This is a genomic window from Paraglaciecola sp. T6c (assembly GCF_000014225.1).
Lineage (GTDB): Bacteria > Pseudomonadota > Gammaproteobacteria > Enterobacterales > Alteromonadaceae > Paraglaciecola > Paraglaciecola atlantica_A.
Genome location: NC_008228.1, coordinates 4,151,993 through 4,209,663, shown reverse-complemented (window position 1 = coordinate 4,209,663; position 57,671 = coordinate 4,151,993). Strand labels below are relative to the sequence as shown.

Below are 57,671 nucleotides of genomic sequence, written 5' to 3'. Positions count from 1 at the left end.
CCAACCCATGGCATACCCACGCCTTTACATACTGGAATATCAACTCCGGCCATTTCGCACAGAGTAAGCGCGTTTTGGGCAGCCATTTCAACGGGTACATTGCCATAAACGGTCGTTAAACCAAGTACGTCAATATCTGGAGATTGAAAAGCGAAAAAGATCGCCATTGCATCGTCGATACCCGGATCGGTATCAAGAATAATTTTATGACTCATACAGTCCTCGTTGAATGTAATTTAACTATGGTGTTTGGCAAGAAAACGATTTACTTGGTCTTCATCCGGTATGGATTGCGCTGCCCCAACTTGGGTTACTGCTATGGCTGATGCTGCACATGCTCTGGTTAATGCAACTTTCGCTTCAGTATGCTCACTGTAAGCAGAAAGAAAGAACCCAATAAAGGTATCCCCAGCGGCCGTGGTGTCAACAGCGTCAACCACAAACGCATCAACTTCAATTCTGCGTCCGTTTTTGAGCATGCATACGCCCGCTTTACCTAATGTAATAATCACTTCACAGTCAGGCCAATTGGCTGCGAAATACTGCTCCATAGCATCAATGTCGCTATGTCCGGTAATTTCTTGAGCCTCTACCTCATTAACGATAAGCAAATCGATACAGTTAACAGGTAGCTGTTTGACGGATTCCGTCATAGGGGCAGGGTTAAACGCTACTTTTAAGCCCGCTTCTTTGGCTTGTTTAAGTACTTCGTCAATCGAACTGGTTTCATTTTGAGTTAACACCCAGTCACTTGATTTGGCGCCATCGAGTGCGAGCATCACATCCTTTGCGGTTATTTCATGATTTGCCCCGCCGAACAATACGATTGCGTTTTCACCTGATGGAGTAACTTGGATGATGGCATGGCCTGAAGGAGCTTCTGTGCACGCAACATACTTACAGTTGATGTTGTGCTTGATCATGATTTGCTTGAAGTTGGCATCCGATTCGTTAATGCGGCCAACGTGGCGCACATCTGCTCCAGCCTTCGCTAATGCAATAGATTGATTTGCACCTTTGCCGCCCAGTAAGCATTGATAATGCGTTGAGGCTAGGGTTTCACCAGGTTGCACGAAGTGCTCGACCTGATAAACATGGTCCACATTAATAGAACCAAAGTTAATAACAGCCATATAGCGTAATTCCGAAAGTTAATATCATTTTGGCGGTATTCTAACCGAGAAAATGCGTATATGTCCTAAATAAGTAACAAAATACGAGCCTTTTTTACTTTAGGAAGGCGAAAATTCGTTTCAACAGCGGCCTTTTTGAAACAAATGGTTCTTGGCTAACCATAAACAAGCGAACTGATACTGTTGCCCCATGTCCCCAAGGCCACCAAGCGAGCATAACATCTGGGCGTTCAGTTTCTTCAGAGTAATACAGCCGCTGTTTTTTGCTTAAAACAGCGTATTTACCCGCCAAGTGTTTCATTAGCATCGGCGCTTGTTTGATGTTCTTCGCATGCCACTCAACCGCATAGTGTTTTTTGACGATTGCATTGACTTGGTCTGCTTTGTCCGCAGAAAATTCAGCTAAAAGTGCGCGATTGAAGTCATCGTATTTCCATTTCACCACGCCGTTAAGTGCATCAACTATAACGGCACCTCGTTGGCGTATTACTGATTCTTGATTCATGAGAGCTACTTATAATCGCAATTGATGTAACACGTAATAATCTGCATATTTTTTCATCCTTGAATTCGAAATGCATTAGGGTAATGAAAATAAATATTCACTAAAAAATATTTATTTAATAAATATTCATAAAAAGTGCAGGGAAGGGTGTCTCCCAAAATGCCGCTGTTCGGTGTTCGCCCGTGAACCGAAAGTTCAGGGCGGAAGTATCATCATTGCCGTAGGCGTCTCGATACGAGCCGAGCTTGCGCAATAGCGATGGAATCAACTTCCTAGGTAAAAAGCATCGGCCAGGGACATTACTGAACTGGCAAACATTCCAGGAGACATAGCACACACTCATAGTTGAGCATGTTTTGAACCAAAATCGTCAGCTTTTACCGCAAAAGCAGTAGTAACCGCGATTTCGGCGCCATTATAGTATGGGACGGGGGGCAGTTGTCCAATTTCATTTCAGCAAATGCTGAATTACTCCTGTGCTTAGCATGACCTGATTTGACCATGATGTTAGAATTACACCAATAACCAAATGGGATAACGCTTTGAATACTGAAGAACAAAAATACGAACAGATTACCGCCGCGCTTCAGCGCAACAATATTTTGGCCAGCGCCGCAGAAGTACAAGGCGTGTTTTGCGGCATGCTAGGCGGTGGAATGCCGTTAGAATCTCAAGATTGGGTTGAAGCCATTGCCGATTTTGTCAATCAGGGCGAGTCTTTGGCAAAGGACGTACAGTCATTACTCAACGAGTTGTACAACGAGACCTGTCAGCAACTGGTAGAAAGCGACTTTTCTTTGGTGCTGTGCTTACCTGATGATGCCGCCCCCATTAACGAACGTGGACAGGCACTATTAGAGTGGGTTCAAGGGTTTATGCTTGGCTTTGGTTTACATCAAGACGATTTAACTAAATGCTCACCGGACGTTAAAGAAGCCTTAGAAGATTTCGCCGAAATCGCGCGTATGGACGAAGAAATGGCTGAAGGTGAAGAGTTCGAGCAGGCTCTATTTGAAGTGGTTGAATATGTGCGTGTCAGTGCAATGTTGTGCTTTAACGAACTGGGTAAGTCACCTGAAGAGCAGCAAAGCCAACCTAAGACGGTGCATTAAGCTTACGTGCCTATGATAGAGTTTGATAAAAACGAGTTTGCCCAGCGCCGACAGAAGCTGCTTAATAAGATGCTGCCCAATAGCATCTGTGTGGTGCCAAGCAGTGCTTTAGTGACGCGCAGCCGTGACACTGAGTTCCCGTTTCGACAAGATAGTTACTTCGCGTATTTGAGCGGCTTCCCGGAGCCTGAAGCCTATCTAGTACTCACCAACTCCTGTGATTATCCGAACGGCTTAAGTGTACTTTTTTGCCAAGGTAAAGATCCCAGCGTAGAAATGTGGCAGGGCAAACGCATCGGGCCGCGAAAAGCCAAGCGCGATTTTGGTTTTGATATTGCTTTTGACAACGAAGAGTTAGATGAGCGCCTACTTGAATTAATAAATGGCCACGAACAGTTGTATTTTGCCTTAGGTGCTAATCAAGAATGTGAAGAGCGCCTTTTAGAGTGCGTTGAACAGCTTCGCAATGCGCCAAAGCAAAGCCAGACAGCGCCTTCGAGTATTGTTGACCCTCGTGCGATTTTAGACGAGATGCGTTTATTTAAATCCCTGTACGAGCAAAAGATTATGCGCACGGCAGGGCAAATTAGCGCCCAAGCGCATATTCGCGCCATGGGGTTTGCTAAACCCGAGCGCTTTGAGTACCAATTAGAAGCTGAACTGCACCACGAATTCGCTATGCAGGGGGCTAAGCACCCAGCGTATAGCACTATAGTGGGCAGTGGCGAAAACGCCTGTATTCTGCATTACACTGAAAACAGCGCTGAACTAAAAGAAGGTGAGCTCGTACTGATTGATGCAGGCTGTGAATTAAACGGATATGCCGCTGATATCACTCGTACCTTTCCAGTGTCAGGGCGTTTTTCACAGGCGCAGCGCCAATTATATCAACTGGTGCTTGACGCTCAGTTAGCCGCCCTTGAATGCATTAAACCTGGACGCACTATCAGTGAAGCAAGCGCGGCCGCAATAGAAGTTATAACAGCCGGATTACTCGACTTGGGTTTCCTTAAAGGTAGCTTGGCAGACAATATAACGGGCCAGCACTACCGCCCCTTTTTTATGCACGGTCTGAGTCATTGGCTTGGGCTTGATGTACATGACGTGGGTAATTACAAAGTCGCCGATAGAGATAGGCCGTTCGAAGCAGGAATGGTGCTAACGGTAGAGCCAGGCGTTTATGTAGCAAGTGATGCGCCTGTAGCCGAACATTGGCGCGGGATCGGCATCCGAATTGAAGATAATGTACTGATCACGGTTACTGGGCACGAGATATTAACCAAAGATGTGCCCAAAGGAATCTCAGAAATAGAAACGCTAATGGCTACTAAAACTGTTAGCTAATCCTTTTGGCGTTACGTTCACTTTTTAGGACAGCAATAAATGCAAAGTTATGATGTGGTTATCGTCGGTGGCGGAATAGTCGGTTTAACCGTTGCGCTCACATTGGCGAGCGGTGAGCTTAACGTAGCGATTATTGATGCGCAATCAGGTGACACCGCACTTGGCGATAAACCTGAGCTACGAGTCAGCACTTTTACCCTAGCGACCCAAACCGTAATGCAAAATTTAGGCGTTTGGCCTTTACTGGCGCAAGAGCGGCTATGCGCTTATGAGCACATGTCGGTGTGGGATCAAGACAGTTTCGCCCATATTGGTTTTTCCCATAGCGAGGTAAAACAAGATTATCTTGGTCATGTAGTAGAAAATCAAAATTTAGCGCTAGCGCTGTGGGCGAAGGCAGAGCAAAGCCCTTGCATCACGGTTCTGGCGCCAAACAAAGTCAGTAAAATGGTATTTGGCCAACAAGAAAGCTTCTTAACCCTAGATGATGACACCATGCTAACGGCTAGGCTGGTGGTCGGTGCTGATGGTGCTAACTCCATGGTGCGGCAAAAAGCCAATTTGCCGTTAACATTTTGGGATTACGAACATCATTCGATTGTTGCCACAATTAAAACCGAATTGCCTCACGATAATACTGCTAGGCAGGTGTTTACCCCGAAAGGACCGTTAGCCTTTTTACCTTTGTGGGATGCGCATCATTGTTCAATTGTTTGGTCTCAGCAGGAGCCTGCCGCCACCGCATTACTCGCGTTAGATGATACCGCCTTTGAAAAAGCGCTTATGGCTGCGTTTGATATGCGTTTAGGCATATGTGAATTAGTCAGTGAGCGCAAGAGCTTCCCGTTAAAAATGCGGTACGCGCGCCAATGGGTAACCGATAGAGTAGCATTGGTTGGCGATGCCGCACACACTATTCACCCCTTAGCGGGTCAAGGTGCAAACCTAGGGATAATGGATGGGGTGGCCTTAGCCGAACAGGTGATCAAAATAGCTGAGCAAGGTAAGGATATTGGTTTAACCAAAAACTTACGTGAATATGAGCGCTGGCGCAAAACTGAAGCGGTGAAAATGATTGCGACCATGGAGTCATTCAAACGCTTATTTGATGGGGCAAACCCAGTGCGAAAGTGGGTGCGTGACGTCGGCCTTAGCACCATGAACCACTTGCCCAAAGCAAAACAGAAAATTGTTCAGCACGCGGTTGGACTCGGTGGTGAACTGCCCCACCTAGCGCAGAATAAACTGACAAGGAAGGCGTCTTAGGTTGAACACTCAGTAACAAGGAAGGTGCATTTATGACCCCAGCAATTAATTTACTCATTAAGCAAAAAGTGGCCCATGAAGTGTTGCAATATGAACATGACGCCAGTGCAGAATCTTTCGGTTTAGAAGCCGCCGAAAAGCTCAACCTTGCGCCTAATTTGGTCTACAAAACACTCGTTGTAAAGCTAGACTCGCAAACCTTGTGCGTCGCTATTTTACCTGTGGAGCGTATGTTGAGCATGAAGCTTCTGGCCAAAGCTGCTGGGGCGAAAAAAGCCCAAATGGCGGATAAAACCGAAGTCGAGCGAGTAACAGGCTATGTGCTTGGCGGAGTTAGTCCGTTAGGCCAAAAGAAGCGATTGACGACAATGATCGATGAATCCGCTAAAGCGCTAACAAATATGTACGTCAGTGCGGGTAAACGTGGCCTAGAGATTAATATAGCACCTCAAGCACTTACCCAACTGCTATCCGCTCGGTTTGCTGCTCTTTGTCAGTAATGTGCACCGCAGCGTCAATAATGCGCTGCGCTGTCAGTAACTGGCATTGTCAGTAAAAAGTCCTCAAGGCGCGAATATGAAAATTGAATACGAGGAAGGCAGCCTCAGTGACATTTTGCTGGTGAATGCTCAAATCCCTGAGTTTGACAGGCATATCACTCAGGCTAAATTACAGCTAAGGCTGAATGATAGGGCGCATTTGCTATTAGTGGCGAAAGTAAATGGTGGTGCGGTTGGTTATAAACTTGGTTATGCATTATCTTCAAGGGGGTTTTATAGCTGGTTAGGGGCGGTTGTACCCGCCTATCGTAAAATGGGTATTGCGTCTTCATTACGCCAGCAGCAAGAAGATTGGGCACTCAAGTCAGGTTATGAACATATTGAGGTTAAATCCATGAATCGTTACCCCGCGATGCTGCAATTACTTATCGGCAGTGGATACAAAATCGTCGGTTATGAAAAAAACGGTGATGAGAAAAGCGGTGATGTAGATGAGGGTAAAATTTGCTTCCGCAAGATATTGTGTAATTTATGAGGTGAAGGAGCTGTGCTCGATATCATCGATAGTGAAGATAATCGGATACTCTCATATACGAAGTTCACGTCTTTTCATCGCTTATAGCCGATACTTCAATACAGCTAGATACATTACCTCACACTTTTTCACTCGCGCGCTAGGCATGTGGCATGCTACCTTAAACAGGTGAAATCTTAGCTAATGGTATTCTTTCTTAGAGGATAAATATTCATAGTGTGATCTTTTTGTAACACCCTCCAAACACGTTGGGTTAATATTTAACCCTAACTCCATGACTTTTCTTTTGTAGGAGCCATATGAGCGAATTAATCCCAGTTTTTATTTTCTTTTTTGCCGTTATCGATCCCATTGGTAGTGTTCCCGTCTTTATTGCAACCACCACAGGTTTTGATGCCAAAGCCAAACGCCATATTGCTTTTAAGGCAATCATTGCAGCGACGGGGATATTGCTCTTTTTTATCGTCGCAGGTGAATACATCTTATCTGCTATGGGGATCCCACTCTCGGCATTTGAAATTGCGGGAGGGATTGTATTGTTCTTGTTCGCACTGACGATGATTTTCGGCGAAGGTAAAGCAAGTAACGAGTTACGCATGGCCAAGTCGATGACTGAAACGGCTATTTTCCCCCTAGCGGTGCCGTCTATTGCCAGCCCAGGCGCTATGTTAGCGGCGGTAATGCTGACTGAAAATGATCGATACACCTTGGCCGAGCAGGCAACGACCACAGGGGTGATGCTAACCGTGCTCGTCATTACCTTAATTTTACTGATAGCAGCAGCGCCTATTCATCGTGTTATCGGTAATGGTGGCGCGAATATCGTCAGCCGCGTTATGGGACTCATTTTGGCATCGCTAGCAACGGCCAGTATCTTAGAAGGAATTAATACGTACTTCTCTTTGTAGTTGCGCCACCCACTTTATTTTACCTAAATGACGCGTTCCGCCGTTTACTAAGATGACTTCTGGTTAGATTAACGTAAACGGCGTATTAGCCATAGTGCACTGAGCAGAAGAACCAACATAGCGAACGGTGCGCCTTTATTCAGTGTGACGTTCAGGGGGCGCAAATTTGTTTTTGCCGGAGCGTCTGCCACCCCATGACTCGCCCAGTGCTTAGCTGCTTGCTGGGCTGCAAGCCATGAATCTAGTGAATACACATATCGGTATTGCTGTGCGGTAATAGCATTACTTACTCCTCTTGTAATCTTGGTGCTATTAGGCTGACTATTCTGTGGTGTTGAAGCCGATATACGATGCCAACCCGACGATTCAGGCCAATAATGGGCGCACGCGATGTTAGGTTGCTCAGGGCGTTGGTTTAAAATCAAAGGTTGCTGCTCAAGCTCGTTACTTGGCCTTTGAACGTAATCCATTGAGACTTCAAAATTGTGGTTCTTACTCGCGATACGCAAACACGCGTCGCCGTGGCTTCGCTCAAATACCGGCCCTGAAGTGGGCTCGTTTAGCCAATAATTCGCGCTTGAATTGCGCGCAATGTGTTCTATGAGGTAATGCCACAGCCGCTCATATTCTCCGTTTGTTTGATTTAACTTCCACTCATAGGTGCGGGGCAATAAGGTAATAGCAACTTGGCCCAACCCCTGGGAATGACGTTTGACTAGCGATCGCCCGTTTGGCGCTACCAGTAATGTTTCAGCTTCTTCATCATCAAATCTGAATGCCCCAACACGTAAGGTTAAATCAGTCGGTGCAGGCAGGGCTTGCGCTGCTCGAAGCACAAACTGCTTGGGGTAGACGATCGTAAACTCATCGGCAGCTTGTTTATCTTCGCGCAATACTGGTAAATTCAAGCGCTTTGTTAGGTCTCTTGTATCCTCTGAAACCAAATTACTATCTGCGAACAGGAAGAGGCCTAGGCCGCCCTCTACCGCTTGCTGTAAACGCAGCGTTTGGTCTTTTGACAAGTTGTTCAAACCTCGGCCATCCATAAACAGAATGTCAATGCCAGCTAACGTCTTTGCTGGGTAAAAATGGTCATCCTGTTGAATTGGGGTAACTGTGCTAGCGTCTGGCGTAGGTTGGTTAATATATTGGCGTAGATAAGCGTCTTGGCTTATTTGAGTGGTGACATTAACGGCGTTACCGGACGCACTAATCCATTCCTTTAAGTGTTTGGTTTCAAAAGAGGGGGCTGATTGCCAAATCGCTGTGCGCAGCGCAGTGTTGATTTGTGCAGAGCTCAATGGTGCGCTCAGTGAGTCATTCTGGCTAACCGATAGAGCAATATCGTTTTCTTCTAACAAGGCATTGCTGCTTTTATCACGCAGCCGTAAAGGGTAGCGCCATTGGCCAGCAGCTTTAGGGTGAGTCACTAAGCTAAACGCTTCGCCCCGTCTTAACGATATTTCTTGTTCAACTTCGCCGCTTGGACTGACTAATTGCAAAATATAGGATTTTACGCCGCTTGGCGCTTCATCATCCTCATTTTCCTCGCTGTCGCTTTCACCAGATAGCGCACCGCGAATGTGTAATGCCTGCCCAATTTGTAGCTGTTTCTGCCAAGATATATTCACTATGCCTAGGGTTTCAGCGCTTGGCATAAACGTGACTCCCACCTTGCTGTTTTCAGGCGTACCCCAGTTATCCGTTGCTAAAAATAATGTTTGCCACTGAGCTGGGCTAAGCCCGTCCCCGAGTACGACTAGTTCAGTCATATCTCCAATGGCATGCGCCAATAAAGAAGGGGAAGGTATGTGCTGGGCATCATCAAGCTGTAGCTCACTTTTTAAATCAAACCAGCGCTGGGTATATTTTCCATTTGAATGCAGCTGAATGTGGTTTTCAAACGTTGCAAGCATCTCTGGGGTAGTGCCTTTTGTCACTAAAACTGCGCGCTCAATGTGCGTGGTACTGTTTTTAATATCGAGCACAGTGGCGAGCAACGCCGCAAACGCCAATGTATTAATGCAAACTAAAGCTATTGCCATAGGTGCGCTGGCACGCGCTGCTTGGCTATTAAAACTTAGGGAGCCCCGGAGCATCAAAACGCTACTGGTTAGCCAAGCCGTGATTAACACGACACCGAGCACAACACATAAAAGCAAGGGCATACCCTGAGGTGTGGCAAGGGTGTAGGTGCCTACTTGGGCTAATGTCCAGCTCATTGGGTTTGCTGCTCCAATCTAAATTGGGTGAACTGCTTTATCGCAGGTTGTGTGTTTGTGTATGGCTTGGCTGGCGGTTGGGCTTGATAACGGGCTGGCGGTAACAAACGCCAGAGCTGTGCGATTACGGTATCTACACATGAGCGGCATTGACGAGGCACTCTTTGGTTACTGCGCTGAATTTGCGCCAAAGCGCCAAGCGCTTCAATCACTTCTGGGTTGCTCTCTAGCAGGGTATTTAGCAGAGCATCGACTTTGTGCAGTGTTTCTTGTTCCTCTGGGGTGAATGCAATATTGGGTTTTAATGTGGCGTTTAACATCAAGATTGCCTTGTTTATTATTAGCACGTCCGTTTCATCTTCAATGATAGGTGTGTGCAATACGTTGTTTTCGATGTCTTTTAGCTCACCTTGGTAGCGGCGTTTTTCAGTCACTGGAGGCGGCTCAAACCCAAGACGTTTGACATAAATGCGTTCGGCTTTTTTAGCCCGATTTAGCCAAATTAAAGCTTGTTCTTCATAGGGTAGCGCATCTTGTGGGCGGTTTAAGCGTAACTGACTTTCTGCTTGCCACATATGCCCGATAGCTCGCTTCATCATCACTCTTGGGTTTTGCTCAATTCCCCCTTGGGTTTTGAAAATCGCGACATCGGTTTCACCATGAGCATGGCCAAATTGCTCAATAGCCGCTTGATAGCCTGATTTATCTTCCGTGCTGTCATTCTCACCTTCGTGTTGATGTGCAGCATGCTCCTCAGCAGCGTGTTCATCGTCCTCGTCGTGGTGTTCAAGGTGTTCATGTTCTTCACTTGAAGCGTGCTCGTCATGCTTTTCATCGTGTTTTTGGCTGTCACCATCTTCCATTGAGCGCGTAATCCCACTGACTTCATCCCCAACAAACTGACCGTATTTGTGTTTCAAATCAGCCTGTGCCACTCCTAATGCTTGTGAGGTGTGATTAAACTGTTGCTCGGTTACTTCAGACTGTTGTGCAATAAGCGCTTTGGTGTCGATAATAATTTGTCGCTGGCTTTTAAAATAAGCGGGCATGTTACTAATCACAGTGCCTTCACTGAACACTGTGGCTACGTCTTCATCTAACCAGCGAATAATTTTTGTCGAAGACTGTGTGAGTTGGGGCTGACCTTCGCGGTTATCCCACGCTTTGACGCTGAAATACAGTTCGTCACCTGACTCCATGCCCAGTGCAGACAAATTCCACTCTTTGCTATACAGCTGCGTACCGTCAACGTTATCAGTGTTATCCACGCTGCTGACCGTATCGAAGCTAAACACGCTATCGCGAAATTTAACGGCCTCCCCAGAGCCTTTCGCTACCGAAGCTAAAATCTCCACTTTACTCAACCCAAAATCATCACTGATTTCAACTTGGGTGCGAAGCGTCGGTTCAAAGCTTTCGGTTGTTGTTTGAATTTCAGTAATGGTTGCTTGAGGCGTTAAAAAGACGATTTCAGGGGGAGTATCTGCAATCACCTCAATGCTATGCAGTGCAATAATACGTTGCTGGTGATCCAAAACTTGATAAATTGATGAGCGGTGGATCACTTTGCTAAGCGTGTAGCGGCCATCAGGCATAAGGGTTAAAGGTAAATCCTCGTCGTTCAATTGCAGTGAATAGTGCTGACTTTCTGGGGGATTTTGAGACGAAAACGTCAATTGCCAACGCACCTCGCTACCTGCAAGTATCTGCGCATCTAAGGGCTGAGATTGTTTGCTTTGGTAACCATGAAGACCAATTGCATAGGCGGGCGGGTCTACTGTGACGTTTGCATCAATGAGTTGAGCCACAGCTGGCGGGCGATGTTCATCGATTTTATCCGTTATGTTCGGGATGCTTGCGTTTGGCGCCTCTTGTATTTGTTTAACATCCCACAGAAAGTACCAAATAGATAAGCAAAACAGCGCTGTGATCACATTGGCCATCAAGGCGGGTTTCAAAGGATAGTGGGGTACCAGATCTACCTGCGTATTTTCATGCAATTGGACCAGTGCGTGAGCTGTACGAAGATATTGTAATCGTCGCAGCACTGTCGGGGTTTCCTGATTGCTTTCAAGTAATAGCTCACAGCTTTCCTCGAGTGAAGGGTAGCGGCGGTTAAGATCCTTAGCTAAATTGCTCAGGGTAATTGCGCGGTATGAGGGGCGATAGAAAGCAAATACCGCACATACACTGACCGCCATGAATATGATCACAATGGCTATCGCAGATAGCTGGGAAAATACACCTGCTAGGAGCACTGCTATCAACATGAGAAGGGGGCAGCATTGCAACAGATGTTGAACGAGTTTGCGCCTTTTGCTTTTATTCAAAAGGGCTTGCAGCGTGCTTTTTCCCTGTGCTGGTGTTTCTTGGTCGAATACGTCTGTTGATTGTGCCATCAGCTGGTTGCACCTATGGGTAACGACTTCCCACGGTATTCGCTCAATACGCGCTCAAGGCAAAAAGCGCAGACAAATAAGCTCAGCAACCAATAATAAATGTGCTGGTCTCGTTGAGGGTTTAGCGGTGAAGTTAACTGTTGACCGGATAAGTGTTGACTGGCCGTGCTTGACGCATCCTGTGAGGCTATCTGAGCTTTAACCACTGTCCCTTGTGTGATGTATTGTTGCTGATAAAGCGCCTGATTCAACACGTTATCCAAGGTGTAGGGGAAGTCCGCTTGCGTTACCCAATTCGTCCAGTTTGGTTCAAATCGACTATAAAACGTCAAAATTTGACCGCCTTTATCCTCATTATTTAAGGTGTCTTTTTGCTGTGGCTCGGCTCTGCTTAAGAGGGGCTGCTTATCAGCTGTTTGCCATACTACTTTAATTTCACCATTGTTCCTTTTGCTGGCTAGAAATGCAGGCTGACCTACTTTTTTAATAAACACATTGTGGCTTTCAGAGTTAGGTAAAAAATAACGGCCCCTGCTTACTATCTGCTTTGTAGCGGTTATAAACAGCTGACCGCCTTCTTGAACATATTGCTCCATCGCCTTTGCTAATTTCGCGCTTGGGGCGGTGTCACCTAGGTAAAATATCCATGCGTACTGTTTAAGTTGAGCCGCTTTAATCGTTGATGTTGTTAATGATGTATCTACTGCAATTTCACGGTTTTTTTCAGTGTTTAAGGCGTCAAATGCCGCTCTTAGGTATTGTGTTTGTATTTGGTTTTTTGCGGAAGATAGCAGTAAGACACTGGATTTTAGTGGCGTTATTTCGCTGTTTTTGATCTGTACTATGTGCCAATCCACTGAGTCATACATGGCAGGTTTATCACCATTAAATTGGGATAATCGGTCAGTGGTAAATACATGCACGTTAGTTGGCGTTATCGATGGATGTAAAAACATGAAGTCAGCCACTTTTTGCCAAATCGATAAAGGGGCTTTTGCTTCCGAGTCTTTTTTTGTGCCGCTGCCATTTGCTGAAACGAGTTTGTCTAGTAAACCTGCTGTTAAGAGGGCTTTGTCGTTTGACGCCTCGTTTTGTCTTTGACTCAACAGGATTAGTCGACTGGAGGTATTACTCTGCGCTTGATTAAAGGCGTTTAACAAGGTTTGTTTATCACTGTCTTGAGCTGATTGCAGCCAATCCTGACTGACTAAAAAGTAGTGCGTTTCACTGTCATCTTCTGTTTGCTTGATGCACTGAGCTAACAACAAACTCAGTAGCACTAAAATGGCCATCCGTAACAACAGCAATAACCATTGGCTGAGGCGCAGGGCATTAGGCACAATGCTTTGCCTGACGGGAATAAGCGCGTATTGGGCAAAAGAGATGAGCGGCGCTTTGCTTTTGCTGAAAAAATGAATGCCGATAGGGATCGCCACAGTTAGCATGCCTAATAACCACAAAGGGAATAGCAGCGTATTGCTCACTGCGCTAAATATGCCCTCCATGCTCATTTAACCCGTGAACGAGACGTTAGGTAGGCGTACACGCTTTTGTCTAATGGCTCGTCGATATTAGCCCTAAAAAGCGCGATGTTTTGCTGCGTCAGTCGCTCTTTTAAGTCAGATTGATATTGCTTGAACGCTGCTAAATATTGCGTCTTTACTTCTGAGCTCGATACCAGACGCTGTTCCTGCGTTTCTGGGTTTTCGACTCTTATAGGCCCTTTATAAGGGAAGATAAGCTCATCATCGCAGACGAGTTGCATAGCTACCACTTCATTGTGGCCGTAATTCAATGGTTGAATGAACTCTAAAATTTCTTGGTTGTGTTGTATAAAATCACTGAGCACAAAGATCAAACCCTGAGGGTGCACCTTGCCTAGCTGGCGCTCAAGACTCGCTCCGCTGGGAAATTGCTTACCAACCGTTAATTGGCTTAGGGTTAGCATTAATTTGTGCCAATGTTGCTGGCCTGTACCACAGGGCAAAAAGTCGATGTGTTGATCTGATAACCCGATGAGCCCCACGGAGTCACCTTGCTGCTGTGCAATATAAGCAATGGTGGCCAGAAAGTAGCGGGCGTAATCTAGCTTGTGCCAGCCATTTTTCGTTTTGCTGGCGGCAGATTGTTGCAGCATAGACAGGCTGGCATCCAGTACTAACCAAATCTGGGTATCACTTTCACGTTCAGCTTCACGAACAAAATATTTGTCTGAGCGTGCGAATAGTTTCCAATCCACTTTGCCCAGTTCATCCCCGGGCTCATAGCTGCGATATTGACTGAATTCGATGCCCGATCCCTTTTGTACACTGGTGTGCTGGCCATGCAATACGCCATCGGCCACGGTTTTTGCGACTAAGGGCATATCTTTCACGCGAGAAAGCGTAAGCGGGTCAATCCATTGTTGCATGTTTAACCCACGCGACTTGATGAAGCGTTCGATGTTAACGGGCTTTTAGGGCGCGGGGTATTCTTGAGCAAATTGTCTATGACCCCGTCAGTGTCCATATTTTGCGCCTGAGCCTGAAAGTTAAGCAGTATGCGATGACGCAGCACACCGTGGGCCACCTTGTGAATATCGTCTAAGGTCACGGCAAATCGCTCATTGAGCAAAGCATTCGCTTTGGCGCACAACACCAAAGCTTGACCCGCGCGGGGGCCAGCACCCCAGCGCACAAAGTCTTTAACACTTTGGTTGCTCGTGCTGTCTGGGCGGGTGTTGCGCGTAAGCTCACTGATGTATGTTAATAATTCGCCAGAGATATCCACTTGGCGCACTAAGCCCTGTAAGGTCAGAATATCTTGGGTATGCAGTACCTCATTTAACGTGACCTGTTGAGTGCCAGTGGTGCGCGCTAAAATTTCGACTTCTTCTTCAGCGCTGGGGTAACCGACGCGCACAAACATTAAGAAACGATCAAGCTGAGCTTCCGGCAAAGCATACGTGCCAGACTGTTCTACTGGATTTTGCGTGGCCAATACAAAAAAGGGCTTCGGCAGCGGGTAAATACTCCCCGCGTAGCTGATGGTGCGTTCTTGCATGGCTTCAAGCAATGCAGCCTGAGTTTTTGGCGGTGTACGGTTAATTTCATCTGCCAATAAAATATTGGTAAATACAGGACCTTGCTTAAACTTAAAAAAACGCTCGCCGCTGTCGTGGTCGGTCTCCAATATTTCTGTGCCTATGATGTCGCTGGGCATTAAATCAGGCGTGAATTGAATACGCTTGTAATCTAGCTCTAAGGTTTTCGCTAATGAACTGACCATCAGCGTTTTGGCTAAACCAGGCGCGCCTTCGAGCAAGCAATGACCTCCGGCTAACATGGCAACCAGCAATTGCTGCACGACCTCTCGCTGCCCGACAATCACCCGGGCGAGTTCATCGCTGACATCAGCAAGCTTGCTCAGTAACTGTAAAACCTCTTGCTCAGATGGTCCGTGGTCCTGCTGATAAGGGAAACTGTTTGTGGTGCTCATGGTCATATTGCCTTTATTCTTATGGATAGTTTGGGCGCTCTATTGTCTTGATGGTTTACGCTGTCATAGCGTACAACACGATATTCACCGCAAATTTTGTGTTGTCCTCTTTAAGCCATCGCTTGTTGCGAAAATCGTAATCCCACTCGCAGCCTAAGTCTTTGTTGCTGTATAGCACCGCTATTTTTCCGTTAACGATAATGGCTTTAAGGTAGTTGTGAACCAGATCATCACCCCAGCCGTTGAGCTCGATAGAGGTGCGCGGCGGGCCATCAAAAGCAAAAAAGGCGCTGTAAATTGGGTGATCGTTAGGTATTTTTTGTAGCGCTTCTTCCCCAAACAGACTGCCCATTTGTGCTTCAAAGGTTTTAGCGAACATGCCGTCTATATCGTGGTTGCAATCATCTACAAAAACGAAGCCGCCATTTTCCACGTAACGCTTAAAGTTTTGTGCTTCAGCGTCACTAAATTGCACTAATCTGTGGCCCGCCATATAGCAAAAAGGCGCGTTTAGCATGGCAGGGTCTGATAAAGGCACAATGCGTTCTTTAATGTCTACCCGCAGGCTGGTGTATTCAATCAATGAGTTGAGCACGTTGGCGGGCATACGCTCGTCTACTTCCCAATCACCAGATTCGTAACTTAAGCGGGTGAAATAGAAATCGTAGTCGCTGCTTTGGGCCCATGAATACGTACCACGAAATAACGCCTGTGCAGCAAACGCCACACACACGTTTTTAATAAATTTTCGACGATGCAATTTCATGACTTACCACGCAACTTACTAAACAATAGAGGTCGGAAATGAAGAACTCAGGCTCATAAGAGCCTGAGTCTAAAACCAAAAATCAACGACTTATACAGCGTCAGACAAACTGCTGAAGGTGAAGTCGCGAATTTTCATGGGCGGTATCATGCTACCTTCAATTCGCTGTGGTTTACCTAATGCTTCTATGTTGTTGAGCATAATGATCGGGCTTTCATTGAAACGGAAGTTCTTGATCGGATATTTGATCTTGCCGTTTTCAATGTAAAACGTGCCATCACGCGTTAAACCAGTGTACAACAAGGTTTGTGGGTCGAGGCCCCGTATATACCACAGGCGGGTAACAAGCACACCGCGGCGAGTATTTTTGATCATGTCCTCTAATGATTGATCGCCACCACTCATCAAAATGTTGCGATTACTCGGTATGTATTCGCTTTTGGTGTGTTTCGCCCAGTAGGGGGAATTAGGCATATTTTTAATCGTACCGTCTTTTATCCAATCGATTTTATTCAATGGATAACCATTTCCAGCAAAAGGTGCACTAGGAGCAATAGCATGTTGAGGATCAGAATAAATATGCACGCGCTCGTCGAACATCTTTTGGCCCAGTTTATTTTTCGGGGCATCTTCACCTGTTGCAGACTTATTACTCAAAAAGCTGCGACCTTCATCTGCAGAGCGTTGATCAAACGCACGCATCATATTTTGAATAAGGCCAATACTCGCCGCGGGCTCAAGAATTACCGTGTATTTTCCTGGTTCCATTTCCTTAGCATCAGCAGAGCCTTTCGATTTTTGAATAGCAATAGAGGACAATTTAGCCGTATCTAGCAGTTTTACGTCGCTGTAATTGCCTGATGCCCAGCCTGAACCCTTGCCATCTTCGGTACGAATAGTCACCGAGAAATCGACGTTGGTAGAGGTGTTGTAGGCGAATAAGCCTTTGCTGTTCATAATGGCGCTCATCTCCACTGCATCTTCTAAAAAGCCTGCGGCAATAAGCTTGTTCTTTTTAGATGGCTCAATGCTGTCAAAAGCGGCTTGAGCGCGATCCTCAGGGGTAACGTTGGCGGTGGAGTCAAAATAGGTATTCGCTTTGGCGTATGTTTTTTTACCAAATATCGGCATGAACTCTTCGTTTTCAGGTGCCAGTTTGGCCAGCTCTTCTGAGCGTCGAACGACCTTTTCAAGTGAAGCGTTGTCAAACTCATTGATGGTGGCTGTGCCTGTACGTTTACCAAAGGTAGATTGTACGATAAGGATCAGATCACTTTCTTCACCTGAGGTGGAAACGGTATTGCGTGCGTAACGAATATTGCCGCCCACTTTGCTTTCTAAATTGCATTCGCATTCATCGGCTTTTGAGAATTTAAGGACCTTGCTCAGCAGCTCTTTTGCGTGTTGTTGGGTAATAATTGTCATGGTTGTATTCCTTCTAAGTGAGCTGCTTAAACGTTGCGCGCTGTGTTAATCACGTTAATGTTGTCGAACCTCGTGGTAGGGCAACCATGAGAAACTGCGCTCACTTGTGAAGGCTGGCCTTTGCCATCAAAGAACGAACCGCCCACTCTGTAATCTGATTTGCCAGCTAACTGACTGCAGCTATTCCAAAATTCTTGGGTGTTAGATTGATAAGCCACATCTTCAATTTGATCGACAATCTTGCCGTCTTTAATTTCGTAAAATAATTGCCCGCCAAACTGGAAGTTATAACGTTGCTGGTCGATAGAGTAAGAGCCGCGCCCAGCAATATAAATGCCTTTTTCAACGTCTTTAATTACGTCGTCAGCTGATAAGTCTTTCTCATTTGGACGTAGCGATACATTCGACATACGTTGGAACTGCACATCGCGCCAGCTTTGTGAATAACTGCAACCGTGGGACTCTTTTTGCCCGAGCATATGTACTTGGTCGCGTGTGGCTTGATAGTTCACTAAGACACCATCTTTGATCAAATCCCATTCTTTGGTTTTAACGCCTTCATCATCAAACGCCACATTACCTAGGGTGTGCGGCTGATTTTTATCAGCATACAAATTAACGATGTCTGAGCCGTACTGGAAGTTGCCGCTTTTCCATTTATCCAATGTCGCGAAACTAGTGCCTGCGTAGTTCGCTTCATAGCCCAGCACGCGGTCAAGTTCTAACGGGTGACCAACCGATTCATGAATGGTTAGCATTAAATGCGCAGGGTCTAGCACCAGGTCGTACTTACCTGGCTCTACGGATTTTGCTTTTAGTTTGGCTTGCAGCTGTTTACCAGCGGCTGCGGCATCTTCAACCATATCGTAGGAATTATGGTAGCCAACATTTGCGCCTTGAATGCGCACTTTGTCTTTTTCTAAACCGTCTAGGTATTCATACCCCATACCGACAGGATTACCTAATGCTGAGCGTTGTTTGAAACCATCTTTACCTACCGCTGTGGCAGTAAAAGGTGCCCATAAGCGATGAATGTCTTGGTCGATATATGAGCCATCAGTGGAGGCAAAATATTTTTGTTCGTTGACTAAGAATAAACGTGAGCTAATAAAGCTTGCGCCATTTTTCATCGCCGCATCGTTCACTGACAACAGTAAATCCACTTTGTCTTGAATGGGCACTTCCATGGCATTTTTAACGATGGGGGTTTGCCAACTGACGTCACCCACACCTTTTACAGGGGCAAGTTGTACCGGCGTAGTTTGAAATTTAGAGTTAGCCATGGCAACGGCAACCGCTTGTTCAGCGGTTTTAGCGACGCTATCTGGTGTCATGTTTGACGTAGACGCAAAGCCCCATGTGCCGTTCGCAATAACACGCACACCTATACCAGCTGATTCTGTGTTAACGATATTATCGACACGGGTTTCGCGGGTAGTCACAAATTGATTTAAATAGCGGCCAATGCGGGCATCGGCGTATGTGGCGCCTTTTGCTTTGGCAGCATTTAAAGCGATATCGGCAAGCTTCTTTTTATAGGCTACGTCCATCGGTTTATCGAGAAGTTGATCGGCTGAAATCGCCGCCCCCGATATAGGTAGTATTAGGGTGCCCATACCGGCACTGCCTAGTTTAATAAAGTCGCGTCTTTCCATTTGCTCTGTCCCCTGGGTTAGGTGTTGTATTGATTATGTTTTTTAAACTTTCTAAGAAGTCTTTTTGTATTTAGGTGTTTATGTACCGATTAGGCTCAGCGTTAACGTGAGGGCTTAGTTTAGGGGAATACGTAAACCTCTCAATAGAGGGGGTTACGTATTCGTTGCTTATTTGTAAGCTCAAAGCCATTAAAGCGTAACAAATCGTGACGAGCAGTTACTCATCGCGTTTTAGCTGCGTTTCAATCCATTGGTTCACGCTATCTTCAAGTACGGCCATGGGCAACGAGCCTTGGCCGATAATCACGTCATGGAATTGGCGGATGTCGAATTTTTCTTTCAAGCTGGCCTCTGCTTTGCTGCGTAATTCGCGGATTTTAAGCTCGCCAATTTTGTAAGACAGCGCTTGACCAGGCCAAGAGATATAACGATCGATTTGATCCGCAGTGGCTTTTTCGGTCAAAGCTGTGCGCGAGCCCAAATAATCAATGGCTTGCTGGCGGCTCCAGCCAAAGGCGTGAATGCCTGTATCCACCACGAGTCGCACTGCGCGCCACATTTCGTAGCCTAAGCGGCCAAAATCTGAATAAGGGTCTTGGTAAAAACCAGCTTCTTTGCCTAAACGCTCAGAGTACAAGCCCCAACCTTCAGAGAAAGCCGAATGATTAAGTGTGCGGCGAAACTCAGGCACCTCTAATTCCATAGCAATCGCATTTTGCAAATGATGACCAGGTACTGCTTCATGTAAGCTCAGTGCTTCTAAGTTGTACAGTGGTTGCTGGGCGGGATCAGACGTTAAAAAGTAAGTTCCGGGTGTGCGATTATCTGGCGGTGGCATGTAAAACGCGCCGCGTGTCGCTGAGCCTTTAATGGTGAAGGTGTTACGTGGCAAGGTAGCGAAAAAACTGGGTAATTTGCCGTACATTTTTTGCGTGATAAAAGCGGTTTTTTCCATCACGTCTTGACGGTCTTGAGCATAAAATTGCGGATCGGTAGCTAAAAACTGGAGAAACTCCGCGTAACTTCCTTCAAAGCCCACTTGTTGAATAATAGCTTCCATTTCCTTACTGATGCGAGCAACTTCGTCCAAACCGAGCTGGTGGATTTGCTTGGGCGTTAAGTCTGTGGTGGTGTAATAATTCGCAGTATAAGCATAGTATTCAGCCCCTCCTTTGACACTAGAAATACCCGGCTCTTGGCGACAGTGAGTCATGTAGTGATTCACAAAGTAATCGTTGAAATGCGCATAGGCAGGTACAACTGAATCTTTGATAAGAGCGGCACCTTTGGCGGCATATTGTGTTTTTTGCTTTTCGCTAAACTGACTAGGGAAACGCGTGAACGGGTCGTACAGTGCGCTGTCTTGTGGATTTTCAACAATATGATCAGTAATAGACTGCTGGTAATTTTTGAAGGTTTCACAGTGTTGTACAAAGCCCTTTTCAACGCCTTGTGCAAGCAAATCGATATTTTCTTGGTTAAAGCGTGGATAATCTTCAAGGCTAACTAAGTATTGGTCGTAATCTTGTGCCGTTAAAAATGCCATATTGGCAGGGGCCTGGGCAAAATAGGTGTGCCAGCCACTTAAAAAGTTAATGGGGAAATAGCGATCTTGAAATTGATAGCTTTTGGCTTCGGTTTCACGCTCGTACTGGAATAAGCGGTAGCTAACTTGCTCGCCCGGGCTGAGCTGCGCCACATCAATTTTAGCCAACTGTTCAAGCATTTTCTGATTGAAGTCTTCTCGGCGCTCAAACCCTTGTGGGCTAAAATCTGCTAATTTTCCTTGGGGCTTCCATGCATCTGGGTCAGTGCGAAAGAATATTTTCTCTTTTTGTGCTTCTTGCCAGTGGGTTTGCAGTAAATGCTTAAAGTCTTGAGTAGCATCGGCCCAAGCGCTTGCTGAAATCGCTAAAAGGCTTAGCGTGCCAAGGGTAGTGCGCAGTCTGCGTGAGGTTTTTATTGTGGTTTGGTTCATGAATGAGCTCTTATTTTATTGGGATAATGATTCTGTGGGGGATACAGATTCTAAGTGGGATAACGAGTCTAAGGGAGATAACGCAGCAAGAGTACCGAGGGGTGACTCAAGGCTATCAGGCGGGGTAGTGAACCAGCGCGGCCCTTTGTCAGTCATGTAAATACAGTCCTCAAGGCGTACGCCAAATTCACCGGGTAGGTAGATGCCCGGCTCATCTGAAAAGCACATGCCAGTTTGCAGTGGTGTTTGCTCTTGATGCACAAAATTAAGCGGTTCGTGACCTTCCATGCCTATGCCGTGACCGGTACGGTGGGAAAGCCCAGGTAATTGATATTCAGGACCTAACCCTTGGGATTGGTAATAAGCACGAACAGCATCATCTACCGCACCTGCTGGTGAACCGATTTGTGCCTTTTCAAATGCAACTTGTTGGCCTTTACGCACGGTTTGCCAAATTTGTTGCTGCTTTTTATTCGGCTCACCAAACACAAACGTGCGGCTAATGTCTGACTGGTAACCGTGCACCGCACAGCCACAGTCCATTAACACGATTGAGCCATTCTTAATGGTTTGCGCTTGTTTGCTACCATGAGGGTACGCGCTGGCTTCATTAAACAATGCCATGGTCCAAATCCCGCTGCCACCGAGCTGTGCCTGAGCACGGCTCATGAGTTGATTCACATCTTGTTGGCTCATGCCCAAGGCTAGGTTGGCGTATACATGTTGATACGCCCTAAGGGTAATTTCATTGGCCTTGTGCATAAGTGCAATTTCGTGGGCGCTCTTAAACATGCGGCAGCCCTGAGTAATAGGGTCGGCAGAGGTATGGCGCATATTACCCATTAGGCTCATTACCCCATCGAGCACGAAGTAACGCACTGAGTGTTCAAAGGCTAATTGGCCTTTATCCACGCCGCGATCGGTCAAAATCTGTTTAACTAACGCGAATGGGCTCTCATGCTCTTGCCAGACGCGCACATCGTCACCCACTTTAAGGGATTCACGGATACTCGGCTCTTCAAAAAAAGGGCATAAAACAGCAATGTCACCTTCACGAGGAATCACCACAGCGGTTAAGCGCTCGCTTCGCCACCACTGAATGCCGGTAAAATAATCCATCGCTGCACCGGGCTCTAGAATCATGGCGGCTATGTTTGCTTTTGCCATCAGTGATTGCGCTTTTTGTATGCGGGTTTTGCGTTCACTTAGGCTAATAGGCTGACTGGAGGCTGTTATATCGGATAACGTTGCTACATTATCTTCTACTGAGGCGACTGGCTTATTTGCTGCAAATACCGATTGGGAAAGGGGAAGGGAGGCAACGGCTGCTGCGCTGGCTTTGATAAAAGCTCTTTTGGTTATTTTCATCAGGTTCATTCCATATGACACTTGGCCACAACATTATTACAAAAAGCAAAAGAGTTATAGCCAAAGGGGGGAATTCAGCAATGCTTAGTGTAAGGAATTTAAGCCAATGCAGGCAAAATCGTTTGCAGGGGAGGTATTTCGCTGGAACCGCATTTCGTGGGACAATTAAGTCGATAGTACCCTAGACGAACACCTAGACTCAGTTTCTCTTTTTAGACCTCTATTTTTAACCTTTATTTAACGTAAGTAGCCATCCACCACATGTCACATATTCATCCGTCAGATCCTAATCTTGCCTATCGGTTTGAGCAGCTTACGCAATTGTTAGCTGAGCACAGAGGTTTATGGCAGTTTGCTACCTTTGACCAAACTGATTTACCTTGGCGCGAAGATTACCCAGAGCTTTGCGATTGGTTAGATTTGCGATCCGTGAGTGATTTAGCGCAGGCAGATCCCCTTACCAGTATGGCGCCCTATTTACCCTTTTTAAGTGATATAAGCGCGTTGATTGAAGTTGACTCTTTTATTGATGAAGGGGCTAATGTACCCGCTACAAACGCGTCCCTAGGAATGCCGAAGGTAGAGGGTGTGCCGGTGCATTTTAGCCATGGTATTGGCGGGCGAAAGTGGCAGCAGATCACTGCTTTCTATTTTGCACTTGGGGCAGCGCAACAGGCCAATAGCTTTCTTGAGTGGTGTGCAGGTATGGGGCATCTTGGACGTTTACTGGCGTTAACGACCTCTTCGCCAGTAGACAGTGTGGAGTGGCAACAGGCGTTATGTGATAAAGGTCTAACACTCGCGCAAAAAGCCAATGTGCAGCAACGTTTTGTGTGTGGTGATGCGCTCGCCGCCCAAAGTGCAGCGCATTTAACAGATAAAGATTGTGCAGTGGCTTTACATGCCTGTGGCGATTTACACATCAGTTTATTAAAAAGTGCAGCGAAAGCACATACGCCACACGTAGTCATATCTCCTTGCTGCTATCACCTCACGCAAGATGCGCTTTATTCCGCTTTGTCTCATCAAGGGCGAGCGTCACTGCACCTTCACGGGCTGTCTATCAGCAAAGACGACCTAAAATTGGCCGTTAAACAAGTTTCCACCGCAGGCGCTCGCGAGCAAGGTTTGCGCGAGCGCGAGCTGACTTATCGTTTGGGTTTTGATACATGGCTGCGAGATACACTTGATGCCGAGCATTACATACCTTTGCCATCAGTGAAAAAAAGCCAACTGGCCAATGGGTTTAGTGACTTTTGCCAATGGGCTGCACAGCAGAAACAGCAGACATTCGACGCCAATGCTGAGCAAGTAGCGCATTATTTAGCAATAGGCGAACAGCGCCGCGTATTGCTTGCCCGACTCGAAGCGGTGCGCAGCTGCTTTCGCCGTGCGATGGAATTGTGGTTAGTGCTTGACCGAGCGCTCTTCATGCACGAGCAGGGTTATCAAGTAGAAGTAGGCACATTTTGTTCAGGGCAATTAACTCCGCGTAATTTTATGCTGCGGGCTAACCGTAAACAAAAAGTCAGGGTTCAATGATTTCAGTTTTATACGTATTTATGGAAAGAAAGACGCTGCAAAAATCAGCATAAGCTAGTGCAATTTTGATCAATATTTATTGCAAATCAGCTTGAAAATGTTTGGCATAATCTCATTGATGTTATATTATAACGTTCAACTTATTGAGGATTGACCAGAAATGCAAGCAACAGAAAACAAATCGCTATTAGACAGACTAGGCATATGGGCCTCTAGTCTATGTGCGGTGCATTGTTTGGCCTTGCCTATTCTTATCCCTTTGCTGCCTTTGATCGGCGCGAGCTTTTTTGCGCAAGATTGGTTTGAGCGTACTATTTTGTCTTTGTCTATGATCGTAGGATTTTGGGCGTTATTGTCTGGATTCTATCGTTATCACCGCCAAATTTACCCTTTGTATAGTTTAATGCTTGGCGGGATTATTTATTGGAATAAAGACATGTTTGGCGAAACCTATGAGCCATTTACCATTGCCATTGGCGCAATGTTGATTGTTGGTGCTCATGTGGTGAATCTAAAATTATGTCAAAGCTGTCATAGCTGCGAGTCTGAAAGCAGTTGCTCCACTGACTGATATCTTCTTTAACGCGGCAATGAGTGCAGCGTTAATATAAACCGCTAAGTCAATGTAACGCCCTGTTATGACTTAGCGAAACTCCCACCAAGTGTGACTAAATCGGTAATGAACATTTTTGCTTTACCTGGACCGTTACTAAACACACCATCTACGTCCCAGCTTACCAGTTGCGCTAAATCTGCTGGTTGATCAACCGTATACACAAAAAATTTCAAGCCTCTGCGTTTGGCGTCCAATACGAATGCCTCGTCCACGAAGGTAACATCAGCATTGATCGAATATGCCCCTAGAGCTTGCGCAAAACCTGCATAATCGATAGGTTTACTGGCGGTCAATGCACCAATCTTTAAATCAGGCTTATGCTGTTTAATACTGCGCAGCAAATGATGATCAAAAGATGAAACAATGAAATGATCTAACGTGAAATTAAGTTCATGTATGGCTTTTTCAATATTGTCCAAAACCAGCTGAACATCGCTTACGCCTTTTATTTCAATGTTCAGTATGCAACGCCCCGCAATTAGCGCCATGGCTTGCCAAAGAGTCGGGATGCGCTCGCCTAATCCTGCATCAAGCTGCTGCAGAGCTTCAAAACTATGCTCACTAAGCTGGCCTGTGCCACTGGTCGTGCGATGCAACCAATGGTCATGGATTAATAACAGCCTATCGCCATGTTGGTGAACGTCTATCTCAATACCATCGCAGCCCTGTTCAAGTGCTTTGTTGATAGCAAGCAAGGTGTTTTCGGGGGCATCGGCGCTGGCCCCGCGATGAGCAAAAACAAGCATAGAATCGACCTATTTCTTGTGTAATTTCTGAGTGTTAACAGTTTCGTACAAAGCAGCAGATATCACCAATAATCCGCCCACATAAGTTTGCCAGTTGGGTTGCTCGTCGAGCACTAATATGGCCAAGATAACGCCGTACAGGGGCTGCATACACGCGACCAATGAGAAGGTCTTTGCGCGTAAATGCTGTAAGCTGGTGGCAATTAGTGCGTGAGGCACAGCAGTAAAAAACGTACCTAACAATGCCAAATAAATATACGTTTGGCCGCTCGCGTTTAACAATTCTGGAGTAATAAAAAAGCTTAGACAAAAGAAGATCACTAAGGTTTGGTACGCCATAGCCAGCGAACCACTGTAGTGAGAAAAGTATTTCCTGTGACATAAATTGCGAAAGGCATACAGCACGGCTGACAAGATACCAACCAAAATACCTAACGTGACATCGTTCTCTAAAGACACCTCAGGCACAATCAAAAATATGCCAATAAACACCACTAGCGCGCTTAATATATCTTGCCAAACTAAGCGAATACCCTCGAAGAAGGGCTCAATTAAAACCGTTATAACAGGGAACGTGAATAAGGCTATCATGCCAACAGACACACTCGAATACTGCATAGCAGCAAAATAGCTAACCCAATGGGCAGCCATCAAAATCCCCAAACCAATGCCGATGAAGTAATCTTTTTTACGGGCAAGGGACAGCTTACCGCCAGTCATTTTGACTAACGAAAATAACACGACGCAAGCAATTATGGAGCGACCGAAGGTGATATCAGTCGCTGACAGGGGGATCACTTTTGAGAAAAGTGCCGTTGCCCCCAACAAGATAACAGTGAGGTGTAGAGACCACAGGCTCTTTTTAACCGGGTCCACGACTATTGAGTCAGAGTAGCGAAAACATCACCGAGGCGAGTGTCATCTCCAGCGCTATAATCTGCGAACTCCACCATGTCAGGCTCAAAACACGCCACTATGGTTGAACCTAATTTGAAGCGACCTAACTCGTCACCTTTTTTAAGAAAAACAGCGTCTTCACCTTCGCTTGGGTACTGCCAATGAACAACATTTTTACCTACCGGTGGTGACACTGTGCCTGCCCAAACGGTTTCAATGCTGGCAACAATGGTGGCTCCCACCAACACCATGGCCATCTTGCCTTTTGGGGTATCAAAAATAGCCACGACGCGTTCATTACGGGCGAATAAACCTGGTACACGCTCAGCGGTTAACGGGCTAACAGAAAAAAGTTCACCAGGCACATACACCATATCAGTTAGCTGGCCGTCCATGGGCATATGAATGCGGTGATAATCTTTCGGCGATAAATACACAGTGGCAAATTTACCGTTTTTGAAAGCAGTCGCTAATTCAGGTTTACCGCCTAACAAAGTCGTTAGGCTGTAATCATGGCCTTTTGCTTGAAATATACTGTCGTGCTTGATGTCGCCTAACTGACTTACTGCGCCATCTACTGGCATCGCTAAGTCTTGCTCGTTAGGGCAAATAACGCGGGCGTCATCTTTTAAAGCGCGGGTGAAAAACTCATTGAACGAAGCGTAATCAGCGGGGTTTTCACGCTCAGCTTCGGCCATGTTCACCTTATATTGTTTAATAAATAGCTTAATTAACCCAGTGGTTAAGCCACCCGCTTTAGCGGCGGCGAGTTTACCTACTAAGCGTGAAATCAGATGCTTAGGTGTAATGTATTGCAATGCAATTTTTATCGAATCGAACAAAATGAGAATCCTAAAACGAAAAGTTTTTTACCACCAACGATTGTACAGCAATAATTTATTGAGTGGGAAGGATGATAAGCACGAACTGCTATATGCTAGTTAATAATGGTGAGAAATTTTGACGCCTTTGTCGTACGTCGCCAGAATCCTCACCGTATTGTTATACCTTACTGTGCGAAGGACGCTGCTCATCTAAATTTGACAGTATTTTGTGGTAGCTCTCATAGCGTAGCATGCTGATATCGCCTTTTTCTGCAGCCGCTCGAATGATACAACCTGGGTCGTCAGCATGCGTGCAATCGCGGAATTTACACCCACCTATGTAATCTCTAAATTCTTTAAAGCCCCAGGTCAGGCGCTCCATGGGCATGTGCCACAAAGCAAATTCGCGCACACCAGGTGAATCAATCAAATCACCGCCTTGTGGGAAGTGCAGTAACTTGGCTGTGGTCGTGGTGTGCTGGCCTAAGCCAGAGTTATCCGATACTTCATTGGTAATCTCTTTGGCTTCAGGTAGTAATTCGTTGACCAAGCTTGATTTACCTACACCTGATTGACCGACAAATACACTAACCTTGTCTTTCAAACACAGAGCGAGATCGCTGATCCCGGTGCGGGTTTTACAACTTGTGTACACCACGCGGTAGCCAATATTTCGGTAAATTTGTAATTGTTCTTCAACATGTTCACGTTCAGCTGCACTTAACAGTTCTACTTTGTTGAGCAAGATAACGGGTTCTATTCCAACGTCTTCTGAGGCCACCAAGTAGCGATCGATAATGTTTAAAGACAGGGCCGGTATGACCGAGCTCACGATTATGATTTGATCAATGTTGGCGGCCACGGGTTTTACGCCGTCGTAAAAATCGGGGCGCGTGAGCACCGATTTACGGTCTTGTACTATTTCAATTACGCCACTGATGCTTTCAGTGCCGTCTTTGCCTGGGCGAAATAGCACATCGTCGCCACACACTACACTTAGCACGGTGCGGCGGATGTGACAGCGATGAATATTGCCGTCCTTGTCTTCCACGTCGGCATGCTTACCGAAACGGCCGATCACTCGACCGGATTGCTGATCTTCTAATTGATCGTCGGTGGGGGTGGTTGCCGGTTCAGCTAACCGCTTTGTGCGATTATGTGAGACTTGTCGACGTTGTTTATGGGTAAGTTTTGGTTTTTTCGCCACAGGTGAATATCTGCATTTGCTTCTAATATCTAGTATTATGGTAACGTTAGCTCGATCGGAATTATAGCAATTCCGTACAACAACTTAATTTAGCGCGATTTTAGGAGAAACCATGGCGGTGGATGCACAAAACCTTGTTTGGATTGATATGGAAATGACGGGATTGCATCCTGAAGTAGATGTGGTGCTAGAAATAGCCACTATCGTGACGGACGCCAACTTAAATATATTGGCTGAAGGGCCGGTACTTGCGATCCACCAATCTGACGACGTGCTCAACAACATGAACCAATGGTGTATCGACACCCACGGCAAATCGGGATTAACCGAGCGCAGCCGTAAAAGTACGGTAGACGAGCAGACCGCAGTGGCCGAAACCATCCGCTTTCTCGAAAAATACGTGCCTAAGGGGGCTTCGCCATTATGCGGTAATACCATAGGTCAAGACCGCCGCTTTATGGTGAAGTATATGCCGGAGCTTGAAGACTACTTCCACTATCGCAATATTGATGTAAGCACCCTAAAAGAATTAGTTAAGCGCTGGAAACCAGAAGTATTAGAAGGTTTCAGCAAGAAAGGCGTGCATTTAGCACTAGATGACATTCGCGAGTCGATTGCAGAGCTCGTGTTTTATCGTCAACACATATTCAATATTTAAAGTGAAAATACCCGCTTTGCGCTTTTCTTCAGCGTAATGCCGATAAACTGAGCACTCAAGCTAAACAATTTCGTATAAATGCAATTTAGGGCTTGCGTCCCACGCTAGTTTTTGTAAAATGCGCACCCGCTGTTGATGACAGCGGATGATTTTGTCACAAATCATGATGCGATGCGGGAATAGCTCAGTGGTAGAGCACAACCTTGCCAAGGTTGGGGTCGCGAGTTCGAATCTCGTTTCCCGCTCCAAATTTGTAGGTGATAAAGTCAAAAATACATACCAAGCACAACATCAGTATGCGGGAATAGCTCAGTGGTAGAGCACAACCTTGCCAAGGTTGGGGTCGCGAGTTCGAATCTCGTTTCCCGCTCCAAATTTAAGAAATATCTCAACGTTCTGTATGGCTTAACCTTTCCAAGGTTGAGGTCACGATCGAGCGTCGACCGCAAAGCGGTTAGCTGATATGAGTCTCGTTTCCCGTAACGCGGTTATCGCTTCAATTTCAAGAAATATCTCGACGTTCTGCACGGCTTAACCTTTCCAAGGTTGAGGTCACCATCGAGCGTCGAGCTCAACGCGGTTATTCAAACCTAAGATTTCTCCAGGGCCTTTTTATGCTCTGTATATTATCAATTTCCCTGAAAACTTGTGCACACATAAATAGCGCGTCAATAATCCGTACTTCAAAATCTGTACTCCAAAATCTGTACTCCAAAATCTGTACTCCAAAATCTGTACTCCAAAATCTGTACTTCAAAATCTGTACTCCGAAATGTAGTCCGCCAAAATGTAGTGCGCCAAAATGTAGTGCGCCAAAATGTAGCGCTGGCTGTCTCTTGCGCGTTATCTGTGCACCATGGTGAATCATCTAGGTTTAAGGTAGACGAGATAAATCACTGAAAGTATTGTATTTATTATTTTGGCATAAGATTTGTAAAGAGCTTAGCGAGTTCGGGTGATTTTGCCCTCTCAAACAAATTAATTCTGACGACGGCGTCTAGTGTTTCTACTTTTTAGTGGAAAGACTGACGCCGTTTTTTTTTGTTTGTTTGAAAGGTCAAAATTAACGAAATACCCGAACCATTTTAATCACTGGCTAAACACATACACTTAAACGGGGTTCAAAATGGCTTATTTATTACCATCAGAGTTTGCCACCAAAATGGTAGACGCAGGGGAAGCAAAGATATTCATGTCAACACGGGATACCCTCATTCGTGCTTACATGGCAGGCGCTATATTGGCATTGGCGGCAGTATTTGCCATCACTATCGCGGTACAAACAGGGGTGTTTTTGATCGGTGCAATCTTGTTCCCGGTGGGTTTTTGTATGCTTTATCTTATGGGCTTTGACTTACTAACAGGTGTATTTGTTTTGACGCCATTGGCATTGCTCGATAAACGGCCCGGCGTCACCATTCAAGGTGTATTGCGCAACTGGGGATTAGTCTTTATCGGTAATTTCTGCGGTGCGTTAACCGTTGCTATCATGATGGCGTTTATTTTTACGTATGGTTTTAACACTGACCCAGGTGCTATTGGTAAGAAAGTCGCATCAATCGGCGAAGCGCGTACCTTAGGTTACGCTGAGTTTGGTACTGCTGGTTGGTTCACTATTTTCATTCGCGGTATGCTGTGTAACTGGATGGTGTCATTAGGCGTGGTGGGTGCAATGATCTCAACTCACGTAAGCGGTAAAGTTATCGCCATGTGGATGCCTATCTTCTTGTTCTTCTTTATGGGCTTTGAGCATTCCGTGGTTAACATGTTCTTATTCCCTTTCAGCATCATCTTAGGTGGCGATTTCTCGGTGATGGATTACCTAGTATGGAATGAAATTCCAACGGCCCTTGGTAACTTAGTCGGTGGTTTAGCCTTTACTGGATTAACCTTGTATAGCACGCACGTGCGTACCGGTAAAAAACGTGATTTGCCTTATAGCAAACGCTCTGACGTAGCTGCAAGCTCAGTCGCTGAGCATGCATCTCGCTAAGTTAACAGTCGGCCAGCAGTCTATTGCTGGCCTTAAATCTGTTAATCAAGATTACTGTGGTAGTCACAGTGCGAACGATGCCCAAGGTCGATTAAAAGGCCAAGTATTAGCCATGGCCGATGGCATCGGTAGCAGCAGCGTTAGTCAAGTGGCGAGTAAAGCCGCAGTGAACAGTTTTTTACAAGACTACTATGCAACCTCTGAAGCCTGGTCTGTTGAAACGTCTGCTAAGCGGGTCTTGCAATCGATTAACGCTTGGCTGCACGGTTACACCAAGCAAAGCGAATTTCGCTACGATATAGAGAAGGGCTATGTTTGCACCTTCAGTGCCATCATCTTTAAAGAGCGTACGGCGCACATTTTTCACGTGGGTGATGCCCGCGTCTACTTATTACGTAACGGTGTGCTGGAACAACTGTCGAATGACCACCGCCAGTATGCTGCTCAAGGGCAAAGCTATTTGAGTCGAGCACTGGGCATGCATAGCCAGTTAGACATCGATTATACGAGTGTGGCACTTTGCCAAGAAGATGTATTCATTCTCTGTACTGACGGGGTGCATGAGTTTCTTCCCCCACAAGATTTATTAACCTCTCTTGCATCAATTCAAACGCTAACTGATCCAGAGTCAATTAATGCGTTAGCACGCGCTTTGGTTCAAACCGCGCTCGATAAGGGCAGCGACGACAATCTTTCTTTGCAGCTCGCCTATATTAGTGAATTAAGCCAAACCCAAGACAAGCCAATAACTGAAGGGATGCTCGCCTTGCCCTTACCGCCTGTACTACATGTCGGTGAGCAGTTGGATGGCTATAGAGTAGTACGTTCATTGCATGTGTCTGCCCGTAGTCACGTGTATTTAGTTGATGACGAGAGAACGCATAAGCAGTGGGTTTTAAAAACACCCTCTGTCGATTTGTCCGATAGCGATGAGTACTTAGAGCGCTTTTGCCTTGAAGAGTGGATAGGCAGGCGTATTCATAACGCACACGTGTTGCACGTACCTCCTGCAGAGCACCCCAAACAGTATATTTACTGCGTCGCTGAATATGTTGAGGGTCAGTCTCTGAGCCAGTGGTTAACGGACAACCCTAAACCTGATTTAGAAGTCGTGAGAGGCATTATTGAGCAGGTGGCCAAAGGGCTACAGGCATTTCATCGTCTGGACATGCTGCATCAAGATATTCGACCTGAAAACATCATGATCGACAGAAAAGGCACGGTGAAAATTATCGACTTTGGCTCAACCACCGTCGCAGGCTTGCAAGAAATCGGTCAAGGTTGTGGTAACAGTGAACTACTTGGCACCGCACTTTACATGGCGCCTGAATATTTTTTGGGTGACGTAGGCACATCACGTTCAGATATTTTTTCGTTGGCAGTATTGGCGTATCACATGTTAAGTGGGCGTTTTCCTTATGCTACTCATGTCGCCAAAACTCGTACCCGAGCACAGCAAAACCGCCTTATTTATCAGTCTGTGCGTGACGAAAAAAGCCCAGTACCGGCGTGGTTGGATGCAACGCTCGCTAAAGCGTTAAAAGTGGACCCTTTCAAACGGTATGCCGAGCTTTCAGAGTTTATACACGACTTACGTCACCCCAATGCCGATTTTGTGCGTCAATCGAAGCCGCCCATTATGCAGCGAAACCCGGTGGCATTTTGGCAAGGTACGGCATGTGCGTTACTTATCAGTAACCTTTACTTCATTTATCTATATTTACAGTAATTTATAACTTAACCAACAACTTAAGAAACAAGTTAGATTCTTATTTAGGAGAGAAACAATGCAAAGCAGAGAGCAAGTTACCCAAGCCATATTGGTCGCAAAAGTACAAAAAGGTATTACGTGGCAAGACGTCGCAGAAGCAGTGGGTCAGTCAAAAGAATGGACCACCGCAGGGTGCTTAGGGCAAATGACATTTAATTCAGAGCAAGCCGGGGTCGTGGCCAAGTTATTTGATTTAGACGAAAATGCTGAGGCGTGGTTACAGGTCGTGCCTTACAAAGGCACTTTCACGGAGGCGGTGCCTAGTGATCCGTTGCTTTATCGGCTATATGAGATGATCAACGTATATGGTTCGACCATTAAATCCCTGATCCACGAGGAATTCGGCGATGGCATTATGAGTGCAATTGATTTCTCAATGGATATTCAGCGAGAAGAAAATAGCGCTGGTGACAGAGTCAGCATTGGCTTGTCAGGTAAATTCTTGCCCTATAAATCTTACTAAATGAAGCTGCCCCTTGGGTGCATAACACCCAGGGCGCTTACTTAGCTCTCACTTCGTAACTGATCTACTGTTTCACTGACGTATTTCGCCCCTGTTAGCACTTCTTCGATGATCGTCGCTGCTTCTTCAACTTGCTTGGCACTTTGCAAAGACTGCTGATGAATGTCGCCGATGCTGTCTTTCGCTTTTTGAGTCAGGGCACTGTTGTTTGTTACCAGTTGCTCAATACCTGCAGTTGAACTCACAGTGCGCGCCGCCAGCGTGCGTACTTCATCTGCCACCACCGCAAAACCTCTACCGTATTCGCCTGCTCTGGCTGCTTCGATAGCCGCATTAAGAGCCAGTAGGTTGGTTTGATCAGCGATTGAACTAATGGTCGTTACTATTTTTGATATTTCCTCTGAGCGTTTATTTAATTGCTCAATTAAATCAGTGGAAGTCAATGTACTGGTTACGATGGCATTCGATGTGTCAACTGTGCGTTGCAAGATCACTGCGCCATCTTTGGATATCTTAGCGGTCTGCATGGATGTGCTGTAGGCTATCTCTGCGGCTTCCTGTGTCGCCAGTTGCTTTTGAATGCGAGAAGTGATGTCGGATGCAATCTTAACAACCTTGATGACTTGACCTTGCGCATTCAACACAGGGTTGTAAGTGGCTTCTAGCCATATAGTGCTGCCATCTCGAGTGAGGCGATTAAACTGCCCACCTTTAAATGTACCTTGTTCTAGTTCGCGCCAAAAGTTGGGATTTTCTTGGTAGAAGTCTTCTGTACAAAACATGCGGTGATGTTTACCTACAATGTCTTTTTCACTTGCGTAGCCCATGGTGTGAATAAAGTTTTCATTCGCGCTGATGATCTCGCCTTGTGGCGTGAACTCAATTAAGGCACTGGAGCGGTTGAGGGCTTCAAAAATAGCGGTCTGACTATTTAAGTGCTCTTTTTCAACCGTGATGTCATTGGCTATTTTGACAATACGTACTATTTTCCCGTTTTGTTCTACTGGGAAATACGTGGCTTCAAGCCATATATCTGCGCCGTCCTTGCGCTTGCGTAAAAATGTGCCGCTTGCACTTTCCCCTTGTGCAAGATTTGCCCAAAACGAGCGATACTCAGGCGAACCTGATTCCATCGCACTACAAAACATGCGGTGATGTTGCCCTTTAATTTCGGCTAAAGAATAGCCAACTGTGCTTAAAAAAAGCGAATTTGCATCTAGGATCATGCCATCTGTATTAAACGAAATTGTGGCGCAATGGCGCTCCAAAGAATGGATAAAACAAGATTCGAAACTCTCTGGAATGGGAGTGTCTGCTTTTGCTGTTGAACGGGAAAAAAACATAGTCACCAACCTCTATTACATCATTAAATAATATGGAAAAATACTTACCCATCACTACTGGTGATGCTAAATGTTATAGTATATTAATACGCCTACTTTTAGCGCGTGTATTTCACCTAAATGCAGTTAAAATGGTGAGGTAAACCGATTTTGGTTATTTCCACTACTTTCCAAGGTTTGTGCAGTTTTTATACTTATAGAAGGCTCATTTCAGAGGGTTTGCCACGGAGTTGGCTCATTAATACACCAGATCTCCCTCTTCTAGAGCAGAAATAAAGGTGATAATGTGTAAAAAACTCATCAAGTGCAGGATGTATACATCATGAAAGTTATGAAATTTATCCGTTATCTAGTTTTAGCCTCTGGCTTGCTATTACCTTTTAGTGCTTTTAATCAAGCAGTTGCACAACAAAATTCGGTTGATAAATTTGCCCCAGGTTTCTATCGCACTCAGCTTGGTCAGTTCGATATTATCGCCCTTAATGATGGCACCGTTGATTTGCCTATGGATGCATTACTGCATCAAGACAGCAATACGACAAAGCAACAATTAGAAGCGGCATTTTTATCAGTACCAACGGAAACCTCAGTCAACGGTTATTTGATTGATACGGGTGATGAACTTGTACTCATCGATGCAGGTGCGGGTAACTTGTTTGGCCCCACATTGGGAAACATTACAAAAAGCCTAGGTGCAGCGGGATACTCCCCGAGCGATGTTGATCACATATTGATCACTCACTTACATCCTGACCACGTTGGTGGTTTATCAAAAGACGGTCAGCGAGTGTTTCCCAATGCTACGGTTCATGCGAACCAACGGGACATTGATTTTTGGTTAAGCGATAAGGAAATGAGTAAGGCGCCAGAGGCGAATAAAGGTTTTTTCCAAGGCGCGATGGCGTCTTTAAATCCTTACGTGAAAGCCAATAAGATCAGTGCATTTGACGCTAGCGAGCAAATTGTAAAAGGGATTAAGACTGATGCGACTCACGGTCACACGCCAGGGCACACATCTTATCTTGTGCAAAATGATGGTGAGGAAATGTGGGTTATTGGCGATCTTATTCATGCAGGGGCAGTACAATTCCCACATCCAGAGGTCACCATTGATTTCGACTCAGCTCCTGAGCAGGCTAAAAAACAGCGTGAACGGATTTTTTCTCTCGTTGCTAAGAGTAAAGCGCTGATGGCGGGGGCGCATTTGCAATTCCCGGGATTGGGTCATGTGCGTGAAACGAAAAGCGGTTTTGAATGGGTACCTGCGAATTATCGCCGCTTACATTAGTTATGTGCCAGCCTTGGTGAACGTTCGTAATCAAGGCTGGCTAATTAAAACACATGATCAAAATGCTTGATTGTTCACGTTTTTCTGTACGTGTACGCCGAGCCGCTTTGCCAATCGTGCAAGGTTGGCCCTGTCCATCTCTAATTGTTTAGCGGCCAACGTCCAATTGCCTTGATGCTCACTCAAAGTGCGGCTGATCATCTGAGCTTGAAAAGCTTCCGTCATTGTTTTAAGACTCTGTGCTTCGCTACTGCCTAATACTTCCCTCACTTGGATTGGTTGATTCAGGTTGATCTTTGACGGCATTCCACGCTCAAAGTCTAAATCTTCTGTGCTAAGTGAGATAATGTTGTGTTGATTCTTACTGCGCGTTGCCTTCAAAGAGGCACGACTGATGACGTGTTCTAATTCCCTTACATTGCCAGGCCAAGAATAGGCAATTAGGGCCTGTTGTACGTCGTTTGGGATTTTTAGTTGGCGAATACCTAGCTTGCGAGCGGTCACTTCTAAGAAATAACCTGCGAGTAACAATACGTCATCTCCGCGCTCTTTTAGTTCCGGCACGTTGATAGGGTACACGGAGAGGCGATGATAAAGATCAGCTCTAAAACGCCCAGTTTTAACTTCTTGTGCTAAGTCTCGGTTAGTCGCGGCTACTACGCGTACGTTGACTGTTGATACTTGATCCTTTCCTACAGGCTGAATCTCGCCACTTTGCAACACGCGTAATAATTTACTTTGCACGCTTAAGGGCAATTCACCAATTTCATCTAAAAATATCGTGCCTCCATCGGCTAATTGGAATTTGCCGGCGCGCTCTTTTTCGGCGCCGCTGAACGCACCTTTTCCGTGACCAAACAATTCACTTTCCGCCAAGGTTTCCGGAATCGAGGCACAGTTAACGTGCACCAAAGGCTGGGTCCCTCGATTAGAACGTTGATGCAATGTTCGGGCAACCAATTCTTTACCCACGCCTGTTTTGCCCAATATCAGCACAGTGTAGTCAGAGCCCGCGACCAACTGAATATCACTTTTAAGGGCGAGCATACTAGGACTATTGCCGATTAACTCGCCACCATCTCGTGTTAGTGCTTCGTTCGTAAGTTCTTGCACTAAATCGTGTGCTTGTTGTGCGCGCTGTTCCAACCCACTCAGTTGCATAGCCGTTTTCAATGTGGCGGCTGACAGCGCAGTGATTAGCTGCAATGTTCGCTCGGGGATTTCTGAAAAGGCTTCAGGGCTGAGACTATCAAGGGTCACGACGCCCATCAGTTGATTGTCGCTATACAAGGGCAAACCCATACACGAATGCACGGGTAAGTCGCCTTCTTTTGCGAGCAACAAGCCATCGTAAGGATCAGGTAATGGGGAATCTGATGCAAAGCGCACCGGCTGACTTCCTGAGCAAATGAGCGAAAGGCGAGGGTGATCGCTGAGGTTAAAACGCCGCCCAAGAGTATCGGTTGCCAGCCCTTGTATTGCCAATGGTTTAAGTTGTTCGCCTTGGTAGACCAACAATACAACTGCATCGCAATTAATTGCTTTTCTAATCGAGGATAGCAATCTGTCGAACCTATCTTCATTGGTGATGCTGTTGGCGAGATCTAATGCCACTTCTAACAGAAGCGTTGAATTAAGTTCCATCATAGGGGCTCCACTGGGCAATGCTGATGTGCAGATGACAATAATGCCATTAAATGTATCAAGTCATAAAGACTTTTTAGAGTCTTTATGACTCATAATTAATAGAGTCAATATGACTCTTTATGACAGGGTTAATATTTAAGTAATTGATAATATTATAGTTATTGATTGGCATTAAAGGTGCTATCTAAAGTGTATCTCTGCTGACGCAGAACCAAAACAGGTTTTGAGCAGCGCACTCTGGGGGCACTGATGAATAACGTTATCGCAAATGACATGACTAATACCCAAATGACCAACGTAGGCATGACCGACATAGCCACTTGGTACATGGACGTTGTCAATAACGAGAGTGTATCCAAGCGCTTTGGCGCATTGTTCACGTTTGCGAATATAACCTTATCGGTGTCTCTGGCATTGCTCATGGTATGTATCGCAGTGAGTTACCCCTTATCGCACTTTTTTTCAATGCCAATTCAGGTGGCAAGCCATCTTATGATCATTGTCAGCGCTAGCGTGCTGAAAGTCGCTTACGTGGTGCGGTGTATTGCGCAATATGAACAACATAAGCGGGTGCTCTAGATGACGAAAACAGCAGTATCGAAGAAGCGCGCATCGAGTCAATCTTCCATCCAGTTTGCCCAACCCGCTGAGCCCTTGAGCAAAAAAGAAACCGCACTGGGGTTGCCTCAGGCCGCTGTATGGTCACTCGCCTTTCGGCCATTCTTCTTGCTAGGGGCGCTTTGGGCTGTCATTGCCTTGATAGTGTGGGCATTGTGGTTTAGCGGGCATGGGTCACATTCTTTCGTATTGCCACCTTCTTTATGGCATGCCCATGAGATGGTATTTGGTTTTGCCGCAATGATTGCCGTAGGCTTTCTGCTGACCGCTGTGCAAACCTGGACAGGGCTTCGCAGTGCTCATGGTGTATGGCTAATCATGCTAAGTGGACTGTGGATTGTCGCACGGATAAGTGGGGTATCCAGCGCCGCGCCGTGGGGCCTAGGTTTTTTCATATGCAGCCAATTACTATGGTGGCTGGGTGTGATTGGATGCTTCAGTTATCTGGTCATTAAAGCAAGAAATACCTCTAATTACATACTCATCGCTTTATTGGGCGGTCTGTTTAGCCTAAACCTCATCTTTTTTGCGCTCGTCAATGAGCAGGCCTATGTAATGGCGTCGCAGTTGGTACAAAGTGCGGTGCTCTTATTCTGTGTGTTAATCACGGTTATTGGTGGCCGAGTGATCCCTTTTTTCACGGCCAGAGCCTTAAACCGCCCGCAGGTAAAACACCCTAGATTCGATTTAGTGCTGCTGGTTTTTTCTCTGCTGGCGGTTGCACTTTTTATCATTCAATTTTTTACTCCTGTTTCTACTCTTACTGCAATCGTTTTGGTTGTACTTGGTGTGGGACATCTTTGGCGCTTGGGACAATGGTTTGCCCAGGGCGTTTGGGCGGTCTCATTGTTATGGTCACTGCACTTTGCATACCTTGCCATGGCTATCGGCTTGTCTCTGGTGGGGGTAAGTTTATTGACTTCCTGCTTACCCTTAAAAGATAGCTTGCACTTAATCAGTATCAGCGCTATTTCGGCCATGATCTTAAGCATGATGTCGCGAGTGTCACTGGGACATACAGGGAGGGCGTTAGTCGTATCCCGCGGTATAAGTGCTGCATTTGCTTTACTTTTAGTCGCAGGTTTCGTACGTGTATTCGCATCGCTTAGCGAGCAGGTACTCCTTTTTTGGCAACTTAGTGCATGGCTCTGGTCAACAGCCTTTATTCTGTTTTTTGTGTATTACTGGCCCGTGTTAACCAAGGCCAGAGTCGATGGAAAACCAGGCTAAAAAGGCTATCTAGACCGGTATACAACGACGTTTACTGACCACCATATTTTATTGTTTTTACTCACATCAACATCATTCACAGCAAGAGATTTTATATGTTATCCGCTCAAACTATCGCCACTGTTAAAAGTACTGTTCCCCTTTTGGAGTCCGCCGGCGTAGCCATTACCGATCATTTTTATCAACGTATGTTCCGTTTAAATCCTGAGCTGAAAAACATATTCAATATGGCGAATCAGGCCAATGGCCGTCAGCAATTTGCATTATTTAATGCGATTGCCGCTTACGCAAAAAATATCGATAACTTGAGCGCGTTAGGTGAGGTTGTTGAGCGGGTGGCACACAAACACACCAGCTTTTTTATTCAACCTGAGCACTACGATATTGTGGGCCACCACCTTATCGAAACGCTGCGGGAATTAGCCCCTGAAGCCTTTACCCCTGATGTAGAGCAAGCTTGGGTTGAGGCTTACGGCGCGTTGGCAGGAATATTTATCAACCGGGAAGAAGATTTGTATAACCTAACTGAAAAAGCGCACGGAGGCTGGTTAGGAACGCGACAATTCACAGTGCTAAGCAAAACGCCGGAATCGGCGTTGGTCACTAGTTTTGTATTATCGCCGGTGGATGGCAAACCTGTTGTAGGTTATAAACCTGGTCAATATTTGGGGGTCAAAGTACAACCGAAACACGTTGAGTTCTGTGAAATGCGTCAGTACTCGTTATCAGACAAACCTAATGGTGAAACATACCGTATCAGTGTTAAGCGGGAGCAGGGGGAAGTTAAGGGTTTAGTTTCAAATCATTTGCATGACTCTGTCGAGCAAGGTGACGTGATTGATGTATTGCCACCAGCAGGCGACTTTTTTCAGCAGAACCAACATTTGCCTACTGTACTTATTTCAGCTGGCGTAGGCTTAACGCCGATGATGTCGATGCTGGAAGCGACAGTTGAGAGCCACCCAACGACGCCAATACATTTTTTGCATGCGTGTGAAAACCCAGAGCAACACTCCTTCATCAAGCGAGTTGCTGAACTTGAAAAAAATACACCACAACTTAGCACGCATACTTGGTATGCAAGCCAAGCACCTAAGGCTGACAGCGTCACTACTGGCTTAATGTCACTAGCGCCCCTTGGGGATGATTTGCCTATCAGTAGCGGTCATTTTTATGTTTGCGGCCCCACTGGCTTTATGGCATTTGTCAAAAAACAATTGCTCGAGTTGGGTGTTAAAGACGCACAGATCCACTACGAAGTATTTGGTCCACATAGCGATTTATAATGGAAAGTGCTGATAGCAGCGTATACGTAAAATTGCGTTGCTATCTTTTTTAGTACAGCGCTGTATCGATTGTCATTTACGTAGCTTTACGCCCAGAGTAACTGGTAAAAGCACTTAGGCGCTGAAACCGTTTAGCGGCTAGCTTGATACTGTGTTAGTTAAACTTTGGCTGCATATCCCTGTAGTGAAGGTATCGGTTTACCGCGTAAAACTGCTGCTTTTCATATCTCTGATTCATAAAAAACTGAATAGTTATGCACGATTAACCACTTATATTTGGTGCGTATTCCAGTTTAATCGTAGCTAAACCTCAATATTTGCAAAGATTAGTTGAGTTTCATTACACAATGCATCATTAAGGTGCGCTCTAAATTTATCGCTATAGAAAACCACAATTAGTGCATAAATATCTGCATAACGCAGATTTTCGGCGCTTTTTTCACTCGGACTATGCACTAAAGTATCAGAAAAGCAGGCATGAAACCTGCTGTGCTAGCTGGGATTAACATCGAATTACGCAACTGTTCACAATTAAAACCGTTCACTACAAAAAAGAGAAACACATACATGGCGATCACTAAACGCTTCCTAACAAAACACACATCAATTGCTTTGGCAGTTTCAGCCACGTTTGCGCCAATCCCATCGGTTATGGCGCAAAGCGCAGAGAATGGAATTGAAACTATCGAAGTCACAGCGACACGCCGCGCTGGTTCATTGCAGGAAGCACCGTTGAACATTACCGCCCTGACTTCTGATACCTTGGCTGAGCAAAATATCGCCGACTTAGACGATGTAGCCCGCTGGGTTCCGGGTTTAACCATTACTGATCAGGGCGGGCGTAATGACTCTCCTATTATCGTACGTGGGTTAAATACCAACTCTTCAGGCCCAAGTTCAGACGGCGGCACCGTATCAACTTATGTGGGTGAAATTCCCCTATTCATTAATATGCGCTTGAACGATATTCAGCGCGTTGAAGTATTAATCGGTCCACAAGGTACCCTCTACGGCGCCGGCACCCTAGGCGGAGCCATTCGTTATTTGCCTAATAAGGTAGAGTTAGATGTCACCTCTGGTGAAGTCACAGGCAATGTGTTTAGCGTAAATGAGAGCGATAGTGTCGGTGCAGAGGGGGGCTTTGTTTTCAATACCCCTTTGATTGAAGACGTGCTTGGCGTGCGTATGTCGCTAAACAAATTCCATGATCCCGGTTTTGTTGATTATAACTACCTAGTGCGTGAAGGTGGGGTTTCCATTGCTGATCCTGATTGGACAGATGCAAGGGATGTTGACAGTAACCTGCGCTCGAAAAAAGATGCTAACGGCGAAGATACCCTTTCAGGCCGCGTTGCCCTGCGCTGGACACCCACCGAAAACATTGACGCCACACTGACTTATATGTATCAAAAGCAAGAAGTGGAAGGGCGCTCTATTGTTCATTACAACGGATTATCGCCAGATAATGGTTTGAATGACATCATCGGAAAGTACGAATCAGCTTATCGCTACGAAGAGCCCCGTGAAAAAGAAGACGACTTGCTCAGTTTAGAGCTCTCCGTTGATTTGGGGTTTGCTGAGTTGGTCTCCGCAACAGGCAAATCCACGTTCGAAGCGGTTGGTCAGCGAGATCAAACCGATTTATTGATCCGCCTTGCCTATAGCTACGAAGAGTTTCCTGCGTTTTCGAGTTACACCAGAGAAGAAGACAATCGAGATATCTTCACTCAAGAGCTACGTTTGGTATCTAAAAATGATTCTGACCTAAGTTGGATCGCGGGTGTTTTTTATAACAAGATTGAAAGCGACGGCAGAAGCTTAGAGTTCACGCCGAACTTCGATGAATATGCGATAGAGACGTGGGAAACAGGAGGCAATTTACGTACTGATGATCTCGAATACATATCGTTTGATGAAACAGAAGTAACTGAAAAAGCCCTGTATGGGGAAGTAAGTTATGCGGTCACTGAGCAATTAGATATCACCTTAGGGGCTCGTTTTTATCAATACGATTTAGAAACCGCATCTGACGTTGATTTACCTTTGTTGTATACCTCTATTTCGGTTGAAGAAGGTGCTGAAGACTTTAGGCAAGGAGATGAAATTATCTTGATCCCCCTTGAAAATGAAGCCGACGACAGTGGGAGTTTGTTTAAGTTTAACGCCAGTTATCAAATTACGACTGATGTGATGGGGTATGTCACGGTCAGCGAAGGCTTTCGTATTGGTGGCTCAAATGGTGTGGGGGCTTGTCCTCCCGACTTATCAGGGGATACACAAGAAGTCTGCGCTTTACCCGATGAGCAAATTTACGCACCTGATACCACAACCAATTACGAACTTGGCTTGAAAAGCACATGGCTAAAAAACAGATTCCATTTCAATATGGCCTTGTTCAACGTGGATTGGGATGACGCTCAAGTCACGGGCACCACGGAAAATGGTCAGCAGACTATTTTGGTTAATGCCGGCAAAGCTAATTCAAAAGGCGTTGAGATGATGTCACGCGCAATTTTTAGCGATGAATTCAGTGCCTATGCCACTTATGCTTACACCAAAGCTGAATTGACCGAAGATGTAGCTCAGTTGTTCGATGACTCTGATGGCCTTGACGGCGATCGCCTACCAGGTTCGCCGGAGCACCAGTTCTCCCTTGGAGTTAAATACTCTACAGAAGTGTTTGGCGATAAATTATTAGATGTGACCTACGGCCTAACGGCGCAAAGCGATATTTACTCTAAAATAGGCCTGCACGAATCTGGCGAAATTATTTCAGGATATGCGCTAAGTAATTTAAGCGCGTCTTTGTCTGACGAAGATTGGTCGGTCACCCTTTACGTGGACAACCTCTTTGACAAATACGCCGTGAGCTCATCACGAAATGATTTGGGTGATATTGGTTTGGCGGTAGCCCCTGATACTAACTCGAACCGAGGTGATATATTGCGTTACTATGGTCATTACTTAGAGAGACCGCGCACAGTTGGGCTTAAATTTAATTACCAATTTGAGATGTAGTTTAGGCTAAAATTCTTAATGCATAAAAAGGGCGCTGAGTGCCCTTTTTTATAAGTGAACAAAGCAGCCCAGTTCCATATAAAGTGACAAGAAACCTATGCTAGATATTAAGCAACTGCATCAACAAGCCATTTATGCGCTTAATCAGCGTGATTTTGCTAAAGCCCATAGCGTGTGCGTACAGATCGTGAAACAGGATCCATGCGATCACGATGGTTATTTTTTATTGGCTATGATCAACCTCGAAGTCGGTCAAATTGCCAAGGCGATTAAGTTAATTGAAAAAGCGAATGCCATCGCGCCGCAAGCTGAATACTTTGCCTATTTAGCCAAATGCCATTCATTGCGCGGTGAATCACAATCTGTACTTGATGCCACAGCCAATGCGCCTCTTGAACAGCTCAGCAAGCCCCTTGCGCTTGATACACTAGGCGTAGCACTTAGCCGAGTTGGCCAGCATGAAAAAGCATTGGGGTATTTCAGTAAGGCGTTGTCGCTAGATAAACATAATGCGCACTTTTACTATAACGCTGGGGTATCGAGTAAATTCGCAGGTAAGTTTGAGGATGCTAGAGCACATTTTGAGCGAGCCATTAGCATCGCTCCAGATTATAACCAAGCGCACTTTGCTTTGGCAGACTTAGGTGGCATCAGTGCTGATAACAATCATATTCCACGCCTTCGAGCCGCTGCGAAACGCACCAAAACGGTTGATGGTGCCATGCATATTGCCCACGCACTGGCTAAAGAATACGAAGGACTAAAAGATTACACTAGCGCATTTGATGTACTTGAAAATGCCAAAAGCGCGAAGCTGGCGAGTATCGGTTATGAATTTGCTGACGATGCCGCGTTTTTCGATTGCGTAGAGCAAACCCAGCTCAAGGATTTAGACCGCGATTATTCTCAAGCGGGTGATTATGCTAAAGCGGGTGATAGCTCGCACCAGCCCATTTTTGTGATGGGCATGCCTCGTTCTGGCACCACGTTAGTTGAGCGTATCCTAAGTAATCATAGCGAGGTGTTATCAGCGGGAGAACTACAAGATTTTGGCGTGGCAGTGAAAGAGTTAGCCAAAACGCCATCACCCACGGTGTTAGACGTAGAAACATTGCGCAAAGCCATGCAAATTGAGCCTGCAAAAATAGGCCAGCGGTATATTCAACGCACGCAAGCCATAGTGGGAGATACTCCCCATTTTGTGGATAAGCTACCGTTTAACTTTTTCTACATTGGCCTCATTCGTCGCGCTTTACCTAATGCAAAAATCATTTGTTTACTACGAGACCCAATGGATACCAGTGTCGGTAATTATCGCCAGTTGTTTTCACTGAATAGCCCGTACTATGCCTACGCCTATAATTTGCAGAATATCGGGCGCTTTTATAGTCGCTTTCACACGCTGGTACATCAATGGCAGGCCACGGGCACGGATAACTTCAAGCTACTTAATTATGAAGATTTGGTGCGCAATCCTGAGACCAATATTCGTGATTTACTGTCATTTTGTGGTTTGTCATGGCAACAAGAGTGTTTGCATGTAGAGCGCAATCAAGCCCCTGTGTCAACAGCCAGCAAAGTCCAAGTGCGACAACCGATCAATCAATCCTCAATCGGCCGCTGGAAGCATTATCGACAACATACTCAGGCGCTTGAAACCTTCTTTAAGCAACAGCAGATCCCATTTGAATCCTAAATCGCCTCTGCTTTAGCCACCGTACTTTTGGGCACTTATGTGACATACTTTGTGCCCCTGAGCATGCTAGTACGTGTGCTGTGAATCTATCAATGTTCGTATTTCATCCTTGGAGCCCTATGCCCGCCCTTAAACGTCTTGACCAGCTACTGAGTAATTTAGGCTATTGCAGCCGCAAAGAAGCCCGATACTTACTCAAAGGCAAACGCGTTACCGTCAAAGGTGAATTCGCTAAATCTCCCGCGTTAAAAGTTGATCCTGCCACCGTGCGGGTAGACGGCGAAGCCCTTGATGCTCCTGATGGCATTCTCGTGATGCTGAATAAGCCCTTAGGTTATGTGTGCAGTCATGACAATAACGAGGGCATGCGTATTTACGATTTGCTGCCTGAGCGCTGGGAATTTCGAAACCCAAAAATAGTCAGCGTCGGCCGATTAGACAAAGACACCAGCGGACTTATTCTAGTGACCGATGACACCAAGTTAGTACATCAACTCACGTCCCCCAAGCACCACGTAGACAAGGTGTATCAAGTGAGCGTGGATTGCCCGTTGCAAAGTGACATCATTGATTCATTCGCTAAAGGCGTGGTATTGGGTGAAGGGGCTGAGCAGTGCTTGCCCGCGAAAATAGAAATAGTCAGTGAAAATGTAGCGAACGTGACGTTAAATGAAGGAAAATATCATCAAGTGAGGCGTATGTTTGCCGCTTGCGGTTATCACGTTGAAGCCCTGCATCGCAGTCAATTTGGTCAATACAGGCTGCAAGATTTAGCCCAAGGCGAGTGGCAAACGGTTGCTCCTCCAAGTGTAATTTAACGGCGTAATCATGCCTTTTTTCATATGAAACGCGTATTGATATCAAAGCCAATTTAACGAGCGAGATACTCGTAAAATGGGCTCCTTATATCTGAATTAGGCAGATTTATTTAAGCTGAGCGAAATGCTTACTCACCGCGCATTCGTACGCTTGATCAATCCCTGCGTACGCAGGACCGAATACCGAAAGACCTTTCTCGCCAGTGAACTCCTTCGGCGCAGGTAAAATGACGACTGCCAAATTAGCCCCGACTTTGTGATAAGGATTAGTCACAGGTACATTGTTATCCACGTCCAGTACACAAATCAGATCAGGAATGGTTACATCTACTACGCCATTTAAACGCGCCGCCATGTTTTCATTCTTTACATCAATAGCATACGTCGAGCCTTGGTACTGGCTGTGGCCTTGAATGTCGATAGTGCCTAAGGTGAATCCATCTTTGGTCTCAAAATGAAACTGGCTAACGTTGCCGCGAAACGCCACATAGCCACCGGCGCAATCGGCGATGGCATCGGCAATGTCATCTTGTTCTTGAACCGCTAAGCGAATAGCTTGACCGACGTTTAAGGCTTTGCTGATGGTGCCAGGAATCACTGCACCGCGAAGCTGTTCCACAGGTAAAGCGTGATCTATCGCTGCAATGTCATTGCGACTCACCATAGCAAGGGCGCGCACAACACGCTCAGCGCGTTGGTCATCTGCAACGTTTTCACAGATAAAGCACTCACCAAATTCATTAGCCGTCACGATAGGCGCGGCAGGCAAACCATTGAAATAATAGGTTGAGTGAGTGATTTCGGGTACGGCGCGCCCAGCGGGGTCGGCATCAATAATGTAACCGTCTGTCATGGCGGCTAGATAAAAGGAGATAGCCGTATTGGAGCCACCGAGTTCACAGCAAATAGTGCCGTAATAATCATCACCCGTCAGGGCTTGTAGGCGCTCATAGGCTGCTAACATGGGAATACCGCTTGCTCTTGGCAGAGCGGCATATTCTTGCTCTTCTTCCCCAGAAATAGCGGTTAGCGCACCTAGCATATAAGGTGTACATAGCTTTTCACCGTCTGGGACTTCATCGATGTCTACCAAGGTGAAGGTTTTACCCTCAGCAAAGGCGGCTTCAATATAGCGAAAACCTTCGCTGAGCTCACCACCGCCACCGGTGCCAAGTACTGCGCAGCCATGTAATATGTCTGATATGTCTAACCGGGTTAACTGTTTCATGTTTAATCCTCTTTTGCGCTGGGGAAGCATTTACCCAGAGCAATCTGGTGTTTTTTTAGCTGCATAAATATTAGTGATGTGGCGCAATGTATTTGTTGGTAAATGGTTGGTTTACCCGCACAACTTGTTCGAATGTGTACGGGTAAACAAAATAATATTTCGTTTACTGTGGGTGAGACGTTGTTAGCTTGTTACGTGCTCTGATTTCGCTACGTGATAATAAGTAGTAGGCAGGCAGCGTGAGTAACACGGCATCAAAAACCTCAATCGTGGTGATAGTGATCCAGCCTTGATTTGACGCCATTGAGGTAGAAACGCCAATAAGCCATGCGATGATGGCACGTATATTCAAGCTTTGGTTGTGGGTAAGGTGTTGCAGGGTGTATTTTTCACCGCGCCTAACGATGAAAAAATCCACCACGTAAATGGCGGCGACTGGGGTGAATATGATGGATAAACCAAACAAGAAATTGGTGAAGTTGTCCAGTAGATCAAATGACGCGACCACGGTGCCTAAGACGCCTGCGGCGACGATGCATTGCCACTCTTTACATTTAGGGAACACGGCAATAATGCCTAGGCCACAACTGTAAAGGTTGATTACATTGGTGACGCAGCAAGAAATAAGCAATAAAAAGAATGCCAAACCGCCTAAACCCAGCACCAGCATCACAGATAGAATGTCGCTATCGGCCACAACAATGCCCGCAAAAGCCGCAACAACGTATACAAAAGAGTTGATCAGCAAGAAAGGCAGAAAAGATGCGTAAACGGTATCGATGGGTTTAGCGGCATAGCGGCTGAAATCTGGCATGAGTACCACACTCACAATAAAGCTACCGACGACCGCTGAAACCCCTTCGCCAAAGGTCAGTGAGCCGCTCATTATTTCGGGGGTAGGGTTGGTTTGGGCATAGCCAAAGCTCTGTACCAATAAATACACCACAATCGCAAATAAAATAGGCACCAATAGATTGGTGATGCGCTCTATGGTTTTAAAACCCCATATGGTTATCACTGTTATCAGCACACCAAATAGCGTTTCAAGCTGCCATGCCTCTGGGGCAGAATCAGTGTATTTAAGTAAAAGCTGCTGGCTAACTTGGCTGAATAAATCGACATTAATGCCATACCAACCGAGCAAAGACACCACAAACGCAAAGTTAATGACGTTCGCCCCGGATGTACCAAACACAAATTTAATCGTCATGCAGGATGAAAAACGATTATGCATGCCAACAAGCCCAGTGACTGTGCCTAAAATAGCCAGTGCTAAACCACCCAGCAGAAAGGCGAAAATCGATTGCGCTAATCCCAATGCATCACCCAGTTGTATACCTGTTATAAGCCCCGGCACGGCAAACGCCAGCCCGCCATTTATCATACCTATCCCAATGCCACTGACTGTCTCGCTTTGGGGCACGGGCGTTGTAGCATAATCGTTCAAAGAGGTTGCAGTTGCAGCGCTGTGTTTATCTGACATGTTTGAGTAACCTATAAAAGACAGCCCCTGATTGGGGCTGTTAAAAATGTTTAGCTGTGGCTCTAGGGATGCTAAACAGGTTTGCGCTAAAAGCGGTATGCAGCTTCAATCCCGTAAGTGCGAGGTTTATTAGGCTGGCGAGCAAACTCTGTAACACCATCGTCTAATATAAAAATGTCCTCGATCGCACGTTCATCGGTTAAGTTATTCACAAACAATTGAATTGTCCATTGTTCGCTGCGTAATCCTAGGTTGGCATTGATGAAGCGGTACTGAGACGAACGAATTTGCGGCTGGGTAATGTCGAATGACTTAGGCCCTTCCACTTGCAGTGACGCGCTTGAGGTGAGTGACCAAGTATCGTTTAGCTCAGTCAGGTAGTTGGCCGACAATGCTAAGTTGTAGTCAGGCACCCACACCATGGTTTCTCCCTCAAGCGAAGGCTGGCGTGAGAACGCTTTAATTTCAGAATCAATCAGGCCTGCGCTGAAGCGAATATCCAAGTTCTGTGTCGCTGCCACGCCAAGTTCAAGCTCAACTCCGCGGGTTTCAACACGATCAATGGCGAGGTTTTCAAGTGTAAAAGTGCGTACATTGAATTGCGTGACTTGCGCATCATCTTGGTCGATCGCAAACGCAGCACCGTTTAAGGTCACCGAGTTTTCAAACAAGGTGGCTTTAAAGCCACCTTCAACGCTGTCTGATACTTCTTTGTTGAATGTACGGCTTATGCCCTCTGCTGGCTCATTGAATCCACCGCTGCGAAAGCCTTTAGAGTAACTTGAATAAACCAAAAAATTTGGCATTGCTTGGTAAGCAAGGGTGACCTTTGGCTGCGACTGGCTAAAGGTTTTTTGCGCGAAGGTGTCATCAGCAAAATTAGGAGCAAACGACTCGCGTTTGTCTTGATCAAAACGTAAGGCAGTGGTCAATTCCAGTTTGTCGGTAATGTCATAGTTTACTTGGCCAGAAATAGCCCACGCTTTGCTGCTGTTGTTGTCGGCAATAACTAAGTACTTCTCTTCGTCAGTGAAGTCGCTGCGGTTACGGGGAGCGTCGCCGGCAAAATCATCAAAAAAGCTCACAACTGTGTCCCGTTGCCTGTCTTGATAAAACAAAGATACCGCCCAGCGTAAATGTTGCTGATTTTGCGAGGTGAAGCGGCTTTCAACCGTAAATGATTCTACGTCTGACTCACCCGCAGTGCCAAAAGGAGCGCGAAATAAGTCCGCTTCATCGATAAAAGTGGCATCAGCAGAGTAGTCGCCGTCGTAGAAATGATCGTTCTTGGATTGACTGTAAGCTGTGATGAAATCAAAGGTACCCAATGCGTAATCCTGTGACAGTTTGGCACTTATCTCGAACACATCGCGCTCGTCGCGGTTTGCTATGTTTTGCGAGGTGTCGATGGAAAAATCTTCGATGGTGTCAGCGGTCACACCTTGATAATACGCAAATCCAGCCGTGCTGGTGGTGTATCTGCTTTTAATGTTTAAGCGGGTGTCATCGAATATATCAAATTGCAATTGTCCAAAGACTGAGTCCTCATCTAAGGCATCGGCCTCCTCGTCTAAAAACGCGTTATCGATTAAGCCGTCACTGCTTTTGGTATAACCGCCTACTCTAAAATAGGCGCTGTCTTCTTCGTTCAACGAACCGGATAGTACACCGCTTAGATGATAGGCATTCCCATTACTGTAGGACCCTTTTACACTGCCTTCTAAGTCTTCAATGGGTTGTTTTGTGGTGATTAACACTGCACCGCCCACGGCTCCGCGGCCATATAAAGCACCTTGGGCGCCGCGCATCACTTCAATGCGCTCAACGTCTACTAAATCTTGGTTGATAAATTCAATATCAGATGCGGTGACGCCATCCACCACGAAAGCAAGCGGGGGATCGCCCACTTGAGGTGTGATCAAGCCACGAATAGTGATGCGCGATAGACCTGGGCGGAAATTATCTAATTGCGTTAGGTTAGGTGTTAGGTTTGCTACATCTCTGAAATTAGCAATTCGTGCGCTTTGTATCATATCGGATGAAAACGCGGTAACTGAATCAGGCACCGATTGAATGGACTCTGTTCGACCACGAGCAGAAATAGAGATAATTTCTAGATCATTTGTTTGAGCTTGTATCGAGGCGCGGGTGTCAGTAACTTGAGCGTAAGCATGGGGAACAAGCGATAGACTAACGCATAGGGCAAGGGTAGATTGCATGAAGGGCTTTACTTTTTTGTGCATATTAACGCCTCAGTGGGAGTTCATTTTTTATATTGAGCCGTTCCAACGCTGCTCAAATTTTGAGTCGTTTAAGTTTCCACAATTGGAACAAAATAATATTTTGTTGTGCGTGCTCGTTTCAGGCATTATTTTTTGAACCCTTTACCATAAACGCTAGATTTTGTTTGAACAGCCTTTATCAGCCAGGATAAAAGGCAACCATCAGGTAGTGAAATGAAAAAAACGATTAAAATCGATAGTTACAACCGAAAAATTCTAGCAACACTGCACCTGCAAGCTGATTTAACCAATATAGAGTTATCAGAAATCGTTAACTTATCGCCAAGTGCCTGTTTTCAAAGAGTGAAGGCTCTCAAAGATGCCGGCTATTTTAGAGCTGCTCATGCTGACGTGAACTTAGATCAGTTATGTGAGCATGTGTTGGCCTATATTGAATTCACCTTTGACAATAACACTGCTGCCACTCGCAGACGCTTCGCCGCCGTCATCGAGAACATGCCTCACATCATGGATTGCATGCAGCTCAGTGGAGACGTGGATTATATTTCCTTGAGTTGTTTCCCAGATATTAAAGCGCTCAACGCAGCGTGCACCGAATTAAGTGATAACCCTGAATTGTCGATCAAACACATTAAAACCCGCATCGTATTAGACAGAGCCAAGTGGTTTTTGGGGTATCCGTTGGCGCACCTTAAATGGATTGATGAAAGCCCTGAGTTTTAGCAGGAGCGTGTGATGGAATTTACGCACTCATCAAATCATTAATGATGACGATATATAGTGAAAGATGAAAATAGTTTGTACTGGGGTAAACTCAGCGCAAACAATAATAATATTGAATAAGCATAGACTAAGTGGAATAACCTTTGGCTATAAAAACAGGGCAAGACGTTGGTTAATATAAAAAAACTCAGTTCAAAAGTAATGGGTGTATTGATGGTTTTTGTGGCAGTACTCGGCCTCATCGCTGCACTGACTATCAACAATCTTAGTTCTCATGTAGACCAATATAGCGACTTACTGGAGCGAGAAGTAAAAGCAGCGCTGTTAATTGATACGGTGAATCTCACTTTTAAGCGACAAGTGCAAGAGTGGAAAAACGTACTTCTGAGGGGGAAAGATAGCCAAAAACGTGAAAAATATTGGAATAGCTTCAGTGCACGGCACAAAGAAATTGAGCAGCAGCTGAATACCTTGAAGAGCATAGATGTCAGTCCACAAGTGCGCGAGCAGTTAAACGACTTTGCTTCAGTGCATTCAACTTTATACGACAAATACCGGTTGGGCTATCAAGCCTTTATTAATGCAGGTTATGACCCATACGTTGGCGATAAAGCTGTGGCAGGTATTGACCGAGCACCGACTAAATTGCTTGAAACCCTCAGTGCGCAAATAAGCAGCCAAGTAATATCGCAAAACCAATCCAAGAATAGCCAAGTTAGGCGCTCTTTATGGTGGGGAAGTGTCAGTTTAATTTCAACCATAGTGCTTGGCTTCGCCCTACTGTTGTGGAGTTTAAAAGCATTAGTGACTTCGCCTTTACGTAAATTAAGTGAGCATATTCATGATGTTAGTCAAGGCCGGCTTGCATCTCCTTTAATGTTTGAACGCCAAGATGAAATTGGCCAAATGGCTCAGTCAGTAGAAACATTGCGCGTAGACCTGTTAGAGATCCATTCAGGGCTTGGCGCAACACAACAAGATTTAGACAGAGTCTGTTTTAGTTTAGTCGACAGCGCTGGCGCCATCAGCCAGGGGGTTACGGAGCAAAATCACGGCACGGCCAGTGTGCAAGAAGCGGTGGATCAACTGTCGCAAGTGGCGCAAGTTATTGAGCAGCATGTTCATCATGCCGCAGATTCAGCGACAACAGCGAGTCGCTCAGCGGTCACCAGTATTGATGTTATGCAGCAAACCATTGAGACCATTTCTGGCTCGTCTAAGCAGATTGAAGACACCGCAAAAGTGATTTCAGCGTTAAACGAAGACGCGCGAAAAATAGGTACCGTATTAGACGTTATTCAAGGCATTGCTGAGCAAACCAACTTATTAGCACTCAATGCTGCCATAGAAGCCGCGCGAGCCGGGGAGCATGGTCGTGGCTTCGCTGTCGTGGCCGATGAGGTCCGTACACTTGCGGCTAAAACTCAGCAATCTACAGAAGAAATTCAGCAGATGATCGCAAATGTGCAGCAAGGCACCAGTGATGCGGTAAATGCGATTAGCCAAGGGCAAGACCAAACAAAATTCAGTGTTGATAAGGTGCTTGAAGCCGATGGTAATTTGAAAGGAGTGACCAACGCAATTGAAGATATTGCAGCAGTGAATCAACATATCGTTGAAGCGATTGCCCAACAAAGCATCGTGACACAAGACATACTGCGCCATTTGAATGAGCTAAGCCAAATAGCGAAACTCAATGGTGAGCATGCCCAATCGTGCGATGAAGATAACCTGACCTTGATGGATGTCAAAGATCGGATGGCTGGCATCATTAAGAAGTTCGTGCAATAGCCCTAAGCTTAAAAGCAGCACTAAGCTTATAAGTCGCCCTAAGCTTAAAAGCAGCCTTGAGCTGATAAACAGCCCGAGCCTAAAAATAGCCTTGAGCCAATACACAGCCTTGAGCCGATAAATCACGAGGGAACGCCCCAGCGACTTTGCTCTGCGTTCTCACTATTTGAAAGGGAACAAGCATTACGACATTGCGACGCCTTAATAAAAACCGCTGGACGCACTCTGAGGCGGGCACTGATTAATGCGGATGGGGATTATTGCCTCGAAATGCAATTGGTGGTTGATCCTCTATCCACTTTAAAAACGTGATAAAATTTAAGTAAATCAAATAACGCATGCAGCTTTTATATTACCCTAGGCTGCTTCATTTTCTTCCCGAGACCCACTTATGCTCAAAAAAATTATGCTACTGGTCGTCCAAGGCTTGTTAGCTGTGGTGCCTATAACATTGACTGTTTATGCATTGTATTGGCTGGTAACAACCGTGGAGTTGGCGTTAACGCCGATCATACCTGCTCAATGGTACTTCCCAGGCATGGGGTTAGTGACAGGCATTGTGTTGTTGTTTTTCGCAGGTTTATTAGTCAACGCTTATGTGGTTAAAGTACTACTGCATTGGGGCGAGCGGGTTTTCGAGCGCATTCCATTGGTAAAAACTTTTTATGGCGCCATTCAAGATGCCGTAAACCTAATCAATGTGGGTAAGCAACAAAAGATGCAAAGCGTTGTGTCGGTACAAATTAGCGACAGTATTGATTTAATTGGTTTTGTGACCAATGCCGAAGGTGGAAAAACGTTATTTAACGATGCGCAAAAAGTCGGCGTTTACATTCCTCTTAGTTACCAAATAGGTGGCTATACCTTATATATAGACAAAACTAAAGTAACCCCACTGGATATAGACGTAGAAACTGCTATGCGTATTGCGCTCACTGGTGGCAGCCAATCCAAGAACGAAAACGGATTTAAAAAGCAAAAACTCCCTCAATAATGACATCTCTACTGGTTGCTTTTTGTACTAAAGGTTTGGGTGGTTAACGGAGTGTCTGTAAAAGCAGGCATTTCATGTCAATTTTAGCCATTTTTAGGTAAATAAACCTCTCTGATTTCAGCCCCCGTAAGAATTGCACACCCGATGCAATAATTTCCCACAGTTCTGAAAGGCGCGGCTGCGCTGGTGATACACCATTTATTGTAACTTATTGGCATATATGGTTTTTCTTATTATTTACCGCGCTGGCACAGCCATTGCTTTTACTTAGTCAAGGATGCAAATAAACACCTATGCATTTGCGAGAACCTTCTCATTGGATTTAGGCACAGCGCAAAACGTTAACCTAAACCCAAAGGTGTGAACTTAGCCACTCGGTTAAACGACCTAACAACGTAAGGGGAAAATCATGGAAAATGCAAAAACAACGACAGCGAATACTAACTCAAAAACGGATTCGCCAGTTTCGAAAAAAGCGCAAGAAGCATTGCACGACTCTGTAGATGCAGTAGCAGATAAAGCGTCTAAAGCGGAACGTTCTGTGCGCGACACAGCACAGCGCTCTGCGGAATCTCTGGGTGAAGCGCAAGAGAAAATGGTCAAACAGTGGAACGGTTCACAAGTGCGTAAATTCGCTACTGAAAACCCAATCGCCACCGTAGGCATTGCGTTTACCGCCGGTATGCTAATCACTTCGCTGTTGCGTAAGCGCTAAGCAAATGGACATGCCTAACCCGGATAAGCCTCGCACTGCTGAAGAAGACAGCCAACAGCACGGTGAACTTATAAAGGAAATCATCGGGGCCGCTACGGATGCAGGCAAACGCTACCAGCGACAGCTATCGCTAGCCAAGACCTTAGCCGGGCGTGAGTGGAAACTCTCTGCCCGAGCCATGGTGTTGGTGTTGACTGGTGTGCTGCTACTAACGGCAGTCAGTGCAACTTTGTGGATCACTCTAAACGCTATGTTAGCGCTGGGGCTTATCCAACTTAATGTGCATTGGGTGTGGGTGGGCAGCGGCGTGATTTTACTGAATGCCGCGGTAGCCTTGGGCATAGTAATGACCATTAAAGCGCTGCTTAAGCACGTGAGTTTATCCCGGGCATGGGACGCATTGACATTGTCAGGCACGAAGGCTTCAAAGGCTAAGTCAGATGACAATAAATCGGCCCAGAGTATGAATACTAAGCACCATTTTCAGCATTAATCGCGACCTAGATAGGGGCGCTCAAGGAGGCAGATGATGTCAACTGACAGTAATTTTGGTCACTCTATCAGCCGACTCTTATTAGGTCGACGGTTAACCGATGTTGAAAGAGCAACGTCAGATGCGTTTGAAAATCAGCAGATGATTTTAGCGCGTAAGGAACAGGTTGCTAGTGCGACCAAAGAATTTTGCAGATTGCCATTAACACCTGTAGGGGCGTTTGCTGCAGGTGCTGCAGTGGGCATGACAGGCTCTAAGCCCGCATCGGTGCCACTGATAATGCGCATCGTTAGCCTAGTTAATCTGGCTTAAAAACAGTTTTTTAGGAGTCACTCAACTCACCTAAGGCAATATTCCTCTGCCGCTTTTCGGTGACTCCTTTTTTATTCCTTGTGTGAGCTGGCTTGCCATCACTATTAGTGGGCGAGCCAGTTCCGATGTAGAATAGTTCACCTGCAACATGTTAAACGGCCGACGGTCAAGTGCACGGCCGGATCGGAATCCATACCATGATAGATAACATCATTTCCTATCTAACAAGCTAACCTGACTAGACTTCTGTGTTTGGGGCAAGAGCAGCCGCGGGCATGCGAAGCTTGAAAGCGTCAAACGAAAACGGCGGCTCAAGTTGGCCGCCGTTTGTTGTATGAAAGTTCTGCTTACTCGTTTTAAAGTGAGCCGATTACGCCTTCTCTGCGCTTATCTGCTGCACCTTCTAGGCTGCCATCAGGCTGGCGCATAATCACACTTAAACCTGAATTCTCACCTTTTGATGCATCAACATCGAAGCCCATGTCTTTCATGGCTGAGATAAGTGAATCGGGCGCAACGTCTTTTTCTAAACGCACGGTTTTGCCTCTGGCAACCATGTTTGGTAAGTCAACTGCGGCTTGTGGACTTAGGTCCCACTCGAACACGCCAACCAAGGTTTTCACTGTGTAAGCGATGATGTTGTTGCCGCCAGGAGAGCCGGTTGCTAACAAGAACTCACCGTTTTTGTCCAGCACGATGGAAGGTGACATAGATGAGCGCGGGCGTTTATTTGCCGCTACAGCATTGACGATAGCATTGCCGTTTTTATCATGGTGCTGAAACGAGAAATCCGTTAACTGATTGTTCAAAAACATACCGCCTACCATGCGCGTGGTACCGAAGATACTTTCAACGGTTGCCGTCATAGACACCACATCGCCTTTGGTATCCACAATGACGAAGTGGGTCGTGCCGTGTACATCTCGGGTCGCGTCAATACCGGCTGTTGTATTTCTGGGTGTGTCGTTATACGCCCAAGGGTCGCCTACTGCGTAAGTCTCAGGGGTTGCCTTATCAGAGATCAAGGTGGCTCGTTTTGCCAAATACGCTTTATTCAACATGCCGGTTATGGGCATATCGATAAAGTTAGGGTCGGCAATAAATTGGTCTCTGTCGGCATAGGCCAACTGTTGAGCTTGAGCCAAAACAGCCCAATTTTTCGGATCTGTGGGGCCAGCAGCACTCGGGCGCGGGCCGTTTTCTAAAATACCCATGATCATGCCTACAGCCAACCATGAAGACGGTGGCGGTGCGCCACAAATTTGCGTATCACGGTAATCCTGACACAGTGCGGTGCGCTTAACCGGCTGATAAGCTGCGATATCTTCAGCCGTTAACGAGCCCGCTCTTGGCTGCTGCTGCACCATGGCAGCAATCTTTTTAGCAATATCACCGTGGTAAAAGTCGCTTGGGTCGTTAGCGATGATCGCTAGTG

General features: G+C 45.9%; 48 protein-coding genes, 2 tRNA genes and 1 other RNA gene (2 of these 51 running past the window's edge). 27 read left to right on the top strand and 24 right to left on the bottom strand.

The window, feature by feature from the left end; genetic code table 11:
- The 4 genes from PATL_RS17975 to ssrS form a co-directional block, all read right to left on the bottom strand.
- Positions 1–215, bottom strand: the 5' portion of a protein-coding gene (locus tag PATL_RS17975) for a nucleoside hydrolase (protein WP_011576236.1). The gene continues 721 nt to the left of window position 1, outside the view; only the first 215 of its 936 coding nucleotides appear in the window; it begins with the start codon at positions 213–215; its stop codon lies beyond the left edge, outside the window.
- A 21-nt stretch (positions 216–236) separates the two neighbouring features.
- Positions 237–1,133 carry a ribokinase gene (locus PATL_RS17970; RefSeq protein WP_011576235.1) on the bottom strand — a complete coding sequence of 299 codons (897 nt, stop codon included), beginning with the start codon at positions 1,131–1,133 and terminating at the stop codon, positions 237–239.
- A gap of 94 nt (positions 1,134–1,227) precedes the next feature.
- On the bottom strand, positions 1,228–1,638 hold the full coding sequence (locus PATL_RS17965) for a hypothetical protein (RefSeq protein ID WP_011576234.1): 411 nt from the start codon (positions 1,636–1,638) through the stop codon (positions 1,228–1,230).
- A 147-nt stretch (positions 1,639–1,785) separates the two neighbouring features.
- Positions 1,786–1,967, bottom strand: a non-coding RNA gene (ssrS, locus tag PATL_RS22540) — 6S RNA.
- Between the two features lie 213 nt (positions 1,968–2,180).
- On the opposite strand from ssrS, the gene PATL_RS17960 reads away from it, so the two are divergent.
- From PATL_RS17960 to PATL_RS17935, 6 genes are all read left to right on the top strand, one after another.
- The gene (locus PATL_RS17960) at positions 2,181–2,750 is read left to right on the top strand and encodes a UPF0149 family protein (RefSeq protein ID WP_011576233.1); all 570 of its coding nucleotides are present in this window, start codon (positions 2,181–2,183) and stop codon (positions 2,748–2,750) included.
- A gap of 12 nt (positions 2,751–2,762) precedes the next feature.
- A complete protein-coding gene (gene pepP / locus PATL_RS17955; RefSeq protein ID WP_011576232.1) occupies positions 2,763–4,094 on the top strand; it encodes a Xaa-Pro aminopeptidase in 1,332 nt (443 codons plus the stop codon).
- A 39-nt stretch (positions 4,095–4,133) separates the two neighbouring features.
- A complete protein-coding gene (locus tag PATL_RS17950; RefSeq protein WP_011576231.1) occupies positions 4,134–5,360 on the top strand; it encodes an FAD-dependent monooxygenase in 1,227 nt (408 codons plus the stop codon).
- Positions 5,361–5,392: 32 nt separating this feature from the next.
- Positions 5,393–5,860 carry a Cys-tRNA(Pro) deacylase gene (gene ybaK, locus PATL_RS17945; RefSeq protein WP_011576230.1) on the top strand — a complete coding sequence of 156 codons (468 nt, stop codon included), beginning with the start codon at positions 5,393–5,395 and terminating at the stop codon, positions 5,858–5,860.
- Between the two features lie 76 nt (positions 5,861–5,936).
- Entirely contained in the window at positions 5,937–6,395 is a 459-nt protein-coding gene (locus PATL_RS17940) for a GNAT family N-acetyltransferase (protein WP_011576229.1), read from the top strand.
- Positions 6,396–6,694: 299 nt separating this feature from the next.
- On the top strand, positions 6,695–7,303 hold the full coding sequence (locus tag PATL_RS17935) for a MarC family protein (RefSeq protein WP_011576228.1): 609 nt from the start codon (positions 6,695–6,697) through the stop codon (positions 7,301–7,303).
- A 68-nt stretch (positions 7,304–7,371) separates the two neighbouring features.
- On the opposite strand, the gene PATL_RS17930 is transcribed toward PATL_RS17935, so the two are convergent.
- The 10 genes from PATL_RS17930 to PATL_RS17885 form a co-directional block, all read right to left on the bottom strand.
- On the bottom strand, positions 7,372–9,525 hold the full coding sequence (locus PATL_RS17930; RefSeq protein WP_011576227.1) for a hypothetical protein: 2,154 nt from the start codon (positions 9,523–9,525) through the stop codon (positions 7,372–7,374).
- Positions 9,522–11,924, bottom strand: a complete 2,403-nt coding sequence (locus PATL_RS17925) for a hypothetical protein (RefSeq protein WP_011576226.1) — start codon at positions 11,922–11,924, stop codon at positions 9,522–9,524. The genes PATL_RS17930 and PATL_RS17925 overlap by 4 nt, the downstream gene beginning before the upstream one ends.
- The gene (locus tag PATL_RS17920; protein ID WP_011576225.1) at positions 11,924–13,429 is read right to left on the bottom strand and encodes a BatA domain-containing protein; all 1,506 of its coding nucleotides are present in this window, start codon (positions 13,427–13,429) and stop codon (positions 11,924–11,926) included. Before PATL_RS17920 ends, PATL_RS17925 begins: the two co-directional genes overlap by 1 nt.
- A 2-nt stretch (positions 13,430–13,431) precedes the next feature.
- Positions 13,432–14,334 carry a DUF58 domain-containing protein gene (locus tag PATL_RS17915; protein ID WP_011576224.1) on the bottom strand — a complete coding sequence of 301 codons (903 nt, stop codon included), beginning with the start codon at positions 14,332–14,334 and terminating at the stop codon, positions 13,432–13,434.
- Between the two features lie 2 nt (positions 14,335–14,336).
- Positions 14,337–15,401, bottom strand: a complete 1,065-nt coding sequence (locus tag PATL_RS17910; protein ID WP_041714583.1) for an AAA family ATPase — start codon at positions 15,399–15,401, stop codon at positions 14,337–14,339.
- 55 nt (positions 15,402–15,456) lie between these two features.
- Positions 15,457–16,167, bottom strand: coding sequence for a DUF4159 domain-containing protein (locus PATL_RS17905; protein WP_011576222.1), 711 nt, complete (start codon positions 16,165–16,167; stop codon positions 15,457–15,459).
- A 90-nt stretch (positions 16,168–16,257) separates the two neighbouring features.
- The gene (locus tag PATL_RS17900) at positions 16,258–17,592 is read right to left on the bottom strand and encodes a TldD/PmbA family protein (protein ID WP_011576221.1); all 1,335 of its coding nucleotides are present in this window, start codon (positions 17,590–17,592) and stop codon (positions 16,258–16,260) included.
- Between the two features lie 26 nt (positions 17,593–17,618).
- Entirely contained in the window at positions 17,619–19,247 is a 1,629-nt protein-coding gene (locus PATL_RS17895; protein WP_011576220.1) for a TldD/PmbA family protein, read from the bottom strand.
- Between the two features lie 217 nt (positions 19,248–19,464).
- Positions 19,465–21,225 (bottom strand): DUF885 domain-containing protein, encoded by a 1,761-nt coding sequence (locus tag PATL_RS17890; protein WP_011576219.1) that lies wholly within the window; start codon positions 21,223–21,225, stop codon positions 19,465–19,467.
- A 15-nt stretch (positions 21,226–21,240) separates the two neighbouring features.
- Positions 21,241–22,593 (bottom strand): M24 family metallopeptidase, encoded by a 1,353-nt coding sequence (locus PATL_RS17885; protein ID WP_041714043.1) that lies wholly within the window; start codon positions 22,591–22,593, stop codon positions 21,241–21,243.
- Positions 22,594–22,854: 261 nt separating this feature from the next.
- Between PATL_RS17885 and PATL_RS17880 the strand changes: the two genes are divergently transcribed.
- Complete coding sequence (locus PATL_RS17880) at positions 22,855–24,135, top strand: methyltransferase (RefSeq protein WP_011576217.1); 1,281 nt, start codon at positions 22,855–22,857, stop codon at positions 24,133–24,135.
- A gap of 160 nt (positions 24,136–24,295) precedes the next feature.
- On the top strand, positions 24,296–24,706 hold the full coding sequence (locus PATL_RS17875; RefSeq protein ID WP_011576216.1) for a MerC domain-containing protein: 411 nt from the start codon (positions 24,296–24,298) through the stop codon (positions 24,704–24,706).
- 65 nt (positions 24,707–24,771) lie between these two features.
- Here PATL_RS17875 and PATL_RS17870 read toward each other — a convergent pair whose 3' ends face one another.
- The 4 genes from PATL_RS17870 to rsgA form a co-directional block, all read right to left on the bottom strand.
- A complete protein-coding gene (locus PATL_RS17870; RefSeq protein WP_011576215.1) occupies positions 24,772–25,497 on the bottom strand; it encodes a glycerophosphodiester phosphodiesterase in 726 nt (241 codons plus the stop codon).
- Between the two features lie 9 nt (positions 25,498–25,506).
- A complete protein-coding gene (locus tag PATL_RS17865) occupies positions 25,507–26,373 on the bottom strand; it encodes a DMT family transporter (RefSeq protein WP_011576214.1) in 867 nt (288 codons plus the stop codon).
- Between the two features lie 2 nt (positions 26,374–26,375).
- Positions 26,376–27,236 (bottom strand): archaetidylserine decarboxylase, encoded by an 861-nt coding sequence (gene asd, locus PATL_RS17860; RefSeq protein ID WP_011576213.1) that lies wholly within the window; start codon positions 27,234–27,236, stop codon positions 26,376–26,378.
- Between the two features lie 160 nt (positions 27,237–27,396).
- Entirely contained in the window at positions 27,397–28,425 is a 1,029-nt protein-coding gene (gene rsgA, locus PATL_RS17855; RefSeq protein WP_011576212.1) for a small ribosomal subunit biogenesis GTPase RsgA, read from the bottom strand.
- Positions 28,426–28,537: 112 nt separating this feature from the next.
- On the opposite strand from rsgA, the gene orn reads away from it, so the two are divergent.
- The 6 genes from orn to cynS all read left to right on the top strand — a co-directional run bounded on the left by orn (position 28,538) and on the right by cynS (position 33,310).
- Positions 28,538–29,083 (top strand): oligoribonuclease, encoded by a 546-nt coding sequence (gene orn, locus PATL_RS17850; protein WP_011576211.1) that lies wholly within the window; start codon positions 28,538–28,540, stop codon positions 29,081–29,083.
- 173 nt (positions 29,084–29,256) lie between these two features.
- Positions 29,257–29,331, top strand: a tRNA-Gly gene (locus tag PATL_RS17845).
- 50 nt (positions 29,332–29,381) lie between these two features.
- A tRNA-Gly gene (locus PATL_RS17840) sits at positions 29,382–29,456 on the top strand.
- 753 nt (positions 29,457–30,209) lie between these two features.
- A complete protein-coding gene (locus PATL_RS17830; protein ID WP_011576210.1) occupies positions 30,210–31,076 on the top strand; it encodes a formate/nitrite transporter family protein in 867 nt (288 codons plus the stop codon).
- Positions 31,063–32,805 (top strand): bifunctional protein-serine/threonine kinase/phosphatase, encoded by a 1,743-nt coding sequence (locus tag PATL_RS17825; protein WP_011576209.1) that lies wholly within the window; start codon positions 31,063–31,065, stop codon positions 32,803–32,805. Before PATL_RS17830 ends, PATL_RS17825 begins: the two co-directional genes overlap by 14 nt.
- A gap of 58 nt (positions 32,806–32,863) precedes the next feature.
- The gene (cynS, locus tag PATL_RS17820; RefSeq protein ID WP_011576208.1) at positions 32,864–33,310 is read left to right on the top strand and encodes a cyanase; all 447 of its coding nucleotides are present in this window, start codon (positions 32,864–32,866) and stop codon (positions 33,308–33,310) included.
- 41 nt (positions 33,311–33,351) lie between these two features.
- Here the strand turns inward: cynS and PATL_RS17815 are convergent, their stop codons facing one another.
- On the bottom strand, positions 33,352–34,653 hold the full coding sequence (locus PATL_RS17815; protein WP_011576207.1) for a methyl-accepting chemotaxis protein: 1,302 nt from the start codon (positions 34,651–34,653) through the stop codon (positions 33,352–33,354).
- Between the two features lie 322 nt (positions 34,654–34,975).
- Between PATL_RS17815 and PATL_RS17810 the strand changes: the two genes are divergently transcribed.
- The gene (locus PATL_RS17810; protein ID WP_011576206.1) at positions 34,976–35,941 is read left to right on the top strand and encodes an MBL fold metallo-hydrolase; all 966 of its coding nucleotides are present in this window, start codon (positions 34,976–34,978) and stop codon (positions 35,939–35,941) included.
- 57 nt (positions 35,942–35,998) lie between these two features.
- On the opposite strand, the gene norR is transcribed toward PATL_RS17810, so the two are convergent.
- Positions 35,999–37,588, bottom strand: coding sequence for a nitric oxide reductase transcriptional regulator NorR (gene norR / locus PATL_RS17805; protein WP_011576205.1), 1,590 nt, complete (start codon positions 37,586–37,588; stop codon positions 35,999–36,001).
- 249 nt (positions 37,589–37,837) lie between these two features.
- Between norR and PATL_RS17800 the strand changes: the two genes are divergently transcribed.
- The 6 genes from PATL_RS17800 (at position 37,838) to PATL_RS17775 (ending at position 46,254) form a co-directional block, all read left to right on the top strand.
- Positions 37,838–38,167, top strand: a complete 330-nt coding sequence (locus PATL_RS17800) for a hypothetical protein (RefSeq protein ID WP_011576204.1) — start codon at positions 37,838–37,840, stop codon at positions 38,165–38,167.
- On the top strand, positions 38,168–39,436 hold the full coding sequence (locus tag PATL_RS17795) for an NnrS family protein (RefSeq protein ID WP_011576203.1): 1,269 nt from the start codon (positions 38,168–38,170) through the stop codon (positions 39,434–39,436).
- Between the two features lie 95 nt (positions 39,437–39,531).
- The gene (hmpA, locus tag PATL_RS17790; RefSeq protein WP_011576202.1) at positions 39,532–40,722 is read left to right on the top strand and encodes an NO-inducible flavohemoprotein; all 1,191 of its coding nucleotides are present in this window, start codon (positions 39,532–39,534) and stop codon (positions 40,720–40,722) included.
- 567 nt (positions 40,723–41,289) lie between these two features.
- Entirely contained in the window at positions 41,290–43,740 is a 2,451-nt protein-coding gene (locus tag PATL_RS17785) for a TonB-dependent receptor (RefSeq protein ID WP_041714038.1), read from the top strand.
- 97 nt (positions 43,741–43,837) lie between these two features.
- The gene (locus PATL_RS17780; protein ID WP_011576200.1) at positions 43,838–45,436 is read left to right on the top strand and encodes a tetratricopeptide repeat-containing sulfotransferase family protein; all 1,599 of its coding nucleotides are present in this window, start codon (positions 43,838–43,840) and stop codon (positions 45,434–45,436) included.
- A gap of 119 nt (positions 45,437–45,555) precedes the next feature.
- The gene (locus PATL_RS17775; RefSeq protein ID WP_041714036.1) at positions 45,556–46,254 is read left to right on the top strand and encodes a pseudouridine synthase; all 699 of its coding nucleotides are present in this window, start codon (positions 45,556–45,558) and stop codon (positions 46,252–46,254) included.
- 106 nt (positions 46,255–46,360) lie between these two features.
- Here PATL_RS17775 and PATL_RS17770 read toward each other — a convergent pair whose 3' ends face one another.
- From PATL_RS17770 to PATL_RS17760, 3 genes are all read right to left on the bottom strand, one after another.
- On the bottom strand, positions 46,361–47,482 hold the full coding sequence (locus tag PATL_RS17770) for a DUF917 domain-containing protein (RefSeq protein ID WP_011576198.1): 1,122 nt from the start codon (positions 47,480–47,482) through the stop codon (positions 46,361–46,363).
- Between the two features lie 163 nt (positions 47,483–47,645).
- Positions 47,646–48,965 carry a purine-cytosine permease family protein gene (locus tag PATL_RS17765; protein WP_011576197.1) on the bottom strand — a complete coding sequence of 440 codons (1,320 nt, stop codon included), beginning with the start codon at positions 48,963–48,965 and terminating at the stop codon, positions 47,646–47,648.
- Positions 48,966–49,051: 86 nt separating this feature from the next.
- Entirely contained in the window at positions 49,052–51,208 is a 2,157-nt protein-coding gene (locus tag PATL_RS17760) for a TonB-dependent receptor (protein ID WP_011576196.1), read from the bottom strand.
- Between the two features lie 213 nt (positions 51,209–51,421).
- Between PATL_RS17760 and PATL_RS17755 the strand changes: the two genes are divergently transcribed.
- From PATL_RS17755 to PATL_RS17730, 6 genes are all read left to right on the top strand, one after another.
- On the top strand, positions 51,422–51,931 hold the full coding sequence (locus PATL_RS17755; RefSeq protein WP_011576195.1) for an Lrp/AsnC family transcriptional regulator: 510 nt from the start codon (positions 51,422–51,424) through the stop codon (positions 51,929–51,931).
- A gap of 168 nt (positions 51,932–52,099) precedes the next feature.
- Positions 52,100–53,722, top strand: a complete 1,623-nt coding sequence (locus tag PATL_RS17750; RefSeq protein WP_232283250.1) for a methyl-accepting chemotaxis protein — start codon at positions 52,100–52,102, stop codon at positions 53,720–53,722.
- Between the two features lie 391 nt (positions 53,723–54,113).
- Positions 54,114–54,716, top strand: coding sequence for a DUF502 domain-containing protein (locus PATL_RS17745; protein WP_011576193.1), 603 nt, complete (start codon positions 54,114–54,116; stop codon positions 54,714–54,716).
- 409 nt (positions 54,717–55,125) lie between these two features.
- Positions 55,126–55,431 (top strand): DUF883 family protein, encoded by a 306-nt coding sequence (locus PATL_RS17740; protein WP_011576192.1) that lies wholly within the window; start codon positions 55,126–55,128, stop codon positions 55,429–55,431.
- A gap of 10 nt (positions 55,432–55,441) precedes the next feature.
- A complete protein-coding gene (locus PATL_RS17735) occupies positions 55,442–55,924 on the top strand; it encodes a hypothetical protein (protein ID WP_232283249.1) in 483 nt (160 codons plus the stop codon).
- Positions 55,925–55,957: 33 nt separating this feature from the next.
- Positions 55,958–56,236 (top strand): hypothetical protein, encoded by a 279-nt coding sequence (locus tag PATL_RS17730; protein WP_011576190.1) that lies wholly within the window; start codon positions 55,958–55,960, stop codon positions 56,234–56,236.
- A gap of 356 nt (positions 56,237–56,592) precedes the next feature.
- On the opposite strand, the gene PATL_RS17725 is transcribed toward PATL_RS17730, so the two are convergent.
- Positions 56,593–57,671, bottom strand: the 3' portion of a protein-coding gene (locus tag PATL_RS17725) for a gamma-glutamyltransferase family protein (protein ID WP_011576189.1). 670 nt of this gene lie beyond the right edge of the window; 1,079 of the gene's 1,749 nt are visible here — the last part of the coding sequence; its start codon lies beyond the right edge, outside the window; it ends in the stop codon at positions 56,593–56,595.

Excerpts from the sequence above, each read along its gene's own strand:
- PATL_RS17970 (WP_011576235.1), bottom strand. The coding sequence starts at position 1,133 with ATGGCTGTTATTAACTTTGGTTCTATTAATGTGGACCATGTTTATCAG.
- PATL_RS17965 (WP_011576234.1), bottom strand. The coding sequence starts at position 1,638 with ATGAATCAAGAATCAGTAATACGCCAACGAGGTGCCGTTATAGTTGAT.
- pepP (WP_011576232.1), top strand. The coding sequence starts at position 2,763 with ATGATAGAGTTTGATAAAAACGAGTTTGCCCAGCGCCGACAGAAGCTG.
- PATL_RS17950 (WP_011576231.1), top strand. The coding sequence starts at position 4,134 with ATGCAAAGTTATGATGTGGTTATCGTCGGTGGCGGAATAGTCGGTTTA.
- ybaK (WP_011576230.1), top strand. The coding sequence starts at position 5,393 with ATGACCCCAGCAATTAATTTACTCATTAAGCAAAAAGTGGCCCATGAA.
- PATL_RS17940 (WP_011576229.1), top strand. The coding sequence starts at position 5,937 with ATGAAAATTGAATACGAGGAAGGCAGCCTCAGTGACATTTTGCTGGTG.
- PATL_RS17935 (WP_011576228.1), top strand. The coding sequence starts at position 6,695 with ATGAGCGAATTAATCCCAGTTTTTATTTTCTTTTTTGCCGTTATCGAT.
- PATL_RS17930 (WP_011576227.1), bottom strand. The coding sequence starts at position 9,525 with ATGAGCTGGACATTAGCCCAAGTAGGCACCTACACCCTTGCCACACCT.
- PATL_RS17925 (WP_011576226.1), bottom strand. The coding sequence starts at position 11,924 with ATGGCACAATCAACAGACGTATTCGACCAAGAAACACCAGCACAGGGA.
- PATL_RS17920 (WP_011576225.1), bottom strand. The coding sequence starts at position 13,429 with ATGGAGGGCATATTTAGCGCAGTGAGCAATACGCTGCTATTCCCTTTG.
- PATL_RS17915 (WP_011576224.1), bottom strand. The coding sequence starts at position 14,334 with ATGCAACAATGGATTGACCCGCTTACGCTTTCTCGCGTGAAAGATATG.
- PATL_RS17910 (WP_041714583.1), bottom strand. The coding sequence starts at position 15,401 with ATGAGCACCACAAACAGTTTCCCTTATCAGCAGGACCACGGACCATCT.
- PATL_RS17905 (WP_011576222.1), bottom strand. The coding sequence starts at position 16,167 with ATGAAATTGCATCGTCGAAAATTTATTAAAAACGTGTGTGTGGCGTTT.
- PATL_RS17900 (WP_011576221.1), bottom strand. The coding sequence starts at position 17,592 with ATGACAATTATTACCCAACAACACGCAAAAGAGCTGCTGAGCAAGGTC.
- PATL_RS17895 (WP_011576220.1), bottom strand. The coding sequence starts at position 19,247 with ATGGAAAGACGCGACTTTATTAAACTAGGCAGTGCCGGTATGGGCACC.
- PATL_RS17890 (WP_011576219.1), bottom strand. The coding sequence starts at position 21,225 with ATGAACCAAACCACAATAAAAACCTCACGCAGACTGCGCACTACCCTT.
- PATL_RS17885 (WP_041714043.1), bottom strand. The coding sequence starts at position 22,593 with ATGAAAATAACCAAAAGAGCTTTTATCAAAGCCAGCGCAGCAGCCGTT.
- PATL_RS17880 (WP_011576217.1), top strand. The coding sequence starts at position 22,855 with ATGTCACATATTCATCCGTCAGATCCTAATCTTGCCTATCGGTTTGAG.
- PATL_RS17875 (WP_011576216.1), top strand. The coding sequence starts at position 24,296 with ATGCAAGCAACAGAAAACAAATCGCTATTAGACAGACTAGGCATATGG.
- PATL_RS17870 (WP_011576215.1), bottom strand. The coding sequence starts at position 25,497 with ATGCTTGTTTTTGCTCATCGCGGGGCCAGCGCCGATGCCCCCGAAAAC.
- orn (WP_011576211.1), top strand. The coding sequence starts at position 28,538 with ATGGCGGTGGATGCACAAAACCTTGTTTGGATTGATATGGAAATGACG.
- PATL_RS17830 (WP_011576210.1), top strand. The coding sequence starts at position 30,210 with ATGGCTTATTTATTACCATCAGAGTTTGCCACCAAAATGGTAGACGCA.
- PATL_RS17825 (WP_011576209.1), top strand. The coding sequence starts at position 31,063 with ATGCATCTCGCTAAGTTAACAGTCGGCCAGCAGTCTATTGCTGGCCTT.
- cynS (WP_011576208.1), top strand. The coding sequence starts at position 32,864 with ATGCAAAGCAGAGAGCAAGTTACCCAAGCCATATTGGTCGCAAAAGTA.
- PATL_RS17815 (WP_011576207.1), bottom strand. The coding sequence starts at position 34,653 with ATGTTTTTTTCCCGTTCAACAGCAAAAGCAGACACTCCCATTCCAGAG.
- PATL_RS17810 (WP_011576206.1), top strand. The coding sequence starts at position 34,976 with ATGAAAGTTATGAAATTTATCCGTTATCTAGTTTTAGCCTCTGGCTTG.
- norR (WP_011576205.1), bottom strand. The coding sequence starts at position 37,588 with ATGATGGAACTTAATTCAACGCTTCTGTTAGAAGTGGCATTAGATCTC.
- PATL_RS17800 (WP_011576204.1), top strand. The coding sequence starts at position 37,838 with ATGAATAACGTTATCGCAAATGACATGACTAATACCCAAATGACCAAC.
- PATL_RS17795 (WP_011576203.1), top strand. The coding sequence starts at position 38,168 with ATGACGAAAACAGCAGTATCGAAGAAGCGCGCATCGAGTCAATCTTCC.
- hmpA (WP_011576202.1), top strand. The coding sequence starts at position 39,532 with ATGTTATCCGCTCAAACTATCGCCACTGTTAAAAGTACTGTTCCCCTT.
- PATL_RS17785 (WP_041714038.1), top strand. The coding sequence starts at position 41,290 with ATGGCGATCACTAAACGCTTCCTAACAAAACACACATCAATTGCTTTG.
- PATL_RS17780 (WP_011576200.1), top strand. The coding sequence starts at position 43,838 with ATGCTAGATATTAAGCAACTGCATCAACAAGCCATTTATGCGCTTAAT.
- PATL_RS17775 (WP_041714036.1), top strand. The coding sequence starts at position 45,556 with ATGCCCGCCCTTAAACGTCTTGACCAGCTACTGAGTAATTTAGGCTAT.
- PATL_RS17770 (WP_011576198.1), bottom strand. The coding sequence starts at position 47,482 with ATGAAACAGTTAACCCGGTTAGACATATCAGACATATTACATGGCTGC.
- PATL_RS17765 (WP_011576197.1), bottom strand. The coding sequence starts at position 48,965 with ATGTCAGATAAACACAGCGCTGCAACTGCAACCTCTTTGAACGATTAT.
- PATL_RS17760 (WP_011576196.1), bottom strand. The coding sequence starts at position 51,208 with ATGCACAAAAAAGTAAAGCCCTTCATGCAATCTACCCTTGCCCTATGC.
- PATL_RS17755 (WP_011576195.1), top strand. The coding sequence starts at position 51,422 with ATGAAAAAAACGATTAAAATCGATAGTTACAACCGAAAAATTCTAGCA.
- PATL_RS17745 (WP_011576193.1), top strand. The coding sequence starts at position 54,114 with ATGCTCAAAAAAATTATGCTACTGGTCGTCCAAGGCTTGTTAGCTGTG.
- PATL_RS17740 (WP_011576192.1), top strand. The coding sequence starts at position 55,126 with ATGGAAAATGCAAAAACAACGACAGCGAATACTAACTCAAAAACGGAT.
- PATL_RS17735 (WP_232283249.1), top strand. The coding sequence starts at position 55,442 with ATGCCTAACCCGGATAAGCCTCGCACTGCTGAAGAAGACAGCCAACAG.
- PATL_RS17730 (WP_011576190.1), top strand. The coding sequence starts at position 55,958 with ATGATGTCAACTGACAGTAATTTTGGTCACTCTATCAGCCGACTCTTA.